Genomic DNA, 54,888 nt, shown 5'->3' with positions numbered 1-54,888 from the left:
GGCATCGCCAATCAATCGAGCAATCTCGTTGCCGTCGGGGTCCAGAATGACAGTAATGGGCAGGGCGATCACGCCCATTTTGCGTGCAACTGCCGATTGGGGATCCTGATGACGTGGCAGGTTGTCGATGCCGTTTTCCTCGAAAAACTTCTTGATCCCGGCTGGCGAGTTGCGCCCGGTGGCCAGTGTTACGACCTCGAACTTGTCGCCGCCGAATTCTTCTTGCAGCTCTGCGATCTGGGGCATTTCCTTGCGGCACGGCGCACACCAGGTGGCCCAGAAGTTCAGCAGAACATACTTGCCCTTGTAATCCGCAAGCGTCGCGGTGCCGCCGTCATCCTCAAGCTGAAATTCAACTGCTTCGACTGGTTTTGGCTCTTTGTGCAGGATCAGCCGTTTCAGGGAGTCCTCCCGGAGCGGTGCCAGAGTTTCGGCATCCGTGGCCAAAGCCGCGTTTGCACCCAACGCAAGGGCCATATAAAGGGGGATCAGACGAAATAGGCGCATATCAACTCCGGGTTTTCTTACATGACCGATCAATCTTCGAACCAGATGTGGGGCGGCCGCTTTGCCGCCGGTCCAGACGCGATCATGGAGGCGATCAACGCCTCGATCGGGTTCGATCAGCGGATGGCAGCCCAGGACATTGCAGGCTCGCGTGCCCATGCCGCCATGCTGGCTGCCACAGGTGTTATAACTGATAGTGATGCGCAGGCTATTCGGGAAGGGCTGCTCACCGTTTTGTCAGAAATCCAGAACGGAGAATTTCAGTTCTCGACCGCGCTGGAAGACATCCACATGAATGTCGAGGCGCGCCTGAAAGAGGTGATTGGCGAACCCGCAGGTCGTTTGCACACAGGCCGTTCGCGTAATGATCAGGTGGCGACCGATTTCAAACTATGGGTCCGCGATCAGTTTGATGCGGCTGAATCGGGCCTGCTGGCCCTGATCCGCGCGCTTTTGGCGCAGGCTGAGGCTGGCGCCGATTGGGTCATGCCCGGCTTTACCCATCTGCAGGTGGCGCAGCCCGTCACATGGGGCCATCACATGATGGCCTATGTCGAGATGTTTGGCCGCGATCTGTCGCGTGTCCGCGACGCACGCGCCCGGATGAACGAATCCCCCTTGGGTGCTGCTGCGCTGGCTGGAACGTCCTTCCCAATCGATCGTCAGATGACGGCTGAGGCGCTGGGCTTTGACCGCCCCGCCGCCAACTCACTGGATGCGGTCAGCGACCGTGATTTCGCGCTCGAATTCCTATCGACCGCCTCAATCTGCGCTGTACACCTGTCGCGCTTTGCCGAGGAGTTGGTGATCTGGTCTTCGGCCCAGTTCCGGTTTGTTACGCTGTCTGACCGGTTCTCGACCGGTTCGTCGATCATGCCGCAGAAAAAGAACCCTGATGCCGCCGAACTGATCCGTGCCAAGGTGGGGCGGATTTACGGCGCCAATACAGCGCTGATGATGGTCATGAAGGGATTGCCGCTGGCGTATTCCAAGGACATGCAGGAAGACAAGGAACAGGTCTTTGACGCCGCCGACAACTGGATGCTGGCGCTAGCGGCGATGGAAGGCATGGTCAAGGACATGACGGCCAACCGCGAAAGCCTTGCTGCCGCTGCCGGGTCTGGTTTTTCGACCGCGACCGATCTGGCCGATTGGCTGGTTCGAGTGCTGGGACTGCCGTTCCGCGATGCGCACCACGTGACCGGATCGCTGGTTGCGATGGCCGAAAGCAAAGGCTGTGATTTGTCCGATCTGACACTGGAAGACATGCAGTCGGTCCATGCAGACATCACGGATAATGTCTATTCTGTCCTTACCGTCGAAAATTCGGTAAACTCGCGCCAGTCTTATGGTGGCACTGCGCCCGATCAGGTGCGTGCCCAGGTCAAGCGGTGGAAGGCGCTGTTGTGATGCTGATACTACGTGTGGTCCTTCTGATGTCGGCAGGGGTTTTTCTGGCAGGTTGCGGAGCGGATGGCGAACCCATTCAACCCACGATGAGCGCAAATATCGGTGTCGGTAGCAGCGGCACCTATGGTGGCGTCGGAGTCGGCCTAAGTCGCGGCGGGTTCGGGGTTTTCCTGGGACTTTAATCACGGATAGCAATCTTGCAAAACCATGCTTACCTGCATGGCAGAACGGCCCTACACCAAACTCAACAAGAAGTTTAAACAATGAAAATCATCGGCCTGATCCTCGCGCTGTTCGTTCTGGCAGCCTGCGACCCGACGTATAAACCCCGCCCAGAACCCGCAGAGACGTCAACCGGAACCGGCGTAAAAATCTCGGGCTATGGCAGGGTCGGAATTTCTACATCGAACTGATCTTGCGCGGAATCCATTGATCCGCGAGGCCATTTTGGTCTAAGCGCGCAGTCATGGATCACTTTCTCTACCGCGACGGCGCGCTATACGCCGAGGATGTCCCGATTTACGAAATCGCAGCTGCGGTCGGAACACCATTCTATGTTTACTCCACCGCGACGTTATTGCGGCATTTCCAGCTTTTCGATAATGCGCTGGACGGCATGGATCATCTGGTCTGTTATGCGATGAAGGCGGCCAGCAATCAGGCGATCCTGAAGACACTGGCACAGGCCGGTGCGGGAATGGACGTGGTCTCGGGCGGGGAATATCTGCGTGCCAAGGCGGCCGGCGTGCCAGGCGACAAGATCGTGTTCTCGGGCGTTGGTAAGACTGCGGATGAGATCCGCGCTGCGCTGAGCGGTGGTATCCGCCAGTTCAACGTCGAATCCGAACCCGAGATGGAAGTGATCAACGCCATCGCGTTGGAGCTGGGAGTGGTCGCACCAATCACCGTTCGGGTGAACCCGGACGTGGACGCCAAAACCCACGCCAAGATCGCGACTGGCAAGTCAGAGAACAAGTTTGGGATCCCGATCGCACGCGCATCTGAGGTTTATGCCCACGCAGCCAGCCTTCCGGGGCTGGAGGTGATCGGTATCGACGTCCACATCGGCTCGCAATTGACCGAGTTAGAGCCGTTCGAGCTGGCCTACACCAAAGTCGCCGAACTTACCGAAAAGTTGCGGTCCGAGGGACACAATATCCGACGCCTTGATCTGGGCGGGGGATTGGGCATTCCATACACCCGCGCCAATGACGCACCACCGTTGCCGGTGGAGTATGGCGCGTTGATCAAGAAAACGCTGGGCCATCTGGGCTGCGAGATCGAGATCGAACCTGGCCGCCTGATTGCCGGTAATGCGGGTTTGATGGTCAGCAAAGTGATCTACGTGAAATCTGGCGAGGGCCGTGATTTTCTGATCCTCGACGGCGCGATGAACGACCTGATCCGCCCAGCGATGTACGAGGCGTATCACGATATTGTGGCCGTGCAGGAACCCGCTCCGGGCGTCGAACAGCAACCCTATGACATTGTTGGCCCGGTTTGCGAAAGTGGCGATACTTTTGCCAAGGAACGCAATATGCCGCCGCTGGCACCGGGCGATCTGGTCGCATTCCGCAGCGCCGGGGCCTATGGCGCGGTGATGTCCAGCGAGTACAATACCCGTCCCCTGATCCCAGAGGTACTTGTGCACGGGGATCAATTTGCAGTTATTCGTGAACGGCCAAGCTTTGACGAAATCATAAACCGCGATACCATACCTGAGTGGCTTTGACGCGATAGGCGCGTGGGCCCGATCAGGAGGCCCGCTTTGCGCGCAATACACAACCTGCCGATCCCAAGACTGTCCCTGTGGCTGACGCACGCAGGGATGCTGGCCGAGCAGTTCTTGCGTGCATTTTGGCCCTTGTTCTCGGTTTTGATGGCGATTCTGGCGGCTTTGATGCTGGGTTTGCAGGACGAGGTCCGCGTTGAAATCGTCTGGGGCGTGGGCGCTGTCGCACTGTTGGGGCTGGCCGCTACGCTGTTTGTTGGTGCAAGGCGATTCCATTTCCCTTCACGTGCCGAAGCGCTGATGCGGCTGGATGCGGCGATGCCGGGGCGGCCTATCCAAGCTTTGATAGATGATCAGGCCATCGGCGCGATGGACGCGGATTCTGTCGCGTTGTGGCGCGCGCACCAGAATAGGATGGCGCGACGTGTTGCGCAGGCGGAACCTGTCAAACCCGATTTGCGGCTGGCAGATCGCGACCCCTATGCGCTGCGCTATTCGGCACTGCTTGCGCTGGTGATCGCAGCGATGTTCGGGTCGTTCTGGCGCATCGGCTCAGTGGCTGAGATGACGCCGGGCGCTGCCGTGGCAGGGCAAGGCCCCAGCTGGGAAGGCTGGGTTGAGCCGCCGCGTTACACCGGGCTACCGACGCTGTATCTGGCTGATCAATCCGATCCAACACTGTCTGTCCCGCAGGGCAGCCGGATCACTTTGCGGTTCTACGGGGAAATCGGCGCGCACAGTTTGACTGAAACCACCACGCCTTTGGGCACTGAGGCGGCCACCGAGCCGGAGCAGGATTTTGTCGTCGAACGCTCGGGCCAGTTCATAATCGACGGCCCATCGGGCCGCGACTGGGCGCTGAACGTCATTACGGATACCCGCCCACAGGTGGCCGTGGCGGGTTCCGCCGAGTCCGAGGCCGGCGGTCAGATGAAACTGCCATTCGCTGCCAGCGATGATTATGGCGTGGTATCCGGCTCGGCTGTGATCGAATTGGATCTGGCCTCAGTCGACCGGCAGTATGGTCTGACGGCTGCGCCTGAGCCGCGCGAGGTCATAACGGTTGAACTACCCATGCCGATCACCGGCGACCGTGCGGATTTCACCGAAGATCTTATCGAGGATTTTTCACAGCATCCATGGGCGCATTTGCCGGTAAAAATCACTTTGATGGCCCGAGACGCGGCGGATCAAGAGGGGCAATCCGAGCCTTATGCGACTGCGCTGCCCGCCCGTCGGTTCTTTGATCCGCTGGCGGCTGCCGTAATCGAACAGCGCCGCGATCTACTGTGGACGCGCGAAAACGCGACCCGGGTTTCGCAGATGCTGCGGTCGGTATCGCACCGGCCCGAAGAACTTTTCCGGTCAGACACTGCCTATCTGCGCCTGCGCGTGATCCTGCGTCGGTTGGAGATGTTCAATGAGTACGGCCTGAAACCGGAACAGCAGGCAGAAATCGCCGAGGCGCTTTGGGAGCTAGGTGTTCTGATAGAAGACGGCACCCTTGCCGACGCGCTGGAACGCATGCGCCGCGCGCAGGAGCGCCTGACAGAGGCGATGAAAAACGGTGCCACGGATGAAGAGATCGCCGAGTTGATGCAGGAACTGCGCGAGGCAACGCAGGACTACATGCGCCAATTGCAACGTCTGGCGCAGGAAAACGGCGAGTTCGACGAGAACCAGCAAGGTCAGGACGGCGAGTCCATGCAAATGACGCAGGACGATCTGCAGCGCATGATGGACCGAATTCAGGAGCTGATGGAACAGGGCCGCATGGCCGAGGCGCAGCAAGCGCTGGAAGAGTTCCAGCAGATGATGGAGAATATGCGCGTTACCCAGGGCCAGGGTCAGGGACAACAGTCCGAAGGCCAGCAGGCGATGGAAGGATTGGCCGAAACTCTGCGCGAACAGCAGGGTCTGAGCGATCAAGCCTTCCGTGATCTGCAGGAACAGTTCAACCCCGGCGCGCAAGCCGGCGAAAGCCAGGGCAACGAAGGCCGCTCGGGTGGGCAGGGCCGGGGCCAGAGCCACGAAGGACAAGGCGGTCAGGGTCAGGGGACTGACGAACAGGGCAGCGGCAGCCAGCAAGGCCAGGGGTCACTTGCAGATCGCCAACAGGCCTTACGCGATGAGCTGAACCGCCAGCAGCAAGGATTGCCCGGAACCGGAACGCCCGAAGGTGACGCCGCGCGCGATGCGCTGGACCGTGCCGGGCGCGCGATGGAAGGTGCCGAAGAAGCCCTGCGCGGCGATGATCTGGCCGAAGCAATTGACCAACAGTCCGAAGCGATGGAGGCCCTGCGCGAGGGCATGCGATCCCTAGGCGAAGCGCTGGCACAAAACCAGCAGAACCAGCCGGGCCAAGGTTCGCAGGAAGGCGACATGCAAGCCGACAACCGTGATCCGCTGGGCCGCGCCCCGGGGGCCAATGGCACAATCTCGACCGATGAAAATCTGCTGCAGGGTGAAGATGTCTATCGCCGCGCCCGCGAATTGCTGGACGAAATCCGCCGCCGGACTGGGGAATCGGATCGCCCCCAGATCGAACTTGAATACCTCAAACGCCTGTTAGAGAGGTTCTGATCTAAGTCAGTTCTGAGAAGTGCCGGACCCAGTCTGTGCCTCAAGCCACAAACGCGCCTGATCCACCAGAGAGACATAGCTGCTGAGAACCGGATCAGCCAGCGGCACCGCTTCGGAAATCTTCTGAGAATTGCTGTAGATCAGCAACAGGATTACGCCGACAATCAGAATCAGCAGGAACCCGCGCCGGAATCCGCCAGACTTGGCGGGCGGGGGAATGTCCTCGTCCAGCTTTGGCAAGGGGTCGTCGCTGCGCAGGCTGGAATTGATTGCCTCGATATCCGGCAGCGCGTCTTTCTGACCGAAATCCTTTGCGGTTTCTGTCGCGATCGGGTCCTTAGCGGCTTTTTCCACTTCGGGCTGCGCGTCGAGTGCCAAATCGGTCTGCGTCTCAAGGCTGCCGCCTTCGTGGGCGCGCAGGTCTGCTTCGCGGGCCGCTTCTTCCTTGAGGATGTTGGCAACCGCCGGGTCGACATTGCCGGTCGAGGAAGCTGCGGCAGGTTCGGGCTCTGATTTGGGCTCTTCGACAGGTTTCGCGACAATCTCTGGCGTTTCCGCCTTTGCCGCGGGTTCGTCCGCGGGCGGTTCCGGCTTTACCGGTTCAGATGCAGTTTCGGGGTATTTTGCCTGAAACCAAGTCTTTTCGCAGTTGGAACACTGCACATCGCGGCCTTCCTCGGGAATGACCTCGTCTGGCACTTCGTACTGAGCACCACAATTCGGACAAGTAAGACGCATGCTGCCTCCCGGTCGGGGGCCCGACCTGATAATAGTTTTTTCAGGGATGTTATTCCGTTAAGACCTGACCGCAAAGGGTGTTTTCGGTTTCACACGGCAAGTGTCACCAATTCGACCCGGTGCAGGCATTGAAACCACAACCGCGCTCGGGCAAGAAGGGCGGCAACAATAATTGGGGGCCCTTGTGATCGAGCTGGAAAACGTCAGCTACACCTATGGTGATGGTGAGTTGCTAAGCGACGTGTCGCTTCAGTTGCGGCCGGGGTCGTTCCATTTTCTGACCGGTCCGTCGGGTGCGGGCAAGACGACCTTGCTCAAGCTATGTTATGGCGCGTTGCTGGCCACATCAGGACGGATGACCGCATTTGGGCAGGACATTGCACGCCTGGACCGAGATCAGATGGCGCTGCTGCGTCGCCGGATCGGGGTCGTGCATCAGGATTGCCGATTTCTGGACCATATGACCTTGGCTGAAAACGTCGCTTTACCATTGATGGTGTCCGGCAAAGGCGAGAATGCGCAGAAAGAAGACCTGCTGGAATTGCTGAACTGGGTCGGGCTGGGCACACGGCTCGATGCGCTTCCGCCGGAACTTTCCGGGGGTGAGCGTCAGCGCGCAGCTTTGGCGCGGGCGGTTATCTTGTCGCCGGACGTTGTGCTGGCCGATGAGCCGACCGGCAATGTGGATTGGGAAATGTCCCAGCGATTGCTGCGCCTGCTGGTCGAGTTGAACAAGATGGGCAAGACCGTGCTGATCGCGACCCATGACCTGAGCCTGATCCGCGCGGCCAAAAGCCAGGTTCAGGCCCGTGTCCTTCGGATATCGCAGCGCCAGATTCAATTGGCGGGGGCGGATCTATGAACAAGGGCACCATCCGCAGCATGCTGGTGCGCGACAAACGCGCAGATCGGGTTGTTCCACCATCCGGCTACACGGCGCAGCTGACACTGTTCGTTTCTGGCGCGATGGCCTTTCTGGCCGTTTTCGCGCTTGCCTTGTCGCTGGCATCAGGCCGGCTGGCCGACCGTTGGGCATCGGAACTAGCAGGGGCTGCCACTTTGCGTATAAACGCGCCCGCCGAACAGCTTTCCGCCCAGACCGAGGCCGCGCTGACCGTGCTGACCCAAACCCCAGGCGTTGCGTCGGCACGCGCCCTGACCGCAGAGGAACAGGTCGCGCTTTTGTCCCCGTGGTTCGGTCCTGATTTGCCGCTGGATACGCTGCCTATTCCGCAACTGATAGAAATCATCGAGGGCGAACCGGGTCTAGATACCGCTGGCTTGCGCTTGCGACTTGGCGCCGAAGTGCCCGGCGCCGTGCTGGACGACCATTCACGCTGGCGCGAGCCGCTGGTCGAGGCGGCAAACTCGCTGCGGCGATTGGGCTGGGTGTCTATCCTGCTGATTGGCGGCGCAACGGCGGCGATGATCACGCTGGCGGCCAATGCCTCATTGGCGGCCAATGCGCAGATCATCGAAGTCCTGCGTCTGGTCGGTGCCCGTGATCGTTTTATCGCCAGCGCATTTGTACGGCGGTTCACATATCGCGCTTTCTTCGGTGCGCTGGTCGGCGTGCTGTTCGGCATGACCGGTGTTCTGCTGTTACCCGAAGCCTCAGTTGAAGGCGGGTTTCTGACTGGATTGGGTTTTCAGGGGGTTGGCTGGCTGTTGCCTGCGCTGATACCTCTGCTGGGGGCTGCGGTGGCGTTCTTGGCCACCTGGACAGCGGCGGTGCGCAAATTGAAGGAGCTTTCGTGATGGCTACAGCGATCCAATGGGTGCGCTCTCTGATCTTCATGATCGTGATTTATGCGTGGATGCTGATCCTTGGTATCGTTTTCGCGCCCTACGCGCTGTTTACCAAACGCGGGGCTTTGCAGGCATGTAAAACCTACGCGCGATCGACGATCTGGTTGGCCAGCTGGATGGTTGGCATCCGTTGTGAGGTTCGCGGAAACGTTCCAGTGGACGAGGTCGTGATCGGAGCCAAACACCAGTCCTTTCTCGACATCATCATGATTTTCAGCGCCATCCCGCACGGCAAGTTCATTATGAAAAGGGAACTGCTGTATACCCCGGTTATCGGTCTCTATGCCCGCCGCCTTGGGTGTATACCGGTTGATCGCGGCAGAAAGGGTGCTGCCGTCGCCAAGATGGTCAAAGACGTGGCTAAAGAGTTCTCTGAGCCCGGGCAGCTTGTGATTTACCCGCAGGGCACGCGCGTCGCACCGGGGGCGAAGAAACCTTACAAAGTTGGGACGGCAGTTCTGTATGAAGGACTGGGCTTTCCTTGTGTGCCGGTTGCGACGAATGCTGGTGTTTTCTGGCCGCGTACCGGGGTTATGCGCAAACCTGGTCTTGCAATCGTCGACTTTCTTGACCCGATCGAACCGAGTGTGGGGCGGGATCAATTTCTTGGACGTCTGGAAGACGTGATCGAAACACGATCCAATGCATTGATGCGAGAAGTGGGGTTTGAACCGGATGGAGCTCATTAAGAACATCGAAACGCTTGAGTCGCTCTACGGCACACCGGGCGCGCCTTCACTGCGCAAAGTGGCCAGACAGCTCACTCCGCTTTATCGCAAATGGATCATGGCGTCGCGCCTGTGCATCCTCAGCACCGTTGGGCCCGAGGGTGTCGATGGCAGCCCGCGAGGTGACGACGGCCCGGTTGTACTGGAACTTGATCCGCACAAACTGGCGATGCCTGACTGGCGCGGAAATAACCGGCTGGACAGCCTGCGCAATATCGTGCGCGACCCACGAGTGTCGTTGATGTTCATGGTGCCGGGGTCCAACGGTGTCGTGCGATTGAATGGAACGGCGCATGTGACGGCTGATGAAAATTTGCGCGCGCAGTTCGAAAAGCAGGGCAAAAAACCAGCAACAGTAATCGTTATAGAAATCACTGAGATTTACACCCAATGCGCCCGTGCCTTGATGCGGGCCCGTACCTGGGTCAGTGGCGACGAGACCGCGCATGTGCCGACCGTCGGTGAAATCCTCGCCGAGGCGTCGGACGGCGAGGAAGGCGGCACGCAATATGATCAGGAATGGGGTGCGCGCGCCGCGAAGACGATGTGGTAGGCGCGGGATCAGGCTGCCGCAGCACCGATCCGGGCTACCTTTGATATCCAGCGGTCCACGCTGCCAGGTTTGGGATAGCTGGCGCCCGCAAAATAAGTGAACCGGGTCGGTTTGAAACCGACAAATCCCAGAATCTGATCGCGGATCTGGCGGATCAGTGCTTGCCTGTAGATGAAACGCATGAACCAACCCGGCGTGTCAGAGGTAAGGATGACCCGAGCCGTGCGTCCTGTCAGCATCGGTGCTGGAAAGCCGATCCGTGTAGTATTCCGCGTGTCGAAAGTGCGTCCAGGGATGAATGCCCGGTCGATCAGCCCCTTTAGCTTGGCCGGCAAGCCGCCCCACCACATCGGTGCCGTCAGGACAAGGTGTTCGCTCCATTCAAAATCCTGCAGCACTTGTTCCAATGCGGGTTCCAACGGTTTGAAGTCCTCATAGTTTCCCTGACCGAAGTCATGGTCAAATTGCAGGTCGCTTAGGTGAATCATGCGAACGTCGTGCCCCTGTCGTTTGGCCGCGTCAGCATAGGTTTCAGCAAATGTTCGGGACAGGCTGGTTTCGCCTGGGTGTCCGTCGAGGATCAGGATTTTCTTAGGGTGCATCGCGAATCTCCAAAAATGACCGTGGTCAGTTTATAGTTGGAAAAAATGACCGTGGTCAATTACAAAATTTGACCACGGTCAAAAAACATGCGAACAGAGCATATGCAAAAGACAGTTCAAAAGAGAACCCTCAAAACGCGCGCCCGATTAATCGAGGCCGCAGAGGACGTTATCGAGAGAAACGGCTATCAGGCTTTGCGGGTGGAAGACGTGGTTCAGGCAGCCGGGGTAGCAAAGGGAACCTTTTTTGCGCATTTCCGGGACAAAGATGCGCTAATGGAAATGCTGATTGGTGAGAGGCTGGTTGCCTGTTTCGATCAGGTCGAACAGGGCCCCGCCCCACGCACGGCCCCCGAAATCGCCGATGCCCTGCGACCGATCCACGCCTTCATGACGTCCGAGCGTTATGTGTTCGATCTGATCATCCGGTACTCAGGCGCTACCGCAATCACCGAGATCGGGCCCATAGCGCGCTGCTTCGAACGCTATGTCCGACTGGTTGCTGGCTGGTTGGAAACCGCGAAAGTGCGCCACGACATTTCCCCTGATCTGCTGGCCGAAGGTGTTCAGGCTTTTGCTATTCAGTCGATGTCGTTGAAGTTTTGTGCTCTGCATGAAGCAGAGAGTTTCTCAGACAGGTTGGAAATCTATCTGGACGCGTGGTTAACCCCGGCAGCCTGACGGGTGCCGGGGTTCTTTTATCAGCTGTGGATTGGTCCGTTGCCACAGGCCAACGCAGCCTCACGCACGGCTTCCGAATAAGTTGGGTGGGCGTGGCAGGTCAGGGCCAGATCCTCGGCCGAGGCGCCGAACTCCATCGCCACACAGACTTCATGAATGAGATCACCGGCACCGGGGCCGATGATGTGGCAGCCCAGAATGCGGTCGGTCTCCTTGTCGGCCAGGATTTTGACAAACCCATCGGTCATCAAATTCGCCTTGGCGCGGCCGTTGCCCATGAACATGAACTTGCCGACCTTATAGGCGCGGCCCTGTTCTTTCAGGGTCTCTTCGGTTTCGCCAACATTGGCGACCTCGGGCCAGGTGTAGATCACACCCGGGATGACGCCGTAGTTCACGTGCCCATGCTTGCCCGCAACCTGCTCGGCTGCGGCCATACCTTCATCTTCGGCTTTGTGCGCCAGCATGGGGCCTTCTGTTACGTCACCGATGGCGTAAATGCCCGGCACGTTTGTCTGCCAATCGGCCCCCACTTTGATCTGACCACGCGGTGTCATTTCAACACCCAACGCTTCCAGACCCAAACCATCCGAGTACGGTTTGCGTCCGGTGGCGACCAGTACTGTATCAGCCTCGATCACATGTTCGCTGTCATCCTTGCGCAGTTTGTAGGTCACCTTTGCCTTGGTCTTGGTGGCTTCGGTCTTTTGGACCGCCGCGCCCATTACAAATTTTAGGCCTTGTTTCTTGAGGATGCGCTGGAAGGTTTTCTGAACTTCGGGGTCCATGCCAGGGGTGATCGCGTCGAGGAATTCAACCACAGTCACCTCTGCGCCTAGACGCTGATAGACCGAGCCCAGTTCCAGCCCGATCACGCCCGCGCCGATCACCACCAACTTCTTTGGCACCTTGTTCAGCGACAGAGCGCCGGTCGAAGTCACTACAACCTTTTCGTCAACGTCGACACCGGGCAGCGAGGACGGTTCGGACCCAGATGCGATAATTATGTTCTTGGCGGTGTGAACCTCGTCGCCCACTTTGACCTGACCTGCGGCAGGGATCGAGCCCCAGCCTTTCAACCAGTCGATCTTGTTTTTCTTGAACAGGAACTCGATACCCTTGGTATTGCCGTCGATCGTTTCCTGCTTGTAGCCCTGCATCTGTTTCCAATCGACCGAGGGGCTTTTGCCCTTCAGGCCCATCTTGGCAAAGTTATGCTCGGCTTCATGAAGCTGATGGCTGGCATGCAGCAGCGCCTTCGAGGGGATACAGCCCACGTTCAGGCACGTGCCGCCCAGAGTTTCACGCCCTTCGACGCAGGCAGTCTTCAGACCCAGCTGAGCGCAGCGGATGGCGCAAACATAGCCGCCGGGGCCTGATCCGATTACGATAACGTCATAATTTGCCATGTGTCAGATCCTTATCGTTTACGGGGATGGCGGCAATTTTCTGCACGCCGGGGCGTTTCCCCATTACATTATCCATGCCAGCGACTGAATCAAAAGACAGCCGCCAACAACATTACGGTGTTGGCCAACAAGCCAACGATCCAAATCACGGTTCGCCAAGGCGTCCAGCCCATTGCGTAGGCTGGAACATATAGGATGCGGGCGATCAAATAGATCCAACTACAGGCCGCAGTGAGCCCGTTCGACTGGCCCGAAACCGTCACGACAAGCGCCGCAATTGCGAACAGAACCAACCCTTCGGTGTGGTTGCTGAGGGCACGGTGCAGGCGCCCCGAAACCCCCGGTTTGTCAAAAGGGATATCTCGCGGGCCAACCGCAAGACCAAGGTCAATCTTACCGTGCCCGGCAGCCAGGTAGACTACGAATTGTGCGACCCAAAGTAATGCGGCAAGGGTCAGGACGGTTAGTTCCGTGGTCATCCAGTGGTTCCCTTTGAGCTGTCGAAAGTCATCGCGTTACCCGTTCGTGCCGCGCCCCCAACGGCGAGGCGCAGCCTCATGCTTTCAGACAGGGTCCAGAACCTTGGTCTGGATATGTGCCACGCCACCACGTTCGTGGTGCATGGCCAGCTCTTCGGATTCGATGAAGCTCTGGGCCCGGTCGAGATCGGTGATCTCGAACAAGGCGACCGCGTGGTCCTTGCGAGCAGGGTCTTTCCAGATATGGAGGTCGCGGATGCCCGCGGCCTCCCTCATCGGTTTGTCTTCTTCGAACACCTTCAGCCAGACATCAAAGTCGGCCACGTCAGCTTGCCAGAGTACATGTGTTGCCATGATTACAGATCCATCAGCAGGCGGCGCGGGTCTTCCAGCGCCTCTTTCACACGTACAAGGAACGTCACCGCGCCCTTGCCGTCAACAATCCGGTGGTCATAGGAGAGTGCCAGATACATCATCGGGCGGATCTTGATCTCACCATTGATGACCATTGGACGGTCCTGAATCTTGTGCATGCCAAGGATACCCGACTGCGGTGGGTTCAGGATCGGTGACGACATCAGCGAGCCATAGACGCCACCATTCGAGATGGTGAAGGTGCCGCCCTGCATCTCTGCCATGGACAACTTGCCATCACGAGCGCGCTTGCCCTTTTCGGCGATGGCCTTCTCGATATCGGCAAAGGACATGCTGTCGGCATCGCGGATAACAGGAACAACCAGACCCTGAGGCGTACCGGCGGCGACGCCCATGTGAACGAAGTTCTTGTAGACGATGTCTGTGCCGTCAATCTCGGCGTTGACTTCCGGAACCTCTTTCAGCGCGTGGCAGCAGGCCTTGGTGAAGAACGACATAAAGCCCAGCTTCACACCGTGTTTCTTCTGGAACAGGTCTTTGTATTCATTGCGCAGGCCCATCACCTCGGTCATGTCCACCTCGTTGAAGGTGGTCAGGATTGCCGCAGTGTTCTGCGCATCCTTCAAACGCTTGGCGATGGTTTGGCGCAGGCGGGTCATGCGCACGCGCTCTTCGCGGGCGGCATCCTGTGCTGCGACCGGTGCCCGAGGCGCTTGCGCCGGTGCCGGTGCTGCCGCCGCAGGTGCCGGGGCCGCAGCCGTAGTCGCTGCGCGGGCAACATCCTCTTTCATGATCCGCCCATCACGACCTGTGCCTGTGACCTGATCCGCGGACAAACCGGCCTCTGCCATAGCTTTTTCGGCGGATGGCGCGTTGGCGATGTCCTTGCCGGTGCTTGCTGCTGCAGCCGGGGTTGCCGCCGCAGCTGCCGGAGCAGCGACGGACCCTGCCGCTGCGCCGGAAATCACCGCCAGTTTGGCCGACGCCTCAACTGTTGCGCCTTCGGGGGCAACGATTTCTGCCAGAACACCCGCAGCCGGGGCCGGAACCTCGACCGAGACCTTGTCGGTTTCCAGCTCACACAGCATCTCGTCCTGTGCGACGCTGTCGCCGACCTGTTTGAACCATGTCGAAACGGTCGCTTCAGTCACGGATTCACCCAAGGTCGGCACCATCACGTCAACACTGCCGCCAGACGCCGCCGGAGCAGCCGCAGCCGCCGGGGCCGGTGCGGCTACCGGGGCAGGAGCTGCGCCTTCACCTGCAGCGATGGTGGCCAGCAGAGCGTCAACGCCAACGGTTTCACCTTCGGCGGCGACGATTTCGCCCATCACGCCAGCGGCAGGAGAGGGGACTTCGACGGTGACCTTGTCAGTCTCCAACTCACACAACATTTCATCAACCGCGACGGCGTCGCCGGGTTTCTTGAACCATGTCGCAACCGTGGCTTCGGTAACCGACTCGCCAAGCGTGGGAACTCGAACTTCAATGGACATCGATTATTTTCCTTCAATGCTCAGCGCTTCGTCGACCAGCGCTTCTTGTTGGGCTTTGTGTTGGCTGGCCAGACCGGTCGCGGGAGAAGCCGATGTGGAGCGGCCGACATAACGCGGCCGTGTGTGCTTGGCGCCGATGCGGGTCAGAACCCATTCGATATTCGGTTCGATAAAGGTCCACGCACCCTGGTTCTTGGGTTCTTCCTGACACCAGATCATTTCGGCACCCTTAAAGCGCTCAAGCTCATTAATCAGCGAATGAGCTGGGAAGGGATAGAACTGCTCAATCCGCATCAGGTAGACATCATCGATGCCGCGCGCATCGCGTTCTTCCAGCAGATCGTAGTAGACCTTGCCGGAACACATCACCACGCGTTTGACCTTGTCGTCCTTGACCAATTTGGTTTCCGAGTTTCCGTGCTGTGCATCGTCCCACAACACGCGATGGAAGCTTGAACCAGTGGTGAACTCTTCTGCTGTGCTGACCGCCAGCTTGTGGCGCAGTAACGATTTGGGCGTCACCAAGATCAGCGGCTTGCGGAAGGTCCGGTGCAGCTGACGGCGCAGGATGTGAAAGTAATTCGCAGGGGTCGTGCAGTTGGCCACGATCCAATTGTCCTGGCCACACATCTGCAGGAACCGTTCCAGACGCGCTGACGAGTGTTCAGGCCCCTGACCTTCGAAGCCGTGTGGCAACAGGCACACCAGACCGGACATGCGCAGCCATTTGCTTTCGCCCGAGCTGATGAACTGGTCGAACATGATTTGCGCGCCGTTGGCAAAATCACCGAATTGCGCTTCCCACAGGGTCAGTGCATTTGGTTCCGCCAGTGAGAATCCATATTCAAAGCCCAGCACCGCATATTCGCTGAGCATCGAGTCGATCACATCGTATTTCGACTGGCCCTCACGTATGTTGTTCAGCGGGTAGTACCGTTCTTCAGTTTCCTGATGTATGAAACCCGAGTGACGCTGACTGAACGTCCCGCGCGTCGCATCCTGCCCTGAAAGGCGCACCGGATAGCCTTCGGTCAGCAGAGAGCCAAAGGCGAGGGCCTCACCAGTCGCCCAGTCAAACCCTTTGCCGCTTTCGAACATCTGTTTCTTTTGATCCAAAAGACGCGAGACGGTACGGTGCACTGCGATATCGGCTGGTGTGTGGCTCAGCGCGTTGCCAATCTGCGCCAGCGTTTCCGGTTTAATTGCCGTGTCGCCGCGGACATATTCATCTTTGTTCTTGTCCAGATGCGACCAGCGTCCATCCAGCCAGTCAGCCTTGTTGGGCTTATAGTCTTTGCCCGCCTCGAACTCATCATTCAGATGCGCCTGGAAGGCGGCCTTCATATCCTCGATTTCGCCTTCGGGGATAAGGCCGTCTTTCACGAGACGCTCGGTGTACAGCGACAGCGTGGTCTTATGCGTCTTGATCTTCTTGTACATGATCGGGTTGGTGAACATGGGCTCATCGCCCTCGTTATGCCCGAACCGGCGATAGCAGAAGATGTCGATAACCACGTCCTTGTGGAACTTCTGCCGGAATTCGGTCGCAACCTTGGCGGCATGTGTTACAGCCTCGGGATCGTCGCCGTTCACGTGGAAGATCGGTGCCTCAACCATCAGGGCGATATCGGTGGGGTAGGGGCTGGAGCGGCTGAAATGCGGCGCGGTGGTAAAGCCAATCTGGTTGTTCACCACGATATGCATCGTGCCGCCGGTCTTATGACCCTTGAGGCCGGACAGGCCAAAGCCTTCGGCGACAACACCTTGACCCGCAAAGGCCGCATCGCCGTGCAGCAGGATGCCCATCACCTTGGTCCGGTCTTCGTCACCCAACTGATCCTGTTTTGCGCGAACCTTGCCCAGAACAACCGGGTTCACAGCCTCAAGGTGGGAGGGGTTTGCAGTCAGCGACAGATGGACACTGTTGCCATTGAATTCACGGTCGCTGGACGCGCCGAGGTGGTATTTCACATCGCCGGAACCATCCACATCTTCGGGTTTGAAGCTGCCGCCCTGGAACTCGTTGAAGATGGCGCGATAGGGTTTGCGCATCACGTTGGCCAGAATGTTCAGGCGGCCCCGGTGCGGCATGCCGATGACGATATCACTGACACCCAGCGCACCGCCGCGCTTGATGATCTGCTCCATCGCGGGGATCAAGGCTTCGCCGCCGTCCAGGCCGAAACGCTTGGTGCCCATGTATTTAACGTGCAGGAACTTCTCGAAGCCTTCGGCCTCGACCATCTTGTTCAGGATCGCCTTGCGGCCTTCCTTGGTGAACTGAATTTCCTTGCCGTACCCTTCGATCCGTTCTTTCAGCCACGCGGCTTCTTCCGGATTTGAGATATGCATGTACTGCAGCGCGAATGTGCCGCAATAGGTCCGTTTCACGATCTCGACAATCTGGCGCATGCTGGCCATCTGCAATCCCAGCACGTTGTCGATAAAGATCGGGCGGTCCATGTCGGCTTCGGTGAAGCCATACGTCCTGGGGTCCAATTCCGGGTGGGTGCTGGCGGCGCGCATGCCCAACGGGTCCAGATTAGCAGCAAGATGGCCCCGGATACGATAAGCCCGGATCAGCATCAGTGCCCGCAGACTGTCCAGAACGGCGCGTTTGATTTGGTCTTCGCTGACCTGAACGCCCTTGGCCTCGGCCTTGTCCTTAATCTTGTCGCCTGCTGCCTTGGCGTCGATTTCGGCCCACTCTCCGGTCAACGCTCCGGTCAGATCATCCGTCGGCATCGGAGGCCAGTCGGTCCGAGCCCAGGATGGTCCTTCGGCCTCGCGCTGGACGTCCGGCGTGGCGTCGCCCATCGCCCGGAAAAAATCGACCCAGGCCGCATCTACAGCGTTCGGGTCCTTGGCGTACTGGGCATAAAGCTGCTCCAGATATTCAGCATTATGCCCCTGCATAAAGCTTGAGGCATGAAAGGCAGAGTTGGGCGTATGTTCGGTCATTGGGCTACCTCATATGGGTTGGGACCGTATTGGTTGGTGCCTGGCTGGCTGGGGCGGGTCAGCCACCACAGAACCAGGAGGGGCGACACAAACAAAACAAGCAGTGTCGGGATAACGACCAGCAAAGTGGCGCGGGTGAACAGGATGTCCAGATCGCCGCCATGCTGGAAACTGGAGGCAAGGCCGATGCCAAAGATCAAAACCGCAAAGGCCCCGAGGATCAGCAGGATCGGCAACAGAGCATATAGCCCGCTGCGCCCGGTATCATGCATCCGCCGCCACGCGACGGCCAGATGCGGGAAAAAGACGATCAGGCCGACGATGCTTTGTACTGGCGCAGAGGACGTCGCAGTTACGGCTTTGACCTCGTCAGTCTGGCTGACCGAGACCTGAGTGAAGAACTGCCAGTCGATGATCCCGGCGATGATGTTCCAGATCACGATGAACAGGAGAAAGAACCAATATTCGGGCCGTGAGGCACGCCCCGAGTAGGTGAAGAACTTGGAGAAACAGGTGCGGATGGCGTAGGAAAAGGTCATGGGGTCACCTCATGTGCATCCGTGTTGGTGGAGCGACAGGCAAAGTGAAACTCTGAAACCGATTTAATCCGCTAGTCATTGTTGCACGTTTCCGGTGTTGGACACAAAAGCCACAAATTTGAAACGGAGGTCGACAATTGCTTTTTCAAACCGTTCGTACGCCATGCTTGCTATTGCTAGAGCATTATAAAGAGTTATCTGGGTATCATCTTTACTAAATTTCCCGAACTGAAATTCCCGTACTTTTTCAGTTTGAGGTGCTTTGACAACCTCGAAGGGGGGGCGGCTTGACGTCAAAAAGCACAACTGCTCTTCATCAAGCAACCGGACAGTCAGTACCGCATCGCTTTTAGGATCGGTGAAGAAAAAATCCCAATCGTACGCGCCAGCGGGTTTGGCAAGAAACCTACGAGACGCCAACTCTCGAACAATGTCATAGTCACCATTTTTGCCCCAAGCCAAAATATAGTGCAGGTTGAACATGGCGGAGTGGTCGAGCGCGCGCTTCTCGTCCGGCTTTTGTATCTGCCAGCCTAATTCTTGAAAATTGACGCCCAGGGATTCCTCTTGAAGCCCAGCGGAGCACAAGCCGATAGTTTTCCAAAAATCCATTGCACTTGCAGAGGACGGCGCAACGAGCGCCGTCGGCATAGAGAACAGTATAGCTGACAACCGTTTCAAGTTCATGCCGACATAAAATCCTCTGTCTGACTTAGCTGCTCGTAAATGCAAGCCGGGCAGAAGCCCGGCTTACCCACGGTTTGTGCGAGCTTACCCAATCGCTTCCAGCACAGCTTCACCCAGCTGCGCCGGGCTTTCTGCGACAACTATACCGGCCGAACGCATGGCTTCGATCTTGTCCTCGGCACCGCCCTTGCCGCCGGCGACGATTGCGCCCGCGTGGCCCATGCGGCGGCCCGGAGGGGCTGTGCGGCCGGCGATGAAACCGGCGGTCGGCTTTTTGCGGCCTTTCTTGGCCTCATCCGCCAGGAACTGCGCGGCTTCTTCCTCGGCCGAGCCACCGATCTCACCGATCATGATGATCGACTCGGTCTCGTCATCGGCTAGGAACCATTCCAGCACGTCAATATGTTCGGTGCCTTTGATCGGGTCGCCGCCGATGCCCACACAGGTGGACTGGCCCAGACCCACATCGGTGGTCTGTTTGACGGCCTCATAGGTCAGGGTGCCTGAACGCGAGACAACGCCGACCGAGCCGCGCTTGTGGATGTGGCCGGGCATGATGCCGATCTTGCAGGCGTCGGGCGTGATGACACCGGGGCAGTTCGGGCCGATCAGGCGTGACTTGCTGCCTTCCAGCGCGCGCTTCACCTTCATCATGTCCAGAACCGGGATGCCTTCGGTGATGCAGACGATCACTTCCATCTCGGCATCAATCGCTTCGAGGATCGAGTCAGCTGCAAAGGGCGGCGGCACATAGATCACGCTGGCGTTGGCCTCGGTCACGTGCTTGGCCTCGTGGACCGAGTTGAACACAGGCAGGTCAAGATGGGTCATCCCGCCTTTGCCGGGGGTCACGCCGCCAACCATCTTGGTGCCATAAGCAATGGCCTGTTCGCTGTGGAATGTGCCCTGTGAGCCGGTAAAGCCCTGACAGATCACTTTGGTATTTTCGTCGATGAGGACTGCCATTCTAGGCCTCCGTTTTGATTTGTGTAAGCGCGCCGCCGAGTGAATTCACCGGAGTCGCAATTCGTGTTGTCTTTGTTTCACGAGCCATTCTTCCGCCGGTCCAATGCGTCAACTACCTGATCTCTTGACCAAATTCCCAACGATCGTTGATCTCTGCCTTCGGTCGATTGAAGAAATTCAGGATCGAGGTGGATCTCACCAGTCTCTTCAATTGTTTCGATCGGATCGGAGAAATTGAAAGGCGCGACGCAGGGGTTGAACCTTTTGAACCCAGCGTTGTTCTTCAGCCGTTCATTGATCGGGACGTAGTGCATGGTGGTCAGCAGGTAGGGTGTCTCGCTTCTGACGAAGTTTTCAAAGAACACCCACCGCAGCCACCATTTTAGGTGAAAAAGGCAATCCCGGCACATCATCAGGTCAACCTGGGGCAACGTGTCGGAAGTTATATCCAGATGGACAAACTCGCGACCCGGCGCTGCGTGTTTTTCTTGAACGGACTGAACCACCTCGAGAGATATATCTCCGCCAATGTAACTCAGACCAGTCAGGTCCACTTCCTGCATCCACGTCCAGTCACCACAGGGCGCGTCAAGAAATGTCTTCACCTTGTATCGCTCAAAGATATCCGGAAGAGCCCGGCGAAGCGGCGCGGTTGCCTCAAGCGTTGAGCCATTGCCCGAGCGCGGGACATTCCGCCCCGCCCAACTCTTGCTCTCGAACGCATTTCTAACACCGCTACGCATCACACACTTTCTTCGGATCCCGAGAAATGAACCGGCTTATCTAACTCAGCCTTTAACCGCCTTCACGATCTTCTCGGCACCGTCTTTCAGGTTGTCCGCCGCGATCACGTCCAGGCCAGAGGTGTTGATGATCTCTTTGCCCTTCTCGACATTCGTGCCTTCAAGACGCACAACCAGCGGAACTTTGAGGCCGACTTCTTTCACTGCGGCGACAACGCCCTCGGCAATCACGTCACAGCGCATGATGCCGCCGAAGATGTTGACCAGAATGCCTTTGACCTGCGGGTCAGAGGTGATGATCTTGAACGCCTCGGTCACTTTCTCTTTGGTGGCACCGCCACCCACGTCGAGGAAGTTGGCAGGCTCGGCCCCATACAGTTTGATGATGTCCATCGTCGCCATCGCCAGACCGGCACCGTTCACCATGCAACCAATCTCACCATCCAGCGCGATGTAGTTCAGGTCGTATTTGCTGGCTTCCAGTTCCTTGGGGTCTTCCTCGGTCGTGTCGCGCAGCTCGGCAATATCCGGATGGCGGTAGACCGCGTTACCGTCAAAGCCGACCTTGGCGTCCAGCACTTTCAGGTCGCCCTTGTCGGACACGATCAGCGGGTTGATTTCCAGCATCTCCATGTCCTTTTCGACGAAGGCAGCATACAGCTGGCTCATCAGTTTGACGCACTGTTTGACCTGCGCGCCCTCCAGGCCCAGCGAGAAGGCGATGCGGCGGCCATGATAGGGCTGATAGCCTGTTGCCGGATCGACCGAGAAGGACAGGATTTTCTCGGGCGTTGCCGCGGCAACCTCTTCGATGTCCATACCACCTTCGGTCGAACACACGAATGAGATGCGGCTTGTCTGGCGATCCACCAGCAGGGCAAGGTACAGTTCACGCTCGATGCCGGAACCGGCTTCGATGTAGATGCGGTTGACTTGCTTGCCCGCAGGGCCGGTTTGATGCGTGACCAGCGTACGGCCCAGCATCTTCTTGGCTTCCTCGGATGCTTCTTCCACCGACTTGGTCAGACGAACACCGCCTTTTTCACCGGCGTCAGCCTCTTTGAAGGAGCCCTTGCCGCGGCCACCCGCGTGGATCTGTGCTTTGACAACCCAGAGCGGGCCATCCAGTTCACCGGCTGCGGTTTTGGCTTCCTCAGCGCGCAGAACCGCGCGACCTTCGGAGACCGGAGCGCCATAGCTGCGAAGAAGCGCTTTGGCCTGATATTCGTGAATGTTCATCGAAACTGTCCTGTCTGACTGCGTTACACCGTTATAGGGGTGTCTAGGGGGCAAGTTTAAAGGGTTTTTTGACAGGGGAGCAGTTTTTCACGAAGATTTTCATTATTTGTGATCACGGTTTTTTTGGGTGTGATCACAAAATGTAATGAAGGTTGCCCGTTTGATTCGTCGTCGTTGACGGCCTTTAGAATAAAGAGAGAATTCAGCTAGCGCTAAACCTAGCCGGTCCGCCGAGATGGCGGATTCAAACGATTACATGGCAGCTGTGCCGAGGAAATGTCGATTCAATGGCGCCGCAATCGTCCAAAGAAAAACCCGGCTCACCAATGGTAAACCGGGTCCTGAATTACCGCTGAAAAGGGATCAGGCCAGCGAGCTGTCGATGCCCTTGCAAGCTTCGATCAGGCCTTTGACGGCATTGACCGAATTGTCGAACCCGGCTTGTTCGTCTTCGTTCAGCTTGATGTCGACGATCCGTTCGACGCCACCGGCGCCGATCACGGTCGGAACGCCGACATAGAGACCGTCAACTCCCAGCTCGCCGCTGCAGTATGCGGCGCAAGGCAGTACGCGCTTCTGGTCTTTCAGATAGGCTTCGGCCATTTCGATCGCCGAAGTGGCAGGTGCGTAGTAGGCCGAACCGGTTTTCAGCAGGCCAACGATCTCGGCACCGCCGTCACGGGTTCGCTGAACGATAGCGTCCAGCTTGTCTTGCGTGGTCCAGCCCATCTCGACCAGATCGGGCAGGGGGATACCGGCAACGGTCGAATAACGCACCGAAGGTACCATGGTGTCGCCGTGGCCGCCCAGAACAAACGCGGTGACGTCGCGCATCGAAACGTTGAACTCTTCAGAAAGGAAGTGTGCGAAACGGGCCGAGTCCAGAACGCCTGCCATGCCGCAGACTTTGTTGTGCGGCAGACCCGAGAATTCTCGCAGAGCCCAGACCATCGCATCCAGCGGGTTGGTGATGCAGATCACGAACGCGTCGGGCGCGTGGGCTGCAATGCCTTCGCCAACCGACTTCATGACTTTCAGGTTAATGCCCAACAAGTCATCGCGGCTCATGCCGGGTTTGCGGGCGACGCCAGCGGTGACGATGCAGACGTCTGCGCCTGCGATATCGGCATAATCGCTGGTGCCGGACATGGCTGCGTCGAACCCTTCCGAAGGGCCGGATTCAGCGATGTCGAGCGCTTTGCCTTGCGGCAGCCCGTCTGCGATGTCGAACAGGACTACGTCACCCAGTTCTTTGACAGCTGCGAGGTGCGCAAGCGTGCCGCCGATGTTCCCAGCGCCGATAAGCGCAATCTTGGGTCTGGCCATTTGGAAAATCTCCGGTCGGAATTGAAATCGCGGCTGTGCTAGTCGCTAAATGGCTTTCGCGCAAGTGTTCAGCGGCGCGGCATGCAACCGCATACCGTTTGCACCGCCTGGGCTGATTGCGCTAAACGGCCAAGGATACAGGCCGAAACCGGGGCGCTGCATGTTCGAATTGAACCTGATGTTTTTTGTTGTAGCGATCCCGGCTGTGATCTTTGCGGGTATTTCGAAGGGTGGCTTTGGCTCGGGCGTGGCCTTTGCGTCCTCATCGATTCTGGCGTTGATATTGGAGCCGGGGCAGGCACTGGCCCTGATGCTGCCGATTTTGATGGTGATCGATGTTGCAACTCTTGGGCCCTATTGGAAACGCTGGAGCTGGCCGGATTCGCGCCTGTTGATCCTTGGGGCCGTGCCTGGCGTGGCGTTGGGCGCATGGCTTTACCGCGCCACCGATGATGATCTGCTGCGCCTACTGATCGGGGGGATTTCCATTGGTTTTGTCGTTTGGCACGTCAGTCAATCCAAAGGCTGGGTGCGCGGCTTCACAAACAGACTGCCTGCCCCCGCCGGACTGTTCGCTGGACTGGTTGCTGGCTTCACCAGCTTTGTCAGCCATGCGGGCGGCCCGCCAGCCGCCGTTTACCTGCTGTCGCAACGCCTGTCGAAGACCGAGTTTCAGGCCAGCACTGTATTGGCCTTCTGGGTCATCAACATCACGAAATTTGTGCCTTACGCCTATCTTGGCCTTTTCACTTGGCACACCGCGTGGGCCGATCTGCTTTTGACACCATTTGCGATTCTTGGTGCCTGGCTGGGCGTCCGGGCGCATTTCATGCTGTCCGAGCGCCTGTTCTTTGGCATCGCCTATGTGCTGCTGACGCTCACGGGCAGTAAACTGATCTGGGACGCTTTGACCTGATCAGACGTTGGGCGGCAGGGCATCGGCGATCATTTCATAAGCCTGACCCGAGGCAACAAGGCAGGTCATTCCATCCGGCAGTGTCACGGTGATCGTCCAGTTGCCGCTTTGGTCCGACGCATAGAGCTCCATCACTGCGCCTTGACGCGCGATGCCGATCCCCTGGCGCGTTTCGCCGTAAGTTTCGGTCAGCCGTTTTATCACCTCGTCACGTGGTGCGCAGTTGCGGGCGTGGGCCTGTTGCGCAGCCAGAACCATGATTCCGAGGCCCATCGTCATCTTTAGCAGTGTCTTGTGCATCTTTGACCCTTTTCGATTTCCTTTGCGGGTCAGGGTCCCGCCGTTGAACCGAAATCCGGTTAAAGGAACGCACGTTGCGTCGCAAATGCTGCGACGCGGCGATTTTGCGCTTGAACTTTCCGACAAAAAATGCCCCATTCCGCGCAACTTTATTTCTTCGGGAGAAGCCAATGGACTCGCGCCAGCGCCCCTATCGCTCTGTTCTTTATATCCCCGGTTCGAAAGACCGGGCGCTGGACAAGGCACGCACTTTGCCTGTGGACGCGATCATTTTTGATCTGGAAGACGCGGTTTCTGCCGATGAGAAGGGCAATGCACGCGAAACGCTTAAGGCGGCTCTGGCCGCGGGCGGTTATGGGGAACGGGTCAAGATCGTGCGCATCAACGGTCTGGATACCGAATGGGGCCGTGCTGACGCTGAGGCCGTGCGCGAGATGGATGCCGATGTGGTCCTGCTGCCCAAGGTGAATTCAGCTGCGGACGTGGACGCATTGGCCGCGATTACCGGTGACCTGCCAATCTGGGCGATGATGGAAACCCCGCGCGGGATGCTCAATGCGGCCGAGATTGCCGCCCATCCGCTGATGGCGGGGTTTGTCATGGGTACAAATGATTTGGCGAAGGAGTTGCAAACCCGCTTCCGTCCAGATCGCCTGCCCCTGATGACTTCGCTGGGCCTGTGCCTGCTAGCCGCCAAGGCCGAGGGGTTGATCGTTGTCGATGGTGTCTACAACGCATTCAAGGACGCCGAAGGTCTGGCCGCCGAATGTGCGCAAGGCCGCGACATGGGTTTTGACGGTAAAACCCTAATCCATCCCGCACAGGTCGATGTCACCAATGCAGCCTATGCCCCGTCGGAGACCGAGATCGATCTGGCCCGTCGCCAGATTGCCGCTTTCGAAGAGGTTGAGGCGCAAGGACAGGGCGTTGCCGTGGTCGACGGCAAGATCGTTGAAAATCTGCACGTTGTAACTGCCCGCGAAATTCTGGCAAAAGCGGAGGCAATTACAGCTTTGCAAGCGGGGTAAGCCAGCATGGGCTTTTTTCTTCTCATTCTCGGTGTGGCACTTTGGTGGGCCGCGCATCTGTTCAAACGTGTGATGCCAGAGCGTCGCGCTGCGATGGGCGACGCCGGCAAGGGCGCGGTCGCGCTGGCCTTGGTGGCATCGATCCTGCTGATGATCTTCGGCTATCGCATGACCGACTTCATCCATGTCTGGGCCCCGCCGAGTTTTATGATCCACATCAATAACCTGCTGGTGTTGATTGCGATCTACATGATGAGCCCCGCCGGAACCAAGGGCCGCCTACTGAACAAGCTACGCCATCCGATGCTGGGCGGGTTTAAACTGTGGGCTTTTGCGCATTTGCTGGTCAATGGCGATCTGGCCTCGATCATTCTGTTTGGCGGTTTGTTGGCCTGGGCTGTGGTCGAAGTGATCGTGATCAACAAATCCGAGCCGGATTGGACCCCCGGTGAACCCGGAACCTATGGGAGGGACGCGATGTTCTTTGTGGCCTCGATCGTGCTGCTGGGTGTCATCGGCTACGTTCACGGGCTGGTCGGCCCGTCGCCGTTCCCCTCGTAAGGATTTGACATCATGGTAAAACTATACCGTTTGTTGACCGAAGAAGACACCTCGGCCTTCTGCCACAAAGTGTCAGATGCTTTGGCGAAAGGCTGGGATCTGTATGGCGACCCAACTTATGCCTATGACGCCACGAACAGCGTGATGCGTTGCGCACAGGCCGTGACTAAAGAAGTCGAGGCCGACTATTCACCTGACATGAAACTGGGACAGCAATAATGGCAAAAACCAATCCGGGCCGCTTTTTTGAGGACTATTCCATTGGTCAGGTATTGCACCATGCCGTGCCGCGCACGGTGACCAATGGCGAGCGGGCGCTGTACCACGCGCTCTATCCGGCGCGGCATGCACTGTATTCCTCGGACGAATTCGCCCGGAATTGTGGTCTGCCGCAAAGTCCCATTGATGATTTGGCGGCGTTTCATGTCGTGTTTGGCAAAACTGTCCCGGATATTTCGCTGAATGCCGTGGCTAATCTGGGTTATGCCGAAGGGCGCTGGCTAAAGCCGGTCTATCCCGGCGATACTTTGCGCTCGGAATCCGAGGTGATCGGTCTCAAACAGAACTCGAATGGAAAGACTGGTGTCGTCTGGGTGCACACGCGTGGTCTGAATCAGCACGATGAAGTCGTCATTGAATACGTGCGTTGGGTCATGGTTCGGAAATCGAATCTGGATGGGCCCGCGCCCGAGACTGTGGTGCCTGAACTGAAAAAGGCACTGGACGTGAAGGACCTGATCGCGCCCGAGGGCCTTGATTTCTCTCAGTACGATTTCGCTCAGGCTGGTGAGGCGCATCGCTGGGGCGACTATGAGATTGGCGAGACCATTGATCACGTCGATGGCGTCACGGTCGAAGAGGCCGAGCATATGCTGGCCACCCGCCTGTGGCAGAACACTGCCAAGGTGCATTTCGATCTGACCTTCCGCCCCGAAGGGCGGCTGATCTATGGCGGTCACGTGATTTCCATGGCGCGGACCCTGTCGTTCAACGGGCTGGCTAATGCACAGATGATCGTTGGCCTGAACGGTGGCGCGCACGCTAACCCCTGTTTTGCGGGCGACACGATCAAGGCCTGGTCCGAAGTTCTGGACAAGGCGGAAACTGCCATTCCGGGCGTCGGCGCCGTGCGCCTACGGTTGGTCGCAACCAAGGGCGGCGCGCCGTTTGAGTTGAAAAACGAAGACGGTCGTTATCTGCCCAATGTCCTGCTTGATCTGGATTACTGGGCTTTGATGCCGATCTGATACTCGTGGTGACATTCATTTGATCGCAGCCAGCGCCAATCGTGTTAGGCTGTGGTCATGACCTTGCTTCGCACAATAGCTGCCTGCGTCTGTCTGACGCCACCCGCTTATGCCTGCGATCTGGCGTTGGCGCTGGCCGTAGATGTCTCAGGGTCAGTCGATTCGACTGAGTATCGAATACAAATGGATGGCCTAGCAGCCGGTTTGCGTGACCCGATCGTGTCCGAGGCATTGGTGCGCGGGAAAGCCCGCGTGATGCTGGTGCAGTGGACAGGGTCCTCTCGCCAGATGGTCACCGTTCCGTGGACACATATCGACAGTTTCGAGGCAATTGATCAGTTTGCTGTAAAAGTGGCCAACGATCCAAGGGTCTGGCGCAACTTTTCCACCGCAATTGGCGAGGCGCTGGAATCGACCATGTCCTATTTCGATACGGTGTCGGATTGCAAACGCCACCTGATCGATATCTCTGGCGATGGGGTGTCGAACGAGGGGGTTGAACCATCGGACGTCCACAGATTTCTGCGGACACGCGGTGTGACGGTGAACGCGATTGCAATCGAAGAAAGCGAACCGGATCTGACCGCGTATTTCTTTGAAAATGTGATCGTGGGCGAGGGGGCGTTTGTCGTCTCAGCCTCAGGGTTTGCAGACTATCCCGAGCGGATTCGTAAGAAACTGCTGCGCGAGGTGACCCAGCAAACCGCTGATTTGAAATAGCCGCACAACAGAATCGAATCTGCAGGCGCTAACATCGTGATGGATTGAAAACAATTTGTGATCACGAGTTTATTTTGTGTGATCACATTATGCAAATATCCGTCATTTTGCGTCAATTGTGAACTTTTTTGCATCTGCAGCACGTGACAGAACCGCAAAAAACAGTAAAACCTTCGGAAGCCAACCGTAAAGGAGCCAACATGGCCGATGTAAATCGGGGCAACCGCCCTCTTTCACCTCACCTCACGATCTACCGCCCCCAACTGACTTCGATGACATCGATCCTTGTGCGCATCACGGGTATTGCGTCACTTGCGATCGCATTCTTTGTCGTCTGGTGGTTTCTGGCGGCGGCAACGTCCGAAACGGCATTCAACTTCATCGATGGGCTGATGAGAAGCTGGCTGGGTGATCTGGTGATGTTCGCTGCGACCTGGGCGATCTTCTATCACATGCTGGGTCGTCTGCGTCACGTGATTTGGGATCTGGGGTATTGCGTAGATGTCGGTATCTCCGAAAAGATGGGGATCGGCATGCTGGTGTTGGCCACCATCCTCGCCTTCATCACGGCAATTGCGGTTTAAGGAGATTGGCCATGAATTACCTCACTGACCGCAAACGCGCGCAGGGTACCGGTGCCGGAGGCGAAGGTACGCATCATCACTGGCAGATGATGGTCAGCTCGGCGGCACTTGTCTTTCTTGTACCGCTGTTTGTTTTCGTCTTCGCAAACGGTTTGGGCAGGTCATACGAAGAAGTCCTGGTTTATTATGGCCGTCCCTTCCCGGCGATTGTGACCGGGCTGACAATGGTTGTCGTCATCATCCATCTGGTCCACGAAACTCAGGTCGCAATTGAAGACTATGTCCACGGTGTCGCAGAAAAGCTGAGCCTCATGGCCGTCGCGGCGTTTGGCTACACATTGATAGCTGCCGGGCTGTTTGCCCTGATCAAGCTGGCTCTGTGAAACGCGCGGTAAGGAAATAATCAAATGACAGCTGCATACGAATACGAAACACACGAATATGACGTGGTTGTTGTCGGCGCTGGCGGCGCTGGTCTGCGCGCCACGCTGGGCATGGCAGAACAAGGTCTGCGCACGGCATGTGTCACGAAGGTGTTTCCGACACGCTCGCACACGGTTGCCGCGCAGGGCGGAATCGCCGCATCTCTGTCCAATATGGGCCCGGACCACTGGCAGTGGCACATGTACGACACCGTCAAAGGCTCGGACTGGCTGGGTGACACCGACGCGATGGAATACCTTGCGCGTGAAGCCCCCAAGGCTGTGTACGAACTGGAACACTATGGCGTGCCGTTCAGCCGGACTGAGGAAGGCAAGATCTACCAGCGTCCCTTCGGCGGTCACACCACCGAGTTTGGTGAAGGCCCGGCCGTGCAGCGGACCTGTGCGGCTGCTGACCGGACCGGTCACGCAATCCTGCACACGCTGTATGGTCAGTCGCTGAAGAACAACGCTGAATTTTATATCGAATACTTCGCCATCGACCTAATCATGTCCGAAGACGGGCAGTGTCAGGGCGTTGTCTGCTGGAAGCTGGACGACGGAACGATGCATGTCTTCAACGCCAAGATGGTTGTGCTGGCGACAGGCGGTTATGGCCGCGCCTATTTCAGCGCAACATCGGCCCACACCTGCACCGGTGATGGTGGCGGCATGGTGGCCCGCGCGGGTCTGGCCCTGCAGGATATGGAATTCGTTCAATTCCACCCGACCGGCATCTACGGCTCTGGCTGCCTGATCACCGAAGGCGCGCGTGGTGAGGGCGGTTACCTAACCAACTCCGAAGGCGAACGGTTCATGGAGCGTTATGCGCCCCAGTACAAGGACCTCGCGCCGCGTGACTACGTCTCGCGGTCGATGACAATGGAGATCCGCGAAGGTCGTGGCCATGGTGACGGTGGCGACCACATTCACCTGAACCTCAGCCACCTGCCGGCCGAGGCGCTGGCCGAACGTCTGCCAGGTATTTCGGAGTCGGCGCGCGTTTTTGCGGGCGTAGACGTCACCAAGGAACCGATCCCGGTTCTGCCGACCGTGCACTACAACATGGGCGGCATTCCAACCAACTATTGGGGTGAGGTTCTGAACCCGACCGCTGACAACCCGACGGGCGTTGTCCCCGGATTGATGGCTGTGGGTGAAGCAGGCTGTGCCTCGGTTCACGGGGCGAACCGTTTGGGCTCGAACTCACTGATCGACCTCGTAGTGTTTGGCCGCGCTGCTGCAATCAAAGCGGGCAAGGTTGTGGATGCCGAGGCACCAAACCCGGTGCTGAATCAGGCGTCCGTCGATAAGGCGTTCGACCGCTTTGACGCGGTACGTAATGCCAGCGGTGCAATCGCTACCGCCGATCTGCGTCTTGAGATGCAGAAGACCATGCAGGAAGACGCAGCGGTCTTCCGGACAGCAAAAACCATGGCCGAGGGCGTCGACAAGATGACGGCGATCGCCGCCAAGATGGACGACCTGAAAGTCAGCGACCGCTCGCTGGTCTGGAACAGCGACCTGATGGAAACGCTGGAGCTGACCAACCTGATGCCAAGCGCTCTTGCCACGATTGTTGGTGCCGAGGCACGCAAAGAATCCCGCGGCGCACATGCGCATGAGGACTTCACCGAACGTGACGATGAAAACTGGCGCGTACACACGGTGTCCCGTGTTGATGGCAACAAAGTCGAACTCAGCTATCGCCCGGTGATTGTTGATCCGCTCAGCACCGAAGCTGAAGGTGGCATCAGCCTGAAGAAAATCGCTCCGAAGGCGCGCACGTTCTGACCGGGTATTTCTGGTCAAAAACGCATCGACGGACCACATCTGTGACCCACGTGACGCCCTTTTTGTCGCGTGGGTCTTTCAGTTCAGGATGCTGATCCTAGAAAAGCTCTTTAAAGCGCGGCGCTAAATGAAACAGCTTTGCGGAGTTGTTTGTTCGGTGTTTGGTAAAGGTCTGGCCATTCTCTTCGATCAGGACTTTGCTGTTTTCGATCTCAGCAACATAAGATGATCGATCCTCGGGAAGCGGGCCAGCAATTGGCATGCTGTGAAGGGTCCTGATCATATCATCAATGCCCGTGTCGGATGCACGCCACGCTCTGGACGGCGTATTGTTTTTCCCTTTCGGAGCCTTGGTCGTTTTGCGCCGCCGAACGGCCCGCGACCGAAACAAAGGCATGTCGAAAAACCGGAGGTGAAAGGCCACAAGGTTCGTGTCGACCCGGACGTTCTCGCTATAGGCGAAATGGCCGCCCCGCCGCCAGGCGATTGGGGTTTTCACTATACTGGGCTTGCCGAAACTTGTGTTTACGCGAACAATCCCGCGTTGCTGCAAGACGCTTTGTTCAGGATCAAAGCCCTCGGGTTCATGGTCTTCACGGTGAATGATTTCCAGCCCGTAAGATGCTGTTACATCGGCGTCGCGGTTCAGAATGTAGTCCGTGATATCGGTCCCGGCATTTGGGTCCAATGTCAGGATTTCATCAACGTCCGTATAAAGCACAGCATCGTGCATATAGGTCAGCGCGCTTACAAAATGGCCCAGCATATTCCATCGCTGAACCTCCATGTCCCGAGAGGGGGGTGGTCTGCGCATTTCAACCACATTGCAACCGCGCGCCATGCGCCTAAGCCTTCGATTTGACCCGTGGACAATGACATACATGCATTTGTTTTCCACGCGTTGCGACCAGTATCGAACCCAGATCGGCAGAAACTCATAGTCGTCATAAACCATCGTCACGACTGCAAGTGACATAAAAAATGCTCCGTTTTCGTGGTTGATCCGAGTTGCTACTAAGGTGCGCGAAAATAGTATATAGACCTGATACCAAAGCTACAATTCGAGGCGAGCGGAAATGGACGCAGACAAAATCTATAAGAGCCTTCACAAGGGCCATGTGCGCCAAAAAGAAAGTAGATCGCATTCCGCCCAGCGGATATTTGAGCTGTGCGACCGGTTTGTCGAATCAAAATCCGTGATTGATGTCGGATGCGGTGTTGGATTCTTGTTGGCTGAGTTCGAAAATCACAACCGGGAAATTCGCGGCGTCGAGGGCGATTGGCTGGAATTATCCTCTTTGGAATTTTCTGACTCTGCATTGATCCGGGCGGACCTGGAAAAGCCATTCGAATTGGACCGCCGTTTCGATCTGTGTGTCAGCACGGAAGTTGCCGAACACCTTGAGCCGGACAGGGCACAAAGCTTTGTCGCTGATCTGACACGCCTGTCGGATTTCGTTCTGTTTTCTGCGGCCATTGAGGGGCAGGGTGGTACAGGACACAAGAACGAACAATGGCAGGATTACTGGGTCAATCTGTTTGACGCGCAGGGCTATGATTTTTACGATGCGTTTCGTCCCAACCTCTGGAACGATCCGATGGTCATGGATTGGTTCAGACAGAATTTGTTGCTGTTCGTGAAACGCGGGGTTGAAAAAAAGCCGGGCCTATCCGAGTTTGCCAGTTCGGCGGAAGTCGCGCGGATGATTGTTCCAAAGTATCACGACAAGATCGTTCGGCGGACCGCACGGCAGTTGCGGCGCCTGCGGCGAGAAATGTCCTGATTGCCAGTCTTTTGAGCTATTGTCGCATTGTAATCTTGCGGATTTTAGGGCAATTTCCCCGGAAATTGACCAAGGAATTTCAGGCATATGGTACAGCTGACCCTCCCCAAGAATTCCCGGATCACCACCGGCAAAACCTGGCCCAAGCCGGACGGTGCGACCAATGTTCGTAAGTTTCAGATCTATCGCTGGACCCCGGAAGACGGGCAAAATCCACGGGTAGACACCTATTTCGTGGACATGGACAGCTGCGGTCCGATGGTTCTCGACGCGCTGATCAAGATCAAGAATGAAATCGACCCGACCCTGACCTTCCGCCGGTCCTGCCGTGAAGGGATCTGCGGTTCCTGCGCGATGAATATCGACGGGATCAACACGTTGGCCTGTATCTACGGCATGGATGAAATCAAGGGTGACGTAAAGATTTATCCGTTGCCGCATATGCCGGTCGTCAAGGACCTGATCCCTGACCTGACGCATTTCTATGCGCAGCATGCAAGCATCATGCCGTGGCTGGAAACCAAGACCAACCGTCCTGCGAAAGAGTGGAAGCAATCGATCGAAGATCGCAAGAAACTGGATGGGTTGTATGAATGCGTGATGTGCGCCAGCTGCTCGACCTCGTGCCCCAGCTATTGGTGGAACGGAGATCGCTACCTTGGGCCCGCTGCGCTTTTGCATGCGTATCGCTGGATCATCGACAGCCGCGACGAAGCCACTGGTGAACGTTTGGATGAGTTGGAAGACCCGTTCAAGCTGTATCGCTGCCACACGATCATGAATTGCGCCAAGACCTGTCCGAAGGGTCTGAACCCGGCCAAGGCGATTGCCGAAATCAAAAAGATGATGGTTGACCGCGCAGTTTGAGCACAGCCGAAAGAAATTATGAAGCCCGGGATGGTAACTTCCCGGGTTTTTTCGTGTTCTGCGAGTATTGAAAATTCGGAGAACATCAATGACTCAAACACTTACTAAGGTTTTGTCTGTCGCCGCGATCACGGCTCTTTCGGCCTGTGGCGGTTCGAGCAGCAATCGGGCGGATATTGTATTCAAGCAAGTGGAATGCGCCGGGCAGGCGGGGATTAGTGGTTCGTTTACGACGCAATACGAACTGCAGGGTGGCAAGCAGGCTGAAGTATTTGTTCCAGGTGATGGCGTAAGCGAGGCTCAGGCCGCTAAAGCGAATGCCTGCATGGCGGCGTAACAAGCATCAAGCCTAGGGCTGGCAGATGCAAATGCCAGCCTTAGTTGCGTTAAGGGCATACCGAAACTGCAAAAAGATGCGGTGAATCTGTCGGCGCGCCTGTCTATTTTTCAATCAGGGAGGAGTGACTGAATTAGAACAAGATCTCTCCGATGGAAGAAAAACAGAACACAAAATCAGAGGCTCTAAAAACGTTGGAACAAGCGTGGTCATATAACACTCCAGAACCTGTGAAACCCGTAAATGACCGCATCCCAGATTTGTTCGAATACGCTAACGCAGCCTGAACCGACAACTGTGGGCTTGCCACCAGTGGGAAAAATGGGCCATGCATTGGCATGCCCATTTTGCTTCTTATTCTGGCAGGCGGAGTATTTGCCTATTTCCTGTGGCGCTCGCGCACCTCATCCTTGAGCCGGGACTGCCGCTGGCGGCAGCACCGCAAAGAAGGCGTTTGGGTGTGTGCATTTTGTGGCGCGCAGCAGCAGGGAGGCGACGCTCCAACTCAATGCCTGAAGGGGCAATAGCGGCATAAGCAGGGCGGTTTCCCACCCTGCATGTTTGCATTTACGCCGCCGGAAATGCCGCCTGTAGTGCGATTTCAACCATATCGCCAAAACTGCTTTCGCGATCAGCTGAAGGCAAAGCTTCGCCAGTCAGCAAGTGGTCGGAAACGGTTAGAACAGCTAATGCCCGGCATTTGTGGCGCGCGGCCAGAATGTACAGCTCAGCAGCTTCCATCTCGACCCCGAGAATACCGTGCCGGACCATCTGTTCGTTCAGATCTGGGCGTTCGTCATAGAAAACGTCCGACGAATAGATACCACCTACATGGGTTGGCGTGCCTTTGGCCGCTGCCGCCTGAGCTGCCGTCTGAAGCAGCCCCCAATCGGCGCAGGGTGCAAAGTTCAGCTCTTTCATGATGCCACGTGACGGTGAGCTAAGCGTGGTCGAGGTCATCGCAAGGATCACATCACGGACATTCACGCTGTCCTGCATTCCCCCGCAGGAGCCGATGCGGATCAGCGTTTTGGCCCCGTAGTCCCGGATCAATTCGTTGACGTAAATCGACAAGGACGGCATGCCCATACCGCTGCCCTGAATGGTGACAGGGTTGCCTTTCCAGTTTCCGGTAAAGCCCAGCATACCGCGAACGTCATTGACTTGCTTCACATCGTCCAAAAACGTTGCGGCCGCCCATTTTGCGCGATAAGGATCGCCAGGCAAAAGAACCGTTTCTGCGATGTCGCCTTTTTTGGCTCCAATATGAATGGTCATTTTGGGATCAGTTCCAATTAGATATTAGATTTCCAGATCCGAGATATCCGCCCCGGATTTCAATGCGTCATGAAGCCATTGCGGTTTTCGGCCGCGACCCGACCATGTTTGTTTTGGATCTGCAGGATTTCTGTATTTTGCTTTTGCAATTTTTCCGGAAGTCGGGTTGTCTTTTGCCAATTCTGACAATGAAAATCCAAATTCTGCAGCGGCTTTTTCAGCGGCTTTTAACGCCTCTTTCCGTTCGCGCTTTTCCGCGTCGATTAGTGCTTTTTCGACCTTTTCGCGCAATTCGAGTAGTTCTTTACGCGACATTTTTTCCAGATTTGTCCCCGACATTCACCCTCTCCCAGGAGTTAGTCATTACCGCTGTCCCCGATGGCACACCGTAATTCCAAAGAAGTAAATTTTCTATCCCCTTTTGTTCAGGGGATAGAAGAGGAATTGGCGAAATTGGCAGATATTACTCAGCAGCGAGGGTTTGCGGATCTACCAGGGTGACGATATCGCCCATGATTGCATTCAGCTCAAAATTCTTGGGCGTATAGATCTTTGCGACGCCCATCGCAGTGAGCTTTGCTGCATCGTCATCGGGGATGATGCCACCAACAATCACCGGAATATGATCCAGCCCGGCCTCGCGCAGTCGGTTCATGACGTCCTGCACAAGCGGAATGTGGCTGCCGGAAAGAATTGACAGACCGATCACATGCGCGTCGTCATCCGCTGCGGCAGTTACGATTTCCTCAGGCGTCAGGCGAATACCTTCGTAACTGATTTCCATACCGCAGTCGCGTGCGCGGAATGCGATCTGTTCCGCACCGTTCGAATGACCGTCCAGGCCCGGTTTTCCGACCAGGAATTTCAGGCGACGGCCAAGCTTGTCGCTGACCGCATCCACTGCGGCCCGCAGATCTTCCAAGCCCTCTGTCTTGTTCGAGACCGAGCCCGAAACGCCCGTGGGCCCACGATAGGTACCGTAGACTTTGCGCATTTCTTCGGCCCACTCACCGGTGGTTACACCAGCCTTGGCAGCTGCGATTGAGGGCTCCATGACGTTGGTGCCGTTTTGCGCCGCTTCGCGTAGCGCGGCCAGAGCCGCCGCGACAGCTGTGTCATCGCGATCTTGCCGCCATTCATTTAGACGCGCGATTTGTTCTTGTTCGACTGCGGGATCAACGACCATGATGCCGCCATCTTCGGTCTGCAGGGGCGAGGGTTCGCCTTCGATCCACTTGTTCACACCGACAACGACAGTTTCGTTCCGTTCGATGCGGTTCAGGCGTTCAGCGTTTGAATCAACAAGCCGTGACTTCATGTATTCGATCGACGCAACCGCACCGCCCATCGAATCCAGATTGGCCAGTTCGGCGCGTGCGCCCTGTTTCAATTCTTCAACCTTCGCGTCCACGGCGGGGTTGCCATCGAACAGGTCACCATATTCCAGAAGGTCGGTCTCATAGGCCAGAATCTGTTGCATCCGCATGGACCACTGCTGATCCCAGGGGCGGGGCAGGCCCAGTGCCTCGTTCCATGCAGGCAGCTGAACTGCGCGGGCGCGGGCTTTTTTCGAAAGAGTCACGGCCAGCATCTCGATCAGGATGCGGTAGACGTTGTTTTCAGGCTGCTGCTCGGTCAAACCGAGCGAGTTGACCTGAACGCCATACCGGAATCGGCGGAACTTCGGGTTCTCTACGCCGTAGCGGTCGCGCAGGATTTCGTCCCAAAGATCGACGAAAGCGCGCATTTTGCACATTTCAGTGACAAAGCGGATACCTGCGTTAACAAAGAACGAAATCCGTCCGCAAAGTGCCGGGAAATCCTCGGCGGGAACACGAGGGCGCAGTTCGTCCAGAACGGCGATGGCGGTGGCCAGCGCATAAGACAGCTCTTGCTCCGGTGTCGCGCCGGCTTCTTGCAGGTGATAGGAACACACGTTCATCGGGTTCCATTTCGGCACGTTGGTATAACAGTACTCGGCCACGTCAGCGATCATCTTGAGCGACGGTCTGGGCGGGCAGACATAGGTGCCGCGGCTCAGGTACTCCTTGATCAGATCGTTCTGAACTGTGCCCTGAAGTTTGGAGATATCTGCGCCTTGTTCCTCGGCCACAGCGATGTAAAGCGCAAGCAGCCAAGGCGCTGTCGCGTTGATCGTCATCGAAGTGTTCATCTGTTCCAACGGAATCTGGTCGAACAGAACTCGCATATCGCCCAGGTGGCCGACAGGTACGCCAACCTTGCCCACTTCGCCGCGCGCGAGCGTATGATCGCTGTCATATCCGGTCTGCGTGGGCAGATCGAAGGCCACCGACAGGCCCGTCTGGCCTTTTGCCAGGTTCCCGCGATACAACGCATTCGACGCTTTGGCGGTGGAATGACCGGCATAGGTTCGGATGAGCCAGGGGCGATCTTTCTGCGTCTGCGTCATAGCTGGACCTCGTGTCTCGGTTGGGCAAGAAAATTACGTTCCTGGCCTCTAAAGCGCAATTTTCGGGACATGTCAATTCGCTGCGTCGCGGCATACTAGGTTCTTCAGATTGTAGGACGCAGCGTTTGGTGGCAGGGTGCACGCATGACTCAGACCGTGGAACTTCCGCTTTGGCTTTTTTTGCTGATCCTGGTGTTTGCCGTGGTCACTTTGGCATCACATTTTCTGTTCCCGTCGGTGCGGTGGTTTTTCAGGCGTCGACTCGAACGAGCGGTGAAACGATTGAACACGCGCCTGAAGCGGCCGATCCAGCCGTTCAAGTTGGCGCACCGTCACGATATGATTCAGCGCCTGATCTATGACCCGCAGGTTGGTCAGGCCGTTCAGGATCACGCACGCGAAACGGGTGTCCCCGATGCTGTGGCGTTCGAGCAAGCGCAGCGATACGCGCGTGAGATCGTTCCCTCGTTTTCAGCCGTTGCCTATTTCAGCATTGCGATCCGTCTGGCTCGTTTGCTGAGCAATGCGTTTTATCACGTGCAGCTTAGCTATCAGGACGAAGACGCTGTCGAAAACATCGACCCCGACGCCACGGTGGTTTTCGTCATGAATCATCGCAGCAATATGGACTATGTGCTCGTTACCTACCTCGCAGCGCAACATTCGGCCCTTTCTTATGCGGTGGGCGAATGGGCCCGTGTCTGGCCCCTTAGCCGTCTGATCCGTGCGATGGGGGCTTATTTTATTCGGCGAAAGTCCGGCAATGATCTCTATCGTCAGGTGTTGTCCTGTTATGTGCGCCACGCGACCGCGGCAGGAGTGACGCAGGCCATGTTCCCCGAAGGTGGGCTAAGTCTGACTGGTGCCCTGGGTCGTCCAAAGCTGGGTTTGCTCAAATATATTATTGACGGGACCTCGGAAGAGGGCCGCGATGTTGTATTCGTCCCCGTGGCGCTGAACTATGATCGTGTGCTTGAAGATACTGTTCTGACGCGTGCGGCATTAGGCAATGAACGACGGTTTCGCGCGCGGATCGGTGTAATCACCAGATGGATCCTCAAACAACTCTGGCGGCGCGTGATCGGGCGCTACAAACGATTTGGCCTAGCCTCGGTCCGATATGGTCAGCCCGTTTCCTTGCGGGCGTTTCGGGCAGATCATCAGCGCGATCTGATGACCGATTTGGCGCGTGACCTGATGACGCGACTCCGCGCTGCCATCCCGCTGGTCCCTGTACCCGCCGCGTGTTGGCTAATGCAAAAGCATAAAGAGATGTCGGAGGCCGATGCCGTTCAGGTGATTGTCGAGCTCATGCGTCGCAATGGAATGACGGACCAAGAGAACCAGACATCGGTTGAAGCCGCGATTGATCAGTTGGTCGAACGGCGAATTCTCAGGCGCAGTGACGGGAAAATATGCCTGTCCGGTCAAAGGGTTGATCTTCTGGAGTATTATGCAGCCTCGGTTCCGATGGGACCAGACGAGGGAAATGCTGCGAATGCGAAGGAAATTTCTGCATCCGCTGGGTCATAAAGTTACAAAACGGCACCGATTTCGGTTGCATTATTTCCCAAAGGCCAATATTCCATCGGTTAATGCACGCGATTCTGCATCGCGGCAAAGGTTTGGAACTGAAGGAGGCCAACATGGCTCTGGACACCGACAGCAGCATCGTGTCGTACAAGGCACCGGAAAAAGACCTCTATGAGATGGGTGAAATCCCTCCGATGGGTTTTGTGCCCAAGAAAATGTATGCATGGGCGATCCGCAAGGAGCGCCACGGCGACCCGGACACCGCGATGATTCAGGAAGTCGTAGACGTCCCCGTGCTGGACAGTCACGAAGTGCTGGTTCTGGTCATGGCTGCAGGCGTCAACTACAACGGCGTCTGGGCCTCGCTGGGCAAGCCGATCTCGCCTTTTGACGGCCATAAGGCACCTTACCACATTGCCGGTTCGGATGCGTCTGGCATCGTTTGGGCTGTTGGTTCGAAAGTCACCCGCTGGAAAGTCGGTGATGAAGTTGTCATTCACTGCAATCAGGATGACGGCGACGACGAACATTGTAATGGTGGCGACCCGATGTATTCGGATAGCCAGCGGATTTGGGGCTATGAAACTCCGGACGGCTCGTTCGCGCAGTTCACAAATGTTCAGGCTCAACAGTTGATGCCGCGTCCCAAGCACCTGACTTGGGAAGAAAGCGCCTGCTATACGCTGACACTGGCAACCGCCTACCGGATGCTGTTCGGTCACGAGCCGCATGACCTGAAGCCGGGCCAGAACGTTCTGGTTTGGGGCGCATCGGGTGGTCTGGGCTCTTACGCGATCCAGCTGATCAACACCGCAGGTGCAAATGCCATCGGTGTGATCTCGGACGAAAGCAAGCGCGACTTTGTGATGGGTCTGGGTGCCAAGGGCGTTCTGAACCGCAAAGACTTCAACTGCTGGGGTCAGCTGCCGACGGTCAACACACCTGAATATGCCGAGTGGTTCAAAGAGGCCCGCAAGTTCGGCAAAGCCATTTGGGACATCACCGGTAAAGGCAACAACGTCGACATGGTGTTCGAACACCCTGGCGAAAGCACTTTCCCGGTTTCGACATTCGTCGTGAAAAAAGGCGGTATGGTTGTAATCTGTGCCGGTACTACCGGCTACAACCTGACCTTTGACGTGCGCTACATGTGGATGCACCAGAAGCGTCTGCAGGGTTCGCACTTTGCTCACCTGAAACAGGCGGCCGCAGCAAACCAGCTGATGGTCGAGCGTCGATTGGATCCGTGCATGTCCGAAGTGTTCACCTGGGCCGATCTGCCTGAGGCGCATATGAAAATGATGCGCAACGAGCATAAGCCGGGCAACATGTCGGTGCTGGTTCAGGCTCCACAGATCGGAATGCGCACCTTGGAAGAGGTTCTTGCCGCGCGCGATTAAGTTCGTCTCAGACAAAATCCAAAACACCCGCGAACCGGTTTCCCGGCTCGCGGGTGTTTCTTTTTGGGCGGTGGTAACAGCCTTTTCAAAGGATTAAACAAAAATACCGCGCTGTTTTTGGGGAGTAAAAATCAGTGAATAGGCTAAAAAAACTTCCTCAAGCTATGGTTGTGTTAACCCTTTGTTAACCGTTTCGGAGCGACGCTGATGGCGCAAAATGAGTGGATACTAGACGTACTGTCGGACCTCAGCGCCTTTGCTGTTGAAAACGGTTTGACCGCGCTTGCCGAGCAGTTGGATGACACCAAGCTGATCGCCGCAGCCGAAATCTCGTCCAGAAAGAATGAGGTTCGGGCACCAGCGGATGGCAACAAAACTCGATATGAGCCAGGTTCTGGAGGACTTGGAAAACACCAGCTCGCTTGACGAACTAAGCGAAGTCGCCATTCGCCTGCGGGACAGGCTCGGTCATGGTGAACGAGGTGTTCGGACACCTGACGGGCGACAAACCAATCAGCAGCCCCCTGATCTGGGAGGTGACGCGCTTTTGCCTGTCGCGTACGGCAAGCCCGCACACGGCCGGGGCCATCATGCTTAGCGGTGGCGAGATGATGGAGGGGTTTGGTCTAACCCACATTGCAGGTGTTTTCGATGCGCGTATAGATTCGCATCTATCGCCTGATCGGATCATCTCCAACCGTGCTGGGCACGGAAGGTAAGGGACGTGATCAAATCTCAGTCGGGATGTGGCCGTATTCGGCGGACGACTGCAACCGCGTGGACAAGCGCGCAGGCATCCCGCGTGAATTGTCGCGGCTGTGGTTCAAGACGGCTTTCGGCGTTGGCAGGCAACACCCGTTTGCATTGTCAGCGTGACAGGATGAAAACCGAATTCCACATCTGGTGATAGCTGGCGCGGGCTTGTAGGGTCGCGCCATGTCTTTGCCCTCTGTGACTTACTCTGACGACCAAGCCGCCGCGTATGACAGCATCTCTGAGATGCTGAAATCGGCAGGTGTTGACCTTGACGATGACGCGCTGCTGAAGCTTCCGGGATCGGGTAAGTCCGGTGTGATGGCCGTGATTGGCAAGGCGGGGTCCGGAAAAACCCTGCTGCTGGCTGAGCTTTACAAAGCCATTGCGGACACCGGCGTTCAGATTGTGTCCGGCGATTTCGAGAGCCGCAAAGCCCGTGAAAAACGCAGTCTTGCGATCCTGGCTCCGACGAACAAAGCGGCCAGCGTATTGCGTCTGCGCGGGGTGCCAGCCACCACGATCCACCGTATCCTTTATACGCCTGTATATGACCCGGAATACGAGCGCATCGCCGAATGGCTGGCAGGCAATGACGAACGTCCCGAAATCGAGGGTCTGACCGACGAGGCGCTGGATCGCGCAGCGGCGTTTTACCAGAACAACAAGTCCATCCCGGGCGCTCTGGCCGCGGCAGGGTTACGGGGCTCCGATTTTATCACCGGCTGGAAGCGCCGGGACGAGCCGTTGGACATCGGGTTTGTGGACGAAGCCTCGATGCTGGATGACCGGCAGTTCGAAGACTTGCAAGAAATCTTCCCAACACTTCTGCTGTTTGGTGACCCGGCACAGTTGGCGCCGGTCAATCAGTCGGGCAGCATGGTGTTCGAGGCATTGCCGGAACCGCGCAAACAAATCCTTCACCGGGTTCATCGGCAGGATGCGGATAACCCGATATTGGACCTTGCCCATGCGCTGTCGGACCCTCAGATGGGGTTCGAAGATTTTGAGCGCATGGTCGAGCAGACCGCCCGTCAGGACGACCGTGTGGTTTGGGGGCAGCGGGTCGAGGTCGATCTGATGGCCCGCAGTCCCGTTCTGGTCTGGCGTAATGCAACCCGCATTCGGCTGATTCAGGCTTTTCGGAATGTTCACGGCGCGCCGGATACCGAATTGTTGGAAGGTGAACCGCTTATCTGCGACGGTATTGAACTGCCCCTTAAACATCGCAAGAAACGGCTGGATCTTGAGGCGCGTGGCCTGATCAAGGGCGCTCAGGTCATCTATCTGGGCCCCGGCCGCAAACCGGGCTTTTCCAGGTTGCACGTGATGGGTGCCGAAGACCCTCAGGTCAGCGCCGCATCCATCGTCAAGATTGAAAAACCGGACGAGGAAGAGCCGTTTATTCCTTTTGCCGCCCGCATGGGCGCCACCTTTCTTCATGGCGCAGCGGTCACCATTCACAAGGCGCAAGGGTCGCAGTGGAACACTGTTCAAGTGTTTGCTCCGGATATCTATGCCGCTGCCCGTATGGGCCGTACTGAAGCTGGACAGCCGCTGTGGAAACGTCTGGCCTATGTGGCCATCACACGCGCGCAGGAAAGGCTGATCTGGGTCGTGCGCAACCGGCTTGCCAAGCCGACCTATCCGCTGCGTGTGGACGACCTGCGCGCTGTCCCGGCGGCCTCGCTGACATTGGAGGCAGAAGAGACATGACTTCCATTATTGTGACCGGCGCAAGTTCTGGCATAGGGCGCGCCACTGCTCAATTGTTTCTGGCCCAAGGATGGACGGTTGGTCTATTGGCGCGCAGTGCTGACAGGCTGAACCAAATGGCTGCAGAGCACGCAAACGCAATTCCATTGGTCGCGGATGTCACCGATGCACAAGCGGTCGAGGCCGCCTTTGGAGAGTTTCAGGGCAAAGCGGGTCGTTTGGATGTTCTGTTTAACAACGCCGGAATTTTCGCGCCGGGGGGAACGATTGACGAGATTGCGTTGGACGATTGGTACCAAAGCGTCGCCGTCAACCTGAACGGCATGTTCTTGTGCGCTCGCGAGGCGTTTCGGATCATGCGTCACCAATCGCCGCAAGGCGGGCGCATCATCAATAACGGCTCAATTGCCGCCCATGTGCCGCGCCCCAACTCGGTGCATTATTCGGCGACAAAACACGCCATAACGGGCCTGACCCGCAGTCTGTCTTTGGACGGGAGGGGCTTCAATATCGCTTGTGGGCAAATCGATATAGGCAATGCGCGAACACACATGGTGCAGGGCCTGGTCGATGCGGCCATTGCAGAGGGGCAGCAGCCCGACCCAACAATGGCCGTCGAAGACGCAGCACGGTCCGTCCTGCACATGGCGAACCTGCCGCTTGAATCAAACGTTCAGTTCATGACCGTGATGGCCACGACGATGCCCTACATCGGACGTGGGTAACGGTCAGTTACTCGCGCAATAGGCGGAACGCGGTTGACGCACCCCAACCCGCCGCAATCGCGATCACCAATGACATCAAGCCGTACCAGACCGGTTGCTGGCGGGACATGTTATACAAGAACCGCTCCAAACCCACTTTGCGCACGTCGATGGTGGTCTCAAATTGCGAAACGACCTGGCCGCCGCGGGTTAGGAAGATGCGCGCAACATAGTCGCCTTCAGTCAAGTCCGCCGGCATTTCGATCGATGTGCGGAACAGGGTTTGTTCATCAACGGCCACGGTGTCTTCGCGAATGGAATACAGACTTTCGTGCTCGCGGATACGAATAACAGCGTCCGCGAATTCCTGCGCGCCGCGGATATTCATCGCAGCACCAACAGACCGGATGGCACGTTCAATTGAAACGCTGTATCGCAAGTCTTCGGTATCCGACAGTATCTCATTCAAAGGCGCGCTGGTCGCAACCGCATAAAAACTGGGGGCTTCGTCTACGAGGACACTGTCAGTATTGACCCAGATTCCAAGCTTGCGCTCTTTACGCCGAACGGTGACAGGACTGGATGGACCAGACACGGCGACAATCACTTCCAGCGGTGGTCCTGACGGAATGGGAGCTTCGCGCTTGACCGCGCCAAAGACCAGGATCTCAGAGCCGTCGAAATTGGCGGTGATGGCCACGCGATCCTGGCTGAGGCCCAGAACGACCTCCTCATCAACAGCCAGGGCGGGGCTGGCGCAAAGAGCCAGCGCAACAAGCAAGCGTTTCAGCATGATCAGTGCCCTCCGCCGGTGCCAAGCGAATAGAGCTCGGATGGTTCAAGCAGCAGATCCAGCGCCAGTTTTCCGCAAACCACAAGAACAAGGGCTGCGAGCAACACGCGCAACTGCTCGGCAGGCATGCGGGCGCCGATCACCGTGCCGATCTGTGCGCCGATGACGCCGCCAACCAGAAGCAAAACGGCAAGAACGACATCAACTGTAAAGTTGGTGGTAGCATGCAGCATGGTCGTAAAGGCGGTGACAAAGATGATCTGGAACAGGGATGTTCCGACAACAACCTTGGTTGGCATTCCCAACAGATAGATCATCGCAGGCACCATGATGAACCCGCCGCCAACGCCCATAATGGCCGACAGAACGCCAACGAACAGGCCAACCAGCGCGGGCGGAATGACCGAGATATACAGGCCCGAAGTCCGGAACCGCATTTTGAACGGCATCGCATGCACCCAGCCGCGTTGGCGACGCTTGGGGGGTGCGGACACGCCTTTCTTGGATTTACGGAGCGCATTCAGGCTTTCGATGAACATCAATCCGCCCACGACGCCAAGGAACACGACGTAGCACAACGTCACAAGCAGATCGACCTGCCCGAGACTTTTGAGGTAGTTGAAAATCACCACCCCAAGCGCGGCACCCGTTAAGCCGCCCATCAATAGGACGGTCCCCATTCTCAGGTCGACGGTTTTTCGTCGGAAATGCGCCAGAACCCCAGAGAAGGAAGAGGCAACAATCTGATTGGCTTCAGTTGCAACCGCAACGGCCGGCGGAATGCCGATAAAGAACAGCAGGGGCGTCATCAGGAAGCCGCCGCCGACACCGAACATGCCCGAAAGAATGCCGACCATCCCCCCAAGCCCCAATAGAAGGAAGGCGTTTACAGAAACTTCGGCGATAGGAAGATAAATTTGCATATCGAGCTACTGGATGAGGGTGGGCGGGTCACAGAGGGTGACCGCGGTCGCCTCAAGGCAAAGTGGTATAGGTTTAATGCAGCGCGCGGCGGCAATGCCCCGTGACCACATGGCGAATGTCGGTTCGCTGGGCGTCATGCCAGCTGCCTGATAAGGCTGGTGATCTGATTTTCCCCAGTGTTGAGGTTTGAAAGCGTTCCAAAATTCACGATCCGGACCGCTACCGAGTCGCGGGGTATGTTTGGAGACACTTGCATACCCCTTTAGAACGGTTGCGGCATGCAAAATCAACTCTGCATGCCGCTCTGCAGCGAACAGGACTGAACTGAGTCCGAAACTGGACTTATCAGCGCTCTTTCACGTAAGGCTCACCACCGGCGCGGGGCGGGACAGCCTTGCCGACAAAGCCAGCCAGAATGACCACGGTGAGGACGTAGGGCAGGGCATCCATTGCCTGCACAGGGATAACCACGCCGCCCAGATCGATGTTCTGGAAACGCAGTGCGATGGCTTGCAGCAATCCGAACAAAAGGCATGCTCCCATGGCATGCCAAGGCCGCCATTTTGCAAAGATCAGGGCCGCCAGTGCGATGAACCCACGGCCCGCGGTCATGTCCTTGACGAACCCGGCCTGCAACGCAGTAGCCAGATACGCCCCGGCGATGCCACACAGCACGCCACAGATGGCAACAGCGGCGTAGCGTAAGCCAACGACCGAGACACCGGCAGTGTCCACGGCAGCGGGGTTTTCACCCACAGCGCGGAGGCGCAGGCCGAACCGTGTGCGATACAGAATCCACCATGTTGCCGGAACCATCAGGAACGCGACATAGACCAGGATTGAATGACCCGAGAGCAACTCGGAGTAGATCGGCCCGATGATCGGCACCCCGCTCAGCGACTCGGCAAAGGGAAAATTGATAGGTGTGAAACGGCCGCCGCCAAACAACGATGGCGTGCGCCCGCCCTGTTCGAACCAGCTTTGCGCGACAAGGACCGTCATACCTGCCGCAAGGAAGTTGATTGCGACCCCGGATATCAACTGGTTGCCCCGGAAGGTGATTGAAGCCAAGCCGTGAAGCCCGGAAAGAACAAGAGAAGAGGCAATCCCTGCTAGCAGCCCCAACCAGACCGACCCGGTCACAGCCGCGACGGCTGCCGAGAAGAAGGCTGCCATCAGCATCTTGCCTTCCAGACCGATGTCGAAAATGCCTGCACGTTCGGAATAGAGCCCAGCCAGACAAGCCAGCAATAGCGGTGTGGCCAGACGGATGGTCGAGTCCAGGACCTGGATGAAGGTAATGAAGAACTCCATCACTGCGCTCCCTTCCGCAGGCTCAGGAACAGCTTTTCAAGCGGCATCCGGACCATGTTGTCCAATGCTCCGGTGAACAGGATCACCAGGGCCTGAATGACTACGATCAGTTCGCGCGGGATCGACGTCCAGAAAGCCAATTCTGCACCGCCCTGGTAGAGAAACCCGAACAGGATCGCCGCAAGGAATACACCAAACGGGTGCGACCGGCCCATCAGGGCCACAGCGATGCCGATGAAACCTGCGCCTTCAGTTGCGTTCAAAACTAGGCGTTCGGCCTCGCCCATCACGTTATTGATGGCCATCAGCCCCGCCAACGCGCCCGAAATCAGCATCGCAATGATCGTGATCCGCACCGGCGAAATGCCTGCATAGACAGCGCCGGTTTCGGTCTTGCCGTAGGACCGGATTTCATAGCCCAACCTTGTCCGCCAGATCAGTGCCCAGACGACAAAACAGGCCAATACCGCGATGAAGAAGGTGATATTAACAGGGGTCCCTTTGAACACCACGTTTTCGGCGGTTGAGAACATCGACTGAAAAGTGGGTAGGTGAACGGCCTCGGGGAAACTCGCAGACGAGGGGTCTTGCGCGCCCGGTGGTCGCATAAGATTGACCAACACGTAGTTCAGGAATGCCGCCGCAATAAAGTTGAACATGATCGTAGTGATCACGATGTGGCTGCCGCGCTTGGCCTGTAGATAGGCCGGAATGGCGGCCCATGCGGCGCCAAACAGCATCGAACCTGCGCAAGCCGCCAACAGCGCAATGCTCCAATGCGGCCACGGGATGTAAAGGCATACCATGGCAACGCCCAGCCCGCCCAGCATAGCCTGACCTTCGCCCCCGATGTTGAACAGCCGGGCGTGGAAGGCGACGGCCACAGCCAACCCTGTGAACATAAAGTTGGTGGCGTAATACAGCGTATACCCCCAACCGTAGGTCGACCCGAGCGCACCGGTCACCATCAGTTTCACCGCTTCGATTGGGTTTTCACCGATGGCCAGAATGACCAAGGCGGACAAGATTGCGGCCAATATCAGACTGATCAGCGGGATCAGCACCACATCGGCCCATTTGGGCATCTTTTCCATGTTACGCGGCCTCTCCCGCAACACCGGCCATCAACAGGCCAAGTTCTTTTTCATCTGTTTCATGGGGCAGTCTTTCGCCCATGACATGTCCGTCAAACATCACAGCGATGCGATCCGATAGCGAGAAGATTTCTTCCAACTCGACCGAGACCAGCAGGATTGCCTTACCCTGATCGCGTAGCGCAACGATCTGCTTGTGAATGAACTCGATCGCGCCGATGTCGACGCCGCGCGTTGGTTGCCCGACCAATAGAAGATCCGGATTCCGTTCAATTTCGCGCGCGACAACAATCTTTTGTTGGTTCCCGCCCGAGAAGCTTTTGGCAGTAAGCCACGCATCGGGTGGACGGACGTCGAATTTTTCGATCTTGCGCTCGGTATCCGCGCGCAGGGCGGCGTTGTTCATGAATATCCCGCTCTGATAGGCAGGATCACGGTGATAGCCAAAGGCCACGTTTTCCCAAGCGTGGAAGTCCATCACAAGACCTTCGCGCTGACGGTCCTCGGGAACATGCGCAATATGCTGGGCGCGACGGGCCTGACCGTCCGATCCCGGACCGCTAAGCGCCAGCGGGGCACCGTTCAGTTTGATCGAACCCTGACCCGGACGCATGCCGCCCAGAACTTCCAGGAGTTCCGATTGGCCATTTCCGGCCACGCCAGCGATACCGACGATTTCACCAGCCCGAACGGTCAGGTCGATACCCTTGACCCGTTCGACCCCGGCCGAATCGAAAACGCTGAGCTTTTCAATTTTCAAAACGGGCTTACCGGGTTGTGCAGGTACTTTGTCGACCTGCAGCAGCACCTTGCGGCCCACCATCAGCTCGGCCAGCTCCTCGGGGCTGGTGTCGGCTGTTTTCACCGTCGCCGTCATCTGACCGCGCCGCATGACCGAAACCGTATCGGTGTTTTCCATGATTTCGCGCAGCTTGTGCGTGATCACGATGATCGTCTTCCCTTCGGCCCGCAGGCGGTCAAGGATGCGGAAAAGCTGGTCAGCCTCGGACGGGGTCAGAACTCCGGTGGGTTCGTCCAGGATCAAAATCTCTGCCTTGCGATACAGGGCTTTCAGGATCTCGACCCTTTGCTGCATTCCGACGCCAATCTCGTCGATGCGCTTGTCGGGATCTACGAACAGCTCGTATTCCTCTTCCAGCGCTTTCAGTTCTTTGCGCGCTTTGGACAAGGACGGGGCCAGCAGCCCGCCGTCCTCGGCACCGAGAACGATGTTTTCCAGAACGGTGAAGTTCTCAACCAGTTTGAAATGTTGGAACACCATCCCGATCCCGGCAGCAATGGCCGCCTGGCTGTCAGGAATGTCGGTCTTGTTGCCGTTAATCCAGATTTCACCTTTATCGGCTTTGTAAAAGCCGTAGAGGATGCTCATCAGCGTGGATTTGCCCGCACCGTTTTCACCGATGATCCCATGGATCGTACCGGGGGCGACGCTGATAGAAATGTCTTTATTGGCCTGAACCGGCCCAAAGGCTTTGGATATCCCTTTGAGCTCAATGGCGGGGACGGTCATGTCTTGTCCTCAATTGCCGAAAGGGCCGCGGTGTCATACGCGGCAGAGTCGGGGGCAAGGCGGAGGTTGTACCCCCGCCTTGCGCGATATCAGAACTGCAGTGCCGGGCAGCTGTCGTTCTCATAATAGCTGACAACAGAGACGTTACCGTCGATGATGTCCTGACGCGCTTTGTCGACTGCGCCCTTCATCTCGTCCGAGACCAGAGGTGCGTTGTTGTCATCCATGGCGACGCCAACACCTTCTTCGGCCAACCCCATCTGGAACACGCCGGTTTCCAGGTCTTCGCCCGCTGACATCGCGTCATAAACGGCAACATCAACGCGTTTCAGCATCGAGGTGAGAACCTTACCCGGGTGCAGGTGGTTCTGGTTGCTGTCCACGCCGATCGACAGGATGCCTTCGTCTGCCGCGGTCTGCAGTACGCCAACACCGGTGCCGCCAGCGGCCGCATAGATCACATCAGCGCCCTGGCTGATCTGTGCTTTGGTTAGTTCCGAACCCTTCACCGGGTCGTTCCATGCTGCCGGAGTGGTACCGGTCATGTTGGCAACAATATTGATGTCAGGGTTTACAGCCTTGGCACCCTGCGCATAACCGCAGCCAAAGTGGCGGATCAGCGGGATATCCATGCCACCGATAAAGCCGACCGTGCCGGATTCCGATGCCATCGCGGCCATCATGCCAACCAGATATGACCCTTCATGTTCGGCAAAACCGATTTGGCGGATGTTGGGGATGTCCAGCCAGGTGACGTCAACCGCAACGAATTTGGTGTCCGGGTAATCGGCGGCCACGGCGGACAGCGGATCAGCCATGCCAAAACCCATCGTGATGATTGGGTTCGAGCCGGATTCAGCGAAACGGCGCAGAGCTTGCTCGCGCTGTGCTTCGGACTGGATCTCGATCTCGTTATAGCTGCCGCCTGTTTCTTCGGCCCAACGCGAGGCGCCATTGTGGGCGGCTTCGTTGAAGGATTTGTCAAACTTGCCACCAAGATCAAAGATCAGGGCAGGATCTGCCAGCGCAGCGCCAGCCGTAAGTGCGACTGCGGTGGTGGCACCCATCAAGGATTTCATCAGGGTCATTTTATACTCCCGTTTGTTATTATCGGTCGGGGCGAAGATAGCCCCGTTCACCCACTGTGAGCGAGCATAACTGTTGTGATGGCGGGAATTAAGGACGTTTGCAACCACCGTGGTCAACAGATTTTTGACCATTTGGTCGAAAAAATTTATCTCTGACGGTCAATCCAGCGCGGATTCCATCACGATAGCGTCGATTTTCCGATTGTTTTCGCGCAGGTAATACCCCTTGCGCACTCCACAGGCGCGATAACCACTGTGTTCATACAGCGCGATGGCCGGCAAGTTATCTGCAGCGACGTCCAGAACAGCGCGCGTTGCCCCCAAAGCCTTTGCCTTCGTGTGCCATTCATGCATGCAATTTCGGGCTAAGCCCTGTCGCTGAACGTCCGGATGCGTGGCGATCGTCAGCAATTCCGCTTCATCGCCGATCACCTGGAATAGCGCGAAAGATTGAGTATTTCCAACGGTATGGATGAATCGATTGTTCAGAAGATCCGAGAATTCGACCGCAGCCCACGACCGTGACCGGGCAAATGCCGCCGCGTGTGTTGTGGCAAAATCCTCGGGAGTCATCAGTCCAGCAAAACCGGGGGGGTGTCTTTGGAAGGGGCCGCATCCGCAGGCCGAACATAGAGTGGAGCTGGCTGCGCGGTGTTGGCCTGCCACTTTTGCCCGGCGATCCGGGCAATTGCGCGGATTTGCGCATCCGGGTCGTCATTCAGGATCAGGGGGCCAAGTGATTCTGCCTCAATTTGAGGCATAAGCATCGGACTTTGGTCCGGCAACGCCACGTAAACCTGATCACGTGGGGCGCGGATCGCGGGCAGAGCGTCCATAGACATATCGGCCAATGCGTCGAACCCGGACACGCCTACCGCTGGAACGCCAAGCCCCAGGGCAAGGCCGCGCGCCGCAGAAACCGAGATTCGGATGCCGGTAAAGTTTCCGGGTCCGACGCCGACACCGATCGCGGACAGGTCTTTCCACCCATATCCGGCATCTGCCAGAACCTCTTCCAGCAACGGCATAAGACGTTCGGCTTGACCGCGTGACATGGCTTCGATGCGCGAAGTCACGATCCGGTTGCCGCACAACAAAGCGGCCGCGCAATGCGCGGCCGATGTATCAAACGCCAAAATAATGGGGTCAGACGGCAACAGGGCGAACCTCGGTCACTTCGGGGATGTAGTGGCGCAGCAGGTTTTCGATACCCATTTTCAACGTCAGGGTCGAAGATGGGCAACCCGCGCAAGCACCCTGCATGTGCAGGTAGACAACGCCCCGGTCAAAGCCGTGGAACGTGATGTCGCCACCATCTTGCGCAACCGCTGGACGGACGCGGCTATCCAGCAAGTCTTTGATTTGATTAACGACTTCGGCATCTTCGCCAGTGTGCTCAGCATGGCCCGATGCGGCTGTTGCACCAGCTCCGATGACCGGTTGGCCGGATTGATAATGCTCCATCACCGCACCCAGAATCGCGGGTTTGATGTGATCCCATTGGACGTCATCGGACTTGGTGACGGTCACGAAGTCATTGCCGAGGAATACACCCGTTACTCCGCTGACCGCGAAAATCCGTTTTGCCAATGGTGATTTTTCACCGGCTTCAGCCGATGGGAAATCCGCAGTGCCCGCTTCCAGCACGGTCTGGCCGGGCAGAAACTTCAAGGTTGCAGGGTTCGGCGTGGATTCGGTCTGGATGAACATGTCACGGCTCCGTTTCAGTTGCTTCTGATATGCGGGTCCGAGCCGGATAAGTCAAGATTTGGAACGATTCTAAATGTTGACTGCCAACCGGATCGCTTCATCCAACCGATCATCACCCCAGTATAGTTCTTCACCGACCAGAAAACTGGGCGCGCCAAACAGCCCCTTGGCCTGAGCGGTTTTAGTCTGCTTGATCAAAGCAGACTTGATCTCAGGGTCTTGTGTTCTGTCCAAAAGGTTTTCAGGCAGGCCAGCGGATTTCAGGCAATCAACCAGAACCGCATCGTCCGACACGTTCCGACCTTGTGCAAATTCTGCTGTATAGACCGCCCGAACGAAGCGCGCCCTGTTGGTCAGATCTTCAATAGCCAGCGTGAGGCGCGCAGCCTTCAGGCCGTTTTGCGGAAACGGATCCGGCTGCCGGAAGGGCAGGCCGCGCTGCGCCGTCAAACGCTCCATATCGCGCCACATATAGCGCCCTTTGGCCGGGTAGATGTTGAACGGGGAATTGTTCCAGCCCTGCGCCGCGAAAATGGGCCCAAGAAGAAAGGGATGCCATTCTACGACGACGTCGTGCTGTGCCGCAGCCTGCTCGATTCGCATGGCGCTGAGGTAGGAATAGGTCGATGCGAATTCGAACCAGAACTGGACGCGGCGTTGCATAGGATAGCCTCAGGTGATGGCTTCCAGCTTTTCCTTGCTTAGGTCGCCGGGCACAATTGTGATCGGAATCGGCAAGCTGCCCGAGTTTTTGGTCAGCTGCGTTACCAGGGGGCCAGGCCCTTTCTTTTCGATGCCAGCCCCCAGGACCAGAACGCCGATGTCCGGGTCTGACTGGACATGTTCGATGATCTGAGGGACAGGGTCGCCTTCGCGAATGGACAGTTCGGGGTCGATCCCTTGTTTGTCGCGCATCCATTTGGCGAAAACTTCGTAATGCGCATGAATGCGTTCGCGTGCCTCTTCGCGCATGGTTTCGGCAACACCGATCCAGTGATTGAACTCATCGGGTGGGATGACGGACAGGATCGTTACCCCTCCACCGGTATGGGCTGCACGCATTGCAGCGAAACGCATAGCGTTAAGGCATTCACGGCTGTCATCCAGAATGACTAGAAACTTACGCATGGGTGTCCTCGTGTATTTAGGGGGATCATGCCCGACCAAATGCGGGCTGGCAACACGGCGTATGACTACCGAGTGCTTGCAGCCCAGTCCCAATAAAGCTCGCGCGCGCGGCGTGCAATCGGTCCGACCTGATATTGGGTGCCTTCTAATGCGGTGACCGGCGTTATCTTGTTCATGTTACCGGTCATAAACACCTCGTCCGCCTTGTGAAAATCTTCAAAGCTGAGGGCGGATTCGTGGACCGTCACGCCGTCGGCGCGCAGGTTTTTGATATGTCGCGCTCGGGTGATGCCAGCCAGAAAAGTTCCATTGGGCGTAGGGGTGAATACCTCGCCATCGCGAACCATGAAGATGTTTGCGGTGGCGGTTTCCGCCACATGACCCAAGGCATCCGCTACCAGCGCGTTCGAGAACCCCTTGGACTTTGCCTCTTTCAGCATTCGGGCGTTGTTGGGATACAGGCATCCGGCTTTGGCATTCACAACGGCTGATTCCAGAACCGGCCGGCGGAACCGCGTGGTGGTCAGCGTAACCGAAGCTGTCTCCGGTGCCATTGGTATCTCTTCCAGACAAATAGCAAATCCGGTGCTGTCCTGCTGAGGCACAATGGCCGTGGCGTCACCGTCAATGCCCCAATACATCGGCCGAATATAGACGGCGGAACCTTTGGCATAGCCATCCAGCCCTTCGCGGACGATTTCGACCATCTGTTCGGTCGTCACGGTTGGGGTCAGTAAAAGCGCCTCGGCCGAGCGGTTGACCCGTTCGCAATGGGCCACCAAATCCGGGGTCAGCCCGTCGAAGAATCGCGCGCCGTCAAAGACCGAAGACCCCAGCCAAGCGCCATGGTCTGCCGCCCGCATGATCGGGGCGTCCCCGTTGTGCCACTGACCATCAAAATAGGTGCGGATATTTTTGCCGACTGCCATGACGCCCTCCTTTGCCCTTGGGGCAACCTAGGAAGGCGTCACAGGAAGGTCCAGCGCAATCAGCCTTGTTTTGCGCCAACCATACCCACGATGTCGTAGGTCTGTTGCAGGATCGGGGCCGCTATCGCCCGCGCCTTTTCCGCGCCGCGTGCGAGAATCCGGTCAATCTCGGCCTCTTCCCCCATCAGACGCGCCATCTCGGTTGAGATCGGCGACAGTTTGGCGACCGCCAACTCAGCGAGCATCGGTTTGAATTCACCGAATTGTTTGCCGCCGACTTCGGCCAAAACCTGTTCCGCCGTTTGATCGCTGAGCGCAGCATAGATGTTGACCAGATTGCGTGCCTCGGGACGTTCGGACAGACCGTCGGTTTCTGAAGGCAGGGCATCCGGGTCGGTCTTGGCCTTGCGGATCTTTTTGGCGATCTCGTCGGCATCGT

Annotated in this window: 60 protein-coding genes and 1 pseudogene (2 of these 61 running past the window's edge); 29 read left to right on the top strand and 32 right to left on the bottom strand. The window is 57.3% G+C overall.

The features are described 5' to 3' along the window. Positions 1-507 carry the 5' portion of a TlpA disulfide reductase family protein gene (locus tag RUA4292_RS17790; RefSeq protein WP_058273552.1) on the bottom strand. Its footprint begins 60 nt before the window's first position, so 507 of the gene's 567 nt are visible here — the first part of the coding sequence; its start codon is at positions 505-507; the stop codon falls past the left edge of the window. A gap of 21 nt (positions 508-528) precedes the next feature. Between RUA4292_RS17790 and argH the strand changes: the two genes are divergently transcribed. The 5 genes from argH (at position 529) to RUA4292_RS17770 (ending at position 6,232) form a co-directional block, all read left to right on the top strand. Beyond that, positions 529-1,917 carry an argininosuccinate lyase gene (gene argH, locus RUA4292_RS17785; protein ID WP_058278808.1) on the top strand — a complete coding sequence of 463 codons (1,389 nt, stop codon included), beginning with the start codon at positions 529-531 and terminating at the stop codon, positions 1,915-1,917. Then, positions 1,917-2,099, top strand: a complete 183-nt coding sequence (locus RUA4292_RS17780) for a hypothetical protein (RefSeq protein WP_058278807.1) — start codon at positions 1,917-1,919, stop codon at positions 2,097-2,099. Before argH ends, RUA4292_RS17780 begins: the two co-directional genes overlap by 1 nt. Before the next feature lie 81 nt (positions 2,100-2,180). Then, positions 2,181-2,330 (top strand): hypothetical protein, encoded by a 150-nt coding sequence (locus tag RUA4292_RS25015; RefSeq protein ID WP_170562700.1) that lies wholly within the window; start codon positions 2,181-2,183, stop codon positions 2,328-2,330. Positions 2,331-2,383: 53 nt separating this feature from the next. Continuing rightward, on the top strand, positions 2,384-3,649 hold the full coding sequence (gene lysA, locus RUA4292_RS17775) for a diaminopimelate decarboxylase (protein WP_058278806.1): 1,266 nt from the start codon (positions 2,384-2,386) through the stop codon (positions 3,647-3,649). A 36-nt stretch (positions 3,650-3,685) separates the two neighbouring features. After that, entirely contained in the window at positions 3,686-6,232 is a 2,547-nt protein-coding gene (locus RUA4292_RS17770; RefSeq protein WP_306346075.1) for a TIGR02302 family protein, read from the top strand. Between the two features lie 6 nt (positions 6,233-6,238). On the opposite strand, the gene RUA4292_RS17765 is transcribed toward RUA4292_RS17770, so the two are convergent. Beyond that, positions 6,239-6,970 carry a zinc-ribbon domain-containing protein gene (locus tag RUA4292_RS17765; RefSeq protein WP_058278804.1) on the bottom strand — a complete coding sequence of 244 codons (732 nt, stop codon included), beginning with the start codon at positions 6,968-6,970 and terminating at the stop codon, positions 6,239-6,241. Positions 6,971-7,154: 184 nt separating this feature from the next. Here RUA4292_RS17765 and RUA4292_RS17760 point away from each other — a divergent pair, with 184 nt between their 5' ends. The 4 genes from RUA4292_RS17760 to RUA4292_RS17745 are packed head-to-tail and all read left to right on the top strand — an operon-like array spanning position 7,155 to position 10,060. Then, positions 7,155-7,832 (top strand): cell division ATP-binding protein FtsE, encoded by a 678-nt coding sequence (locus RUA4292_RS17760; protein WP_058278803.1) that lies wholly within the window; start codon positions 7,155-7,157, stop codon positions 7,830-7,832. Next, entirely contained in the window at positions 7,829-8,728 is a 900-nt protein-coding gene (locus RUA4292_RS17755; RefSeq protein WP_058278802.1) for a cell division protein FtsX, read from the top strand. Before RUA4292_RS17760 ends, RUA4292_RS17755 begins: the two co-directional genes overlap by 4 nt. Next, positions 8,728-9,468: a lysophospholipid acyltransferase family protein gene (locus RUA4292_RS17750; protein WP_058278801.1), complete on the top strand. Its 741-nt coding sequence runs from the start codon at positions 8,728-8,730 to the stop codon at positions 9,466-9,468. Before RUA4292_RS17755 ends, RUA4292_RS17750 begins: the two co-directional genes overlap by 1 nt. Further along, on the top strand, positions 9,455-10,060 hold the full coding sequence (locus RUA4292_RS17745) for a pyridoxamine 5'-phosphate oxidase family protein (RefSeq protein WP_058278800.1): 606 nt from the start codon (positions 9,455-9,457) through the stop codon (positions 10,058-10,060). Before RUA4292_RS17750 ends, RUA4292_RS17745 begins: the two co-directional genes overlap by 14 nt. 8 nt (positions 10,061-10,068) lie before the next feature. On the opposite strand, the gene RUA4292_RS17740 is transcribed toward RUA4292_RS17745, so the two are convergent. After that, entirely contained in the window at positions 10,069-10,662 is a 594-nt protein-coding gene (locus tag RUA4292_RS17740; protein WP_058278799.1) for an NAD(P)H-dependent oxidoreductase, read from the bottom strand. 102 nt (positions 10,663-10,764) lie between these two features. On the opposite strand from RUA4292_RS17740, the gene RUA4292_RS17735 reads away from it, so the two are divergent. Beyond that, positions 10,765-11,343 carry a TetR/AcrR family transcriptional regulator gene (locus tag RUA4292_RS17735; protein WP_058278798.1) on the top strand — a complete coding sequence of 193 codons (579 nt, stop codon included), beginning with the start codon at positions 10,765-10,767 and terminating at the stop codon, positions 11,341-11,343. Positions 11,344-11,363: 20 nt separating this feature from the next. Here RUA4292_RS17735 and lpdA read toward each other — a convergent pair whose 3' ends face one another. The 11 genes from lpdA to mdh form a co-directional block, all read right to left on the bottom strand. Then, complete coding sequence (lpdA, locus tag RUA4292_RS17730; RefSeq protein WP_058278797.1) at positions 11,364-12,752, bottom strand: dihydrolipoyl dehydrogenase; 1,389 nt, start codon at positions 12,750-12,752, stop codon at positions 11,364-11,366. 89 nt (positions 12,753-12,841) lie between these two features. Continuing rightward, entirely contained in the window at positions 12,842-13,231 is a 390-nt protein-coding gene (locus tag RUA4292_RS17725) for an MAPEG family protein (RefSeq protein ID WP_058278796.1), read from the bottom strand. Between the two features lie 84 nt (positions 13,232-13,315). Beyond that, positions 13,316-13,585, bottom strand: coding sequence for a hypothetical protein (locus RUA4292_RS17720; protein ID WP_058278795.1), 270 nt, complete (start codon positions 13,583-13,585; stop codon positions 13,316-13,318). A 2-nt stretch (positions 13,586-13,587) separates the two neighbouring features. Further along, positions 13,588-15,102 (bottom strand): 2-oxoglutarate dehydrogenase complex dihydrolipoyllysine-residue succinyltransferase, encoded by a 1,515-nt coding sequence (gene odhB / locus RUA4292_RS17715; protein WP_058278794.1) that lies wholly within the window; start codon positions 15,100-15,102, stop codon positions 13,588-13,590. Between the two features lie 3 nt (positions 15,103-15,105). Then, entirely contained in the window at positions 15,106-18,063 is a 2,958-nt protein-coding gene (locus RUA4292_RS17710; protein ID WP_058278793.1) for a 2-oxoglutarate dehydrogenase E1 component, read from the bottom strand. After that, positions 18,060-18,602: a DUF805 domain-containing protein gene (locus tag RUA4292_RS17705; RefSeq protein ID WP_058278792.1), complete on the bottom strand. Its 543-nt coding sequence runs from the start codon at positions 18,600-18,602 to the stop codon at positions 18,060-18,062. Before RUA4292_RS17705 ends, RUA4292_RS17710 begins: the two co-directional genes overlap by 4 nt. 75 nt (positions 18,603-18,677) lie before the next feature. Next, entirely contained in the window at positions 18,678-19,253 is a 576-nt protein-coding gene (locus RUA4292_RS17700; protein ID WP_158507064.1) for a hypothetical protein, read from the bottom strand. A 120-nt stretch (positions 19,254-19,373) separates the two neighbouring features. Then, positions 19,374-20,255: a succinate--CoA ligase subunit alpha gene (sucD, locus tag RUA4292_RS17695; RefSeq protein WP_058278790.1), complete on the bottom strand. Its 882-nt coding sequence runs from the start codon at positions 20,253-20,255 to the stop codon at positions 19,374-19,376. Between the two features lie 77 nt (positions 20,256-20,332). Continuing rightward, positions 20,333-20,860: a class I SAM-dependent methyltransferase gene (locus tag RUA4292_RS17690; protein ID WP_158507063.1), complete on the bottom strand. Its 528-nt coding sequence runs from the start codon at positions 20,858-20,860 to the stop codon at positions 20,333-20,335. A gap of 183 nt (positions 20,861-21,043) precedes the next feature. Then, positions 21,044-22,237: an ADP-forming succinate--CoA ligase subunit beta gene (gene sucC, locus RUA4292_RS17685; protein ID WP_058278788.1), complete on the bottom strand. Its 1,194-nt coding sequence runs from the start codon at positions 22,235-22,237 to the stop codon at positions 21,044-21,046. 363 nt (positions 22,238-22,600) lie between these two features. Beyond that, positions 22,601-23,563, bottom strand: a complete 963-nt coding sequence (gene mdh, locus RUA4292_RS17680) for a malate dehydrogenase (protein WP_058273532.1) — start codon at positions 23,561-23,563, stop codon at positions 22,601-22,603. A 160-nt stretch (positions 23,564-23,723) separates the two neighbouring features. On the opposite strand from mdh, the gene RUA4292_RS17675 reads away from it, so the two are divergent. After that, complete coding sequence (locus RUA4292_RS17675) at positions 23,724-24,479, top strand: sulfite exporter TauE/SafE family protein (protein ID WP_058273684.1); 756 nt, start codon at positions 23,724-23,726, stop codon at positions 24,477-24,479. Here RUA4292_RS17675 and RUA4292_RS17670 read toward each other — a convergent pair whose 3' ends face one another. Next, positions 24,480-24,779 carry a hypothetical protein gene (locus RUA4292_RS17670; protein WP_058278907.1) on the bottom strand — a complete coding sequence of 100 codons (300 nt, stop codon included), beginning with the start codon at positions 24,777-24,779 and terminating at the stop codon, positions 24,480-24,482. 170 nt (positions 24,780-24,949) lie between these two features. Between RUA4292_RS17670 and RUA4292_RS17665 the strand changes: the two genes are divergently transcribed. The 8 genes from RUA4292_RS17665 (at position 24,950) to sdhA (ending at position 31,135) form a co-directional block, all read left to right on the top strand. After that, positions 24,950-25,807, top strand: coding sequence for an HpcH/HpaI aldolase/citrate lyase family protein (locus tag RUA4292_RS17665; protein ID WP_058278787.1), 858 nt, complete (start codon positions 24,950-24,952; stop codon positions 25,805-25,807). A gap of 6 nt (positions 25,808-25,813) precedes the next feature. Further along, a complete protein-coding gene (locus tag RUA4292_RS17660) occupies positions 25,814-26,368 on the top strand; it encodes an NnrU family protein (RefSeq protein WP_058278786.1) in 555 nt (184 codons plus the stop codon). 12 nt (positions 26,369-26,380) lie between these two features. Further along, complete coding sequence (locus RUA4292_RS17655) at positions 26,381-26,587, top strand: DUF1737 domain-containing protein (RefSeq protein WP_058278785.1); 207 nt, start codon at positions 26,381-26,383, stop codon at positions 26,585-26,587. Continuing rightward, a complete protein-coding gene (locus RUA4292_RS17650; protein ID WP_058278784.1) occupies positions 26,587-27,615 on the top strand; it encodes a MaoC family dehydratase in 1,029 nt (342 codons plus the stop codon). Before RUA4292_RS17655 ends, RUA4292_RS17650 begins: the two co-directional genes overlap by 1 nt. A 57-nt stretch (positions 27,616-27,672) precedes the next feature. Beyond that, positions 27,673-28,335 carry a DUF1194 domain-containing protein gene (locus tag RUA4292_RS17645; RefSeq protein ID WP_058278906.1) on the top strand — a complete coding sequence of 221 codons (663 nt, stop codon included), beginning with the start codon at positions 27,673-27,675 and terminating at the stop codon, positions 28,333-28,335. A 200-nt stretch (positions 28,336-28,535) separates the two neighbouring features. After that, positions 28,536-28,919: a succinate dehydrogenase, cytochrome b556 subunit gene (gene sdhC, locus RUA4292_RS17640; RefSeq protein ID WP_058278905.1), complete on the top strand. Its 384-nt coding sequence runs from the start codon at positions 28,536-28,538 to the stop codon at positions 28,917-28,919. An 11-nt stretch (positions 28,920-28,930) separates the two neighbouring features. Next, positions 28,931-29,302, top strand: coding sequence for a succinate dehydrogenase, hydrophobic membrane anchor protein (sdhD, locus tag RUA4292_RS17635; RefSeq protein ID WP_058278783.1), 372 nt, complete (start codon positions 28,931-28,933; stop codon positions 29,300-29,302). Between the two features lie 24 nt (positions 29,303-29,326). Beyond that, positions 29,327-31,135 carry a succinate dehydrogenase flavoprotein subunit gene (gene sdhA / locus RUA4292_RS17630; RefSeq protein WP_058278782.1) on the top strand — a complete coding sequence of 603 codons (1,809 nt, stop codon included), beginning with the start codon at positions 29,327-29,329 and terminating at the stop codon, positions 31,133-31,135. A 97-nt stretch (positions 31,136-31,232) separates the two neighbouring features. Here the strand turns inward: sdhA and RUA4292_RS17625 are convergent, their stop codons facing one another. Next, positions 31,233-32,111 (bottom strand): hypothetical protein, encoded by an 879-nt coding sequence (locus RUA4292_RS17625; protein ID WP_058278781.1) that lies wholly within the window; start codon positions 32,109-32,111, stop codon positions 31,233-31,235. A 100-nt stretch (positions 32,112-32,211) separates the two neighbouring features. On the opposite strand from RUA4292_RS17625, the gene RUA4292_RS17620 reads away from it, so the two are divergent. From RUA4292_RS17620 to RUA4292_RS24225, 4 genes are all read left to right on the top strand, one after another. Beyond that, complete coding sequence (locus RUA4292_RS17620; protein ID WP_058278780.1) at positions 32,212-32,919, top strand: class I SAM-dependent methyltransferase; 708 nt, start codon at positions 32,212-32,214, stop codon at positions 32,917-32,919. 87 nt (positions 32,920-33,006) lie between these two features. Continuing rightward, positions 33,007-33,786, top strand: a complete 780-nt coding sequence (locus tag RUA4292_RS17615) for a succinate dehydrogenase iron-sulfur subunit (protein ID WP_058278779.1) — start codon at positions 33,007-33,009, stop codon at positions 33,784-33,786. A gap of 88 nt (positions 33,787-33,874) precedes the next feature. After that, complete coding sequence (locus RUA4292_RS17610) at positions 33,875-34,123, top strand: hypothetical protein (RefSeq protein ID WP_058278778.1); 249 nt, start codon at positions 33,875-33,877, stop codon at positions 34,121-34,123. A gap of 338 nt (positions 34,124-34,461) precedes the next feature. After that, a complete protein-coding gene (locus RUA4292_RS24225; RefSeq protein WP_082637183.1) occupies positions 34,462-34,650 on the top strand; it encodes a hypothetical protein in 189 nt (62 codons plus the stop codon). 40 nt (positions 34,651-34,690) lie between these two features. Here RUA4292_RS24225 and deoD read toward each other — a convergent pair whose 3' ends face one another. The 3 genes and pseudogenes from deoD to RUA4292_RS17595 all read right to left on the bottom strand — a co-directional run. Beyond that, positions 34,691-35,401 (bottom strand): purine-nucleoside phosphorylase, encoded by a 711-nt coding sequence (gene deoD, locus RUA4292_RS17605; RefSeq protein WP_058278777.1) that lies wholly within the window; start codon positions 35,399-35,401, stop codon positions 34,691-34,693. Between the two features lie 24 nt (positions 35,402-35,425). Next, entirely contained in the window at positions 35,426-35,740 is a 315-nt protein-coding gene (locus RUA4292_RS17600; protein WP_058278776.1) for an H-NS histone family protein, read from the bottom strand. A 124-nt stretch (positions 35,741-35,864) separates the two neighbouring features. Next, a pseudogene (locus RUA4292_RS17595) lies at positions 35,865-37,835 on the bottom strand (methylmalonyl-CoA mutase family protein); the annotation flags it as partial. A 141-nt stretch (positions 37,836-37,976) separates the two neighbouring features. Here RUA4292_RS17595 and RUA4292_RS17590 point away from each other — a divergent pair. The 6 genes from RUA4292_RS17590 to RUA4292_RS17565 all read left to right on the top strand — a co-directional run bounded on the left by RUA4292_RS17590 (position 37,977) and on the right by RUA4292_RS17565 (position 43,959). Further along, positions 37,977-39,365 carry a 1-acyl-sn-glycerol-3-phosphate acyltransferase gene (locus RUA4292_RS17590; protein WP_058278774.1) on the top strand — a complete coding sequence of 463 codons (1,389 nt, stop codon included), beginning with the start codon at positions 37,977-37,979 and terminating at the stop codon, positions 39,363-39,365. Between the two features lie 113 nt (positions 39,366-39,478). Beyond that, complete coding sequence (ccrA, locus tag RUA4292_RS17585) at positions 39,479-40,765, top strand: crotonyl-CoA carboxylase/reductase (RefSeq protein ID WP_058278904.1); 1,287 nt, start codon at positions 39,479-39,481, stop codon at positions 40,763-40,765. Positions 40,766-40,972: 207 nt separating this feature from the next. Next, positions 40,973-41,191 (top strand): hypothetical protein, encoded by a 219-nt coding sequence (locus tag RUA4292_RS17580; RefSeq protein ID WP_058278773.1) that lies wholly within the window; start codon positions 40,973-40,975, stop codon positions 41,189-41,191. A gap of 44 nt (positions 41,192-41,235) precedes the next feature. Continuing rightward, positions 41,236-41,484 carry a hypothetical protein gene (locus RUA4292_RS25405; protein ID WP_233493489.1) on the top strand — a complete coding sequence of 83 codons (249 nt, stop codon included), beginning with the start codon at positions 41,236-41,238 and terminating at the stop codon, positions 41,482-41,484. A 217-nt stretch (positions 41,485-41,701) separates the two neighbouring features. Beyond that, the gene (locus tag RUA4292_RS17570; protein WP_058278772.1) at positions 41,702-43,234 is read left to right on the top strand and encodes an ATP-dependent DNA helicase; all 1,533 of its coding nucleotides are present in this window, start codon (positions 41,702-41,704) and stop codon (positions 43,232-43,234) included. Beyond that, a complete protein-coding gene (locus RUA4292_RS17565) occupies positions 43,231-43,959 on the top strand; it encodes an SDR family oxidoreductase (protein ID WP_058278771.1) in 729 nt (242 codons plus the stop codon). Before RUA4292_RS17570 ends, RUA4292_RS17565 begins: the two co-directional genes overlap by 4 nt. Before the next feature lie 7 nt (positions 43,960-43,966). On the opposite strand, the gene RUA4292_RS17560 is transcribed toward RUA4292_RS17565, so the two are convergent. From RUA4292_RS17560 to trpS, 13 genes are all read right to left on the bottom strand, one after another. Then, a complete protein-coding gene (locus RUA4292_RS17560; protein ID WP_058278770.1) occupies positions 43,967-44,731 on the bottom strand; it encodes a TIGR02186 family protein in 765 nt (254 codons plus the stop codon). A 2-nt stretch (positions 44,732-44,733) separates the two neighbouring features. Then, complete coding sequence (locus tag RUA4292_RS17555) at positions 44,734-45,654, bottom strand: sulfite exporter TauE/SafE family protein (protein WP_058273512.1); 921 nt, start codon at positions 45,652-45,654, stop codon at positions 44,734-44,736. A 346-nt stretch (positions 45,655-46,000) separates the two neighbouring features. Further along, a complete protein-coding gene (locus RUA4292_RS17550) occupies positions 46,001-46,969 on the bottom strand; it encodes an ABC transporter permease (RefSeq protein ID WP_058278769.1) in 969 nt (322 codons plus the stop codon). Then, positions 46,969-48,063, bottom strand: a complete 1,095-nt coding sequence (locus tag RUA4292_RS17545) for an ABC transporter permease (RefSeq protein WP_058278768.1) — start codon at positions 48,061-48,063, stop codon at positions 46,969-46,971. Before RUA4292_RS17545 ends, RUA4292_RS17550 begins: the two co-directional genes overlap by 1 nt. A 1-nt stretch (position 48,064) precedes the next feature. Further along, on the bottom strand, positions 48,065-49,594 hold the full coding sequence (locus RUA4292_RS17540; protein ID WP_058278767.1) for an ABC transporter ATP-binding protein: 1,530 nt from the start codon (positions 49,592-49,594) through the stop codon (positions 48,065-48,067). An 89-nt stretch (positions 49,595-49,683) separates the two neighbouring features. Beyond that, positions 49,684-50,682 (bottom strand): BMP family lipoprotein, encoded by a 999-nt coding sequence (locus RUA4292_RS17535; protein ID WP_058278903.1) that lies wholly within the window; start codon positions 50,680-50,682, stop codon positions 49,684-49,686. Positions 50,683-50,841: 159 nt separating this feature from the next. Further along, entirely contained in the window at positions 50,842-51,255 is a 414-nt protein-coding gene (locus RUA4292_RS17530) for a GNAT family N-acetyltransferase (protein ID WP_058278766.1), read from the bottom strand. Further along, the gene (gene tsaB, locus RUA4292_RS17525) at positions 51,255-51,839 is read right to left on the bottom strand and encodes a tRNA (adenosine(37)-N6)-threonylcarbamoyltransferase complex dimerization subunit type 1 TsaB (RefSeq protein ID WP_058278765.1); all 585 of its coding nucleotides are present in this window, start codon (positions 51,837-51,839) and stop codon (positions 51,255-51,257) included. Before tsaB ends, RUA4292_RS17530 begins: the two co-directional genes overlap by 1 nt. Continuing rightward, complete coding sequence (locus tag RUA4292_RS17520; RefSeq protein ID WP_058278764.1) at positions 51,829-52,392, bottom strand: NifU family protein; 564 nt, start codon at positions 52,390-52,392, stop codon at positions 51,829-51,831. The genes tsaB and RUA4292_RS17520 overlap by 11 nt, the downstream gene beginning before the upstream one ends. A gap of 69 nt (positions 52,393-52,461) precedes the next feature. Beyond that, positions 52,462-53,055, bottom strand: coding sequence for a 2-hydroxychromene-2-carboxylate isomerase (locus tag RUA4292_RS17515; protein ID WP_058278763.1), 594 nt, complete (start codon positions 53,053-53,055; stop codon positions 52,462-52,464). A 9-nt stretch (positions 53,056-53,064) separates the two neighbouring features. Then, a complete protein-coding gene (locus RUA4292_RS17510) occupies positions 53,065-53,520 on the bottom strand; it encodes a universal stress protein (protein ID WP_058273504.1) in 456 nt (151 codons plus the stop codon). Positions 53,521-53,585: 65 nt separating this feature from the next. Next, entirely contained in the window at positions 53,586-54,449 is an 864-nt protein-coding gene (locus RUA4292_RS17505) for a branched-chain amino acid aminotransferase (RefSeq protein ID WP_058278762.1), read from the bottom strand. Positions 54,450-54,508: 59 nt separating this feature from the next. After that, a protein-coding gene (gene trpS, locus RUA4292_RS17500) for a tryptophan--tRNA ligase (protein WP_058278761.1) crosses the window boundary here: on the bottom strand, positions 54,509-54,888 show its end. It continues 649 nt past the right edge of the window; the window shows 380 of its 1,029 coding nt (coding positions 650-1,029); its start codon lies beyond the right edge, outside the window; it ends in the stop codon at positions 54,509-54,511.

This window comes from Ruegeria atlantica (assembly GCF_001458195.1).
Classification (GTDB): Bacteria; Pseudomonadota; Alphaproteobacteria; order Rhodobacterales; family Rhodobacteraceae; genus Ruegeria; species Ruegeria atlantica.
Note: the sequence above shows the minus strand (reverse complement) of the source record. Positions and strands in the feature narration are given on the sequence as shown.

Excerpts from the sequence above, each read along its gene's own strand:
- argH (WP_058278808.1), top strand. The coding sequence starts at position 529 with ATGACCGATCAATCTTCGAACCAGATGTGGGGCGGCCGCTTTGCCGCC.
- RUA4292_RS17780 (WP_058278807.1), top strand. The coding sequence starts at position 1,917 with ATGCTGATACTACGTGTGGTCCTTCTGATGTCGGCAGGGGTTTTTCTG.
- RUA4292_RS25015 (WP_170562700.1), top strand. The coding sequence starts at position 2,181 with ATGAAAATCATCGGCCTGATCCTCGCGCTGTTCGTTCTGGCAGCCTGC.
- lysA (WP_058278806.1), top strand. The coding sequence starts at position 2,384 with ATGGATCACTTTCTCTACCGCGACGGCGCGCTATACGCCGAGGATGTC.
- RUA4292_RS17765 (WP_058278804.1), bottom strand. The coding sequence starts at position 6,970 with ATGCGTCTTACTTGTCCGAATTGTGGTGCTCAGTACGAAGTGCCAGAC.
- RUA4292_RS17755 (WP_058278802.1), top strand. The coding sequence starts at position 7,829 with ATGAACAAGGGCACCATCCGCAGCATGCTGGTGCGCGACAAACGCGCA.
- RUA4292_RS17750 (WP_058278801.1), top strand. The coding sequence starts at position 8,728 with ATGGCTACAGCGATCCAATGGGTGCGCTCTCTGATCTTCATGATCGTG.
- RUA4292_RS17745 (WP_058278800.1), top strand. The coding sequence starts at position 9,455 with ATGGAGCTCATTAAGAACATCGAAACGCTTGAGTCGCTCTACGGCACA.
- RUA4292_RS17740 (WP_058278799.1), bottom strand. The coding sequence starts at position 10,662 with ATGCACCCTAAGAAAATCCTGATCCTCGACGGACACCCAGGCGAAACC.
- RUA4292_RS17735 (WP_058278798.1), top strand. The coding sequence starts at position 10,765 with ATGCAAAAGACAGTTCAAAAGAGAACCCTCAAAACGCGCGCCCGATTA.
- lpdA (WP_058278797.1), bottom strand. The coding sequence starts at position 12,752 with ATGGCAAATTATGACGTTATCGTAATCGGATCAGGCCCCGGCGGCTAT.
- RUA4292_RS17725 (WP_058278796.1), bottom strand. The coding sequence starts at position 13,231 with ATGACCACGGAACTAACCGTCCTGACCCTTGCCGCATTACTTTGGGTC.
- RUA4292_RS17720 (WP_058278795.1), bottom strand. The coding sequence starts at position 13,585 with ATGGCAACACATGTACTCTGGCAAGCTGACGTGGCCGACTTTGATGTC.
- odhB (WP_058278794.1), bottom strand. The coding sequence starts at position 15,102 with ATGTCCATTGAAGTTCGAGTTCCCACGCTTGGCGAGTCGGTTACCGAA.
- RUA4292_RS17710 (WP_058278793.1), bottom strand. The coding sequence starts at position 18,063 with ATGACCGAACATACGCCCAACTCTGCCTTTCATGCCTCAAGCTTTATG.
- RUA4292_RS17705 (WP_058278792.1), bottom strand. The coding sequence starts at position 18,602 with ATGACCTTTTCCTACGCCATCCGCACCTGTTTCTCCAAGTTCTTCACC.
- RUA4292_RS17700 (WP_158507064.1), bottom strand. The coding sequence starts at position 19,253 with ATGCCGACGGCGCTCGTTGCGCCGTCCTCTGCAAGTGCAATGGATTTT.
- sucD (WP_058278790.1), bottom strand. The coding sequence starts at position 20,255 with ATGGCAGTCCTCATCGACGAAAATACCAAAGTGATCTGTCAGGGCTTT.
- sucC (WP_058278788.1), bottom strand. The coding sequence starts at position 22,237 with ATGAACATTCACGAATATCAGGCCAAAGCGCTTCTTCGCAGCTATGGC.
- mdh (WP_058273532.1), bottom strand. The coding sequence starts at position 23,563 with ATGGCCAGACCCAAGATTGCGCTTATCGGCGCTGGGAACATCGGCGGC.
- RUA4292_RS17675 (WP_058273684.1), top strand. The coding sequence starts at position 23,724 with ATGTTCGAATTGAACCTGATGTTTTTTGTTGTAGCGATCCCGGCTGTG.
- RUA4292_RS17670 (WP_058278907.1), bottom strand. The coding sequence starts at position 24,779 with ATGCACAAGACACTGCTAAAGATGACGATGGGCCTCGGAATCATGGTT.
- RUA4292_RS17665 (WP_058278787.1), top strand. The coding sequence starts at position 24,950 with ATGGACTCGCGCCAGCGCCCCTATCGCTCTGTTCTTTATATCCCCGGT.
- RUA4292_RS17660 (WP_058278786.1), top strand. The coding sequence starts at position 25,814 with ATGGGCTTTTTTCTTCTCATTCTCGGTGTGGCACTTTGGTGGGCCGCG.
- RUA4292_RS17655 (WP_058278785.1), top strand. The coding sequence starts at position 26,381 with ATGGTAAAACTATACCGTTTGTTGACCGAAGAAGACACCTCGGCCTTC.
- RUA4292_RS17650 (WP_058278784.1), top strand. The coding sequence starts at position 26,587 with ATGGCAAAAACCAATCCGGGCCGCTTTTTTGAGGACTATTCCATTGGT.
- RUA4292_RS17645 (WP_058278906.1), top strand. The coding sequence starts at position 27,673 with ATGACCTTGCTTCGCACAATAGCTGCCTGCGTCTGTCTGACGCCACCC.
- sdhC (WP_058278905.1), top strand. The coding sequence starts at position 28,536 with ATGGCCGATGTAAATCGGGGCAACCGCCCTCTTTCACCTCACCTCACG.
- sdhD (WP_058278783.1), top strand. The coding sequence starts at position 28,931 with ATGAATTACCTCACTGACCGCAAACGCGCGCAGGGTACCGGTGCCGGA.
- sdhA (WP_058278782.1), top strand. The coding sequence starts at position 29,327 with ATGACAGCTGCATACGAATACGAAACACACGAATATGACGTGGTTGTT.
- RUA4292_RS17625 (WP_058278781.1), bottom strand. The coding sequence starts at position 32,111 with ATGTCACTTGCAGTCGTGACGATGGTTTATGACGACTATGAGTTTCTG.
- RUA4292_RS17620 (WP_058278780.1), top strand. The coding sequence starts at position 32,212 with ATGGACGCAGACAAAATCTATAAGAGCCTTCACAAGGGCCATGTGCGC.
- RUA4292_RS17615 (WP_058278779.1), top strand. The coding sequence starts at position 33,007 with ATGGTACAGCTGACCCTCCCCAAGAATTCCCGGATCACCACCGGCAAA.
- RUA4292_RS17610 (WP_058278778.1), top strand. The coding sequence starts at position 33,875 with ATGACTCAAACACTTACTAAGGTTTTGTCTGTCGCCGCGATCACGGCT.
- RUA4292_RS24225 (WP_082637183.1), top strand. The coding sequence starts at position 34,462 with ATGCCCATTTTGCTTCTTATTCTGGCAGGCGGAGTATTTGCCTATTTC.
- deoD (WP_058278777.1), bottom strand. The coding sequence starts at position 35,401 with ATGACCATTCATATTGGAGCCAAAAAAGGCGACATCGCAGAAACGGTT.
- RUA4292_RS17600 (WP_058278776.1), bottom strand. The coding sequence starts at position 35,740 with ATGTCGGGGACAAATCTGGAAAAAATGTCGCGTAAAGAACTACTCGAA.
- RUA4292_RS17590 (WP_058278774.1), top strand. The coding sequence starts at position 37,977 with ATGACTCAGACCGTGGAACTTCCGCTTTGGCTTTTTTTGCTGATCCTG.
- ccrA (WP_058278904.1), top strand. The coding sequence starts at position 39,479 with ATGGCTCTGGACACCGACAGCAGCATCGTGTCGTACAAGGCACCGGAA.
- RUA4292_RS17580 (WP_058278773.1), top strand. The coding sequence starts at position 40,973 with ATGGCGCAAAATGAGTGGATACTAGACGTACTGTCGGACCTCAGCGCC.
- RUA4292_RS25405 (WP_233493489.1), top strand. The coding sequence starts at position 41,236 with ATGGTGAACGAGGTGTTCGGACACCTGACGGGCGACAAACCAATCAGC.
- RUA4292_RS17570 (WP_058278772.1), top strand. The coding sequence starts at position 41,702 with ATGTCTTTGCCCTCTGTGACTTACTCTGACGACCAAGCCGCCGCGTAT.
- RUA4292_RS17565 (WP_058278771.1), top strand. The coding sequence starts at position 43,231 with ATGACTTCCATTATTGTGACCGGCGCAAGTTCTGGCATAGGGCGCGCC.
- RUA4292_RS17560 (WP_058278770.1), bottom strand. The coding sequence starts at position 44,731 with ATGCTGAAACGCTTGCTTGTTGCGCTGGCTCTTTGCGCCAGCCCCGCC.
- RUA4292_RS17555 (WP_058273512.1), bottom strand. The coding sequence starts at position 45,654 with ATGCAAATTTATCTTCCTATCGCCGAAGTTTCTGTAAACGCCTTCCTT.
- RUA4292_RS17550 (WP_058278769.1), bottom strand. The coding sequence starts at position 46,969 with ATGGAGTTCTTCATTACCTTCATCCAGGTCCTGGACTCGACCATCCGT.
- RUA4292_RS17545 (WP_058278768.1), bottom strand. The coding sequence starts at position 48,063 with ATGGAAAAGATGCCCAAATGGGCCGATGTGGTGCTGATCCCGCTGATC.
- RUA4292_RS17540 (WP_058278767.1), bottom strand. The coding sequence starts at position 49,594 with ATGACCGTCCCCGCCATTGAGCTCAAAGGGATATCCAAAGCCTTTGGG.
- RUA4292_RS17535 (WP_058278903.1), bottom strand. The coding sequence starts at position 50,682 with ATGACCCTGATGAAATCCTTGATGGGTGCCACCACCGCAGTCGCACTT.
- RUA4292_RS17530 (WP_058278766.1), bottom strand. The coding sequence starts at position 51,255 with ATGACTCCCGAGGATTTTGCCACAACACACGCGGCGGCATTTGCCCGG.
- RUA4292_RS17520 (WP_058278764.1), bottom strand. The coding sequence starts at position 52,392 with ATGTTCATCCAGACCGAATCCACGCCGAACCCTGCAACCTTGAAGTTT.
- RUA4292_RS17515 (WP_058278763.1), bottom strand. The coding sequence starts at position 53,055 with ATGCAACGCCGCGTCCAGTTCTGGTTCGAATTCGCATCGACCTATTCC.
- RUA4292_RS17510 (WP_058273504.1), bottom strand. The coding sequence starts at position 53,520 with ATGCGTAAGTTTCTAGTCATTCTGGATGACAGCCGTGAATGCCTTAAC.
- RUA4292_RS17505 (WP_058278762.1), bottom strand. The coding sequence starts at position 54,449 with ATGGCAGTCGGCAAAAATATCCGCACCTATTTTGATGGTCAGTGGCAC.